38 protein-coding genes, 2 pseudogenes and 1 riboswitch are annotated in these 47,311 nt (G+C 63.2%); of the genes and pseudogenes, 17 read left to right on the top strand and 23 right to left on the bottom strand.

Going from position 1 to position 47,311, the window contains the following annotated elements; all coding sequences use genetic code 11:
* From APH42_RS15370 to APH42_RS15350, 5 genes are all read left to right on the top strand, one after another.
* The coding region (locus APH42_RS15370; protein WP_156352773.1) for an LLM class flavin-dependent oxidoreductase at positions 1–652 on the top strand (652 nt) is incomplete at its 5' end.
* A 9-nt stretch (positions 653–661) separates the two neighbouring features.
* Entirely contained in the window at positions 662–2,269 is a 1,608-nt protein-coding gene (locus tag APH42_RS15365) for an ABC transporter substrate-binding protein (RefSeq protein WP_060493673.1), read from the top strand.
* Positions 2,266–3,225, top strand: coding sequence for an ABC transporter permease (locus APH42_RS15360; RefSeq protein ID WP_060493672.1), 960 nt, complete (start codon positions 2,266–2,268; stop codon positions 3,223–3,225). The genes APH42_RS15365 and APH42_RS15360 overlap by 4 nt, the downstream gene beginning before the upstream one ends.
* Positions 3,222–4,064 carry an ABC transporter permease gene (locus APH42_RS15355; RefSeq protein WP_012272298.1) on the top strand — a complete coding sequence of 281 codons (843 nt, stop codon included), beginning with the start codon at positions 3,222–3,224 and terminating at the stop codon, positions 4,062–4,064. The genes APH42_RS15360 and APH42_RS15355 overlap by 4 nt, the downstream gene beginning before the upstream one ends.
* Positions 4,061–5,677: an ABC transporter ATP-binding protein gene (locus APH42_RS15350; RefSeq protein WP_060493671.1), complete on the top strand. Its 1,617-nt coding sequence runs from the start codon at positions 4,061–4,063 to the stop codon at positions 5,675–5,677. Before APH42_RS15355 ends, APH42_RS15350 begins: the two co-directional genes overlap by 4 nt.
* A gap of 119 nt (positions 5,678–5,796) precedes the next feature.
* Here APH42_RS15350 and tenA read toward each other — a convergent pair whose 3' ends face one another.
* Both tenA and APH42_RS15340 read right to left on the bottom strand, forming a co-directional pair.
* Positions 5,797–6,456: a thiaminase II gene (tenA, locus tag APH42_RS15345; RefSeq protein ID WP_060493670.1), complete on the bottom strand. Its 660-nt coding sequence runs from the start codon at positions 6,454–6,456 to the stop codon at positions 5,797–5,799.
* 2 nt (positions 6,457–6,458) lie between these two features.
* Positions 6,459–7,106: a TenA family protein gene (locus tag APH42_RS15340; RefSeq protein ID WP_060493669.1), complete on the bottom strand. Its 648-nt coding sequence runs from the start codon at positions 7,104–7,106 to the stop codon at positions 6,459–6,461.
* A gap of 79 nt (positions 7,107–7,185) precedes the next feature.
* A riboswitch (TPP riboswitch) is annotated at positions 7,186–7,300 on the bottom strand.
* Between the two features lie 251 nt (positions 7,301–7,551).
* Here APH42_RS15340 and APH42_RS15335 point away from each other — a divergent pair.
* From APH42_RS15335 to APH42_RS15315, 5 genes are all read left to right on the top strand, one after another.
* Positions 7,552–10,947: an Ig-like domain-containing protein gene (locus APH42_RS15335; RefSeq protein ID WP_012272302.1), complete on the top strand. Its 3,396-nt coding sequence runs from the start codon at positions 7,552–7,554 to the stop codon at positions 10,945–10,947.
* 61 nt (positions 10,948–11,008) lie between these two features.
* Positions 11,009–11,992 carry an SCO family protein gene (locus tag APH42_RS15330; protein ID WP_060493668.1) on the top strand — a complete coding sequence of 328 codons (984 nt, stop codon included), beginning with the start codon at positions 11,009–11,011 and terminating at the stop codon, positions 11,990–11,992.
* Positions 11,993–12,073: 81 nt separating this feature from the next.
* Positions 12,074–14,401: a bifunctional diguanylate cyclase/phosphodiesterase gene (locus APH42_RS15325; RefSeq protein WP_060493667.1), complete on the top strand. Its 2,328-nt coding sequence runs from the start codon at positions 12,074–12,076 to the stop codon at positions 14,399–14,401.
* Positions 14,389–15,261, top strand: a complete 873-nt coding sequence (locus tag APH42_RS15320) for a phosphate/phosphite/phosphonate ABC transporter substrate-binding protein (protein ID WP_060493666.1) — start codon at positions 14,389–14,391, stop codon at positions 15,259–15,261. Before APH42_RS15325 ends, APH42_RS15320 begins: the two co-directional genes overlap by 13 nt.
* A gap of 65 nt (positions 15,262–15,326) precedes the next feature.
* Positions 15,327–16,277, top strand: coding sequence for a site-specific integrase (locus APH42_RS15315; RefSeq protein ID WP_012272306.1), 951 nt, complete (start codon positions 15,327–15,329; stop codon positions 16,275–16,277).
* Here the strand turns inward: APH42_RS15315 and APH42_RS30475 are convergent.
* A complete protein-coding gene (locus APH42_RS30475; RefSeq protein WP_223296415.1) occupies positions 16,267–17,376 on the bottom strand; it encodes an SMP-30/gluconolactonase/LRE family protein in 1,110 nt (369 codons plus the stop codon). The two genes, APH42_RS15315 and APH42_RS30475, sit on opposite strands and share 11 nt — an antisense overlap.
* A 54-nt stretch (positions 17,377–17,430) precedes the next feature.
* Positions 17,431–17,913, bottom strand: a pseudogene (locus tag APH42_RS30470) (SDR family NAD(P)-dependent oxidoreductase); the annotation flags it as partial.
* A gap of 205 nt (positions 17,914–18,118) precedes the next feature.
* Between APH42_RS30470 and APH42_RS15305 the strand changes: the two are divergent.
* Positions 18,119–19,018, top strand: a complete 900-nt coding sequence (locus tag APH42_RS15305; protein WP_012272308.1) for a LysR family transcriptional regulator — start codon at positions 18,119–18,121, stop codon at positions 19,016–19,018.
* A 6-nt stretch (positions 19,019–19,024) separates the two neighbouring features.
* On the opposite strand, the gene APH42_RS15300 is transcribed toward APH42_RS15305, so the two are convergent.
* The gene (locus tag APH42_RS15300) at positions 19,025–20,170 is read right to left on the bottom strand and encodes a glycerate kinase (RefSeq protein ID WP_060493664.1); all 1,146 of its coding nucleotides are present in this window, start codon (positions 20,168–20,170) and stop codon (positions 19,025–19,027) included.
* Between the two features lie 125 nt (positions 20,171–20,295).
* Positions 20,296–21,393, bottom strand: coding sequence for a sugar diacid recognition domain-containing protein (locus APH42_RS15295; protein ID WP_012272310.1), 1,098 nt, complete (start codon positions 21,391–21,393; stop codon positions 20,296–20,298).
* Between the two features lie 163 nt (positions 21,394–21,556).
* On the opposite strand from APH42_RS15295, the gene APH42_RS15290 reads away from it, so the two are divergent.
* The 4 genes from APH42_RS15290 (at position 21,557) to APH42_RS15275 (ending at position 26,868) form a co-directional block, all read left to right on the top strand.
* A complete protein-coding gene (locus APH42_RS15290; protein ID WP_012272311.1) occupies positions 21,557–22,885 on the top strand; it encodes an MFS transporter in 1,329 nt (442 codons plus the stop codon).
* A gap of 186 nt (positions 22,886–23,071) precedes the next feature.
* Positions 23,072–24,592, top strand: coding sequence for an FAD-dependent oxidoreductase (locus tag APH42_RS15285; protein WP_060493663.1), 1,521 nt, complete (start codon positions 23,072–23,074; stop codon positions 24,590–24,592).
* A 72-nt stretch (positions 24,593–24,664) separates the two neighbouring features.
* Positions 24,665–25,675, top strand: coding sequence for an aldo/keto reductase (locus APH42_RS15280; protein ID WP_060493662.1), 1,011 nt, complete (start codon positions 24,665–24,667; stop codon positions 25,673–25,675).
* Between the two features lie 95 nt (positions 25,676–25,770).
* Positions 25,771–26,868, top strand: a complete 1,098-nt coding sequence (locus tag APH42_RS15275; protein WP_060493661.1) for an alkene reductase — start codon at positions 25,771–25,773, stop codon at positions 26,866–26,868.
* Positions 26,869–27,002: 134 nt separating this feature from the next.
* On the opposite strand, the gene APH42_RS15270 is transcribed toward APH42_RS15275, so the two are convergent.
* The 16 genes from APH42_RS15270 to APH42_RS15195 all read right to left on the bottom strand — a co-directional run bounded on the left by APH42_RS15270 (position 27,003) and on the right by APH42_RS15195 (position 44,676).
* On the bottom strand, positions 27,003–27,983 hold the full coding sequence (locus APH42_RS15270; protein WP_060493660.1) for an LLM class flavin-dependent oxidoreductase: 981 nt from the start codon (positions 27,981–27,983) through the stop codon (positions 27,003–27,005).
* Between the two features lie 100 nt (positions 27,984–28,083).
* Positions 28,084–28,995, bottom strand: coding sequence for a LysR family transcriptional regulator (locus tag APH42_RS15265; protein ID WP_060493659.1), 912 nt, complete (start codon positions 28,993–28,995; stop codon positions 28,084–28,086).
* A gap of 69 nt (positions 28,996–29,064) precedes the next feature.
* Positions 29,065–30,123: a metal-dependent hydrolase gene (locus tag APH42_RS15260; protein WP_060493658.1), complete on the bottom strand. Its 1,059-nt coding sequence runs from the start codon at positions 30,121–30,123 to the stop codon at positions 29,065–29,067.
* A gap of 74 nt (positions 30,124–30,197) precedes the next feature.
* Positions 30,198–31,448 carry an OprD family porin gene (locus APH42_RS15255; protein WP_012272318.1) on the bottom strand — a complete coding sequence of 417 codons (1,251 nt, stop codon included), beginning with the start codon at positions 31,446–31,448 and terminating at the stop codon, positions 30,198–30,200.
* Positions 31,449–31,502: 54 nt separating this feature from the next.
* Positions 31,503–32,702, bottom strand: coding sequence for a benzoate/H(+) symporter BenE family transporter (locus tag APH42_RS15250; protein WP_060493657.1), 1,200 nt, complete (start codon positions 32,700–32,702; stop codon positions 31,503–31,505).
* A 116-nt stretch (positions 32,703–32,818) separates the two neighbouring features.
* Positions 32,819–33,733 (bottom strand): catechol 1,2-dioxygenase, encoded by a 915-nt coding sequence (gene catA, locus APH42_RS15245; RefSeq protein ID WP_060493656.1) that lies wholly within the window; start codon positions 33,731–33,733, stop codon positions 32,819–32,821.
* Between the two features lie 28 nt (positions 33,734–33,761).
* Positions 33,762–35,090 (bottom strand): aromatic acid/H+ symport family MFS transporter, encoded by a 1,329-nt coding sequence (locus APH42_RS15240; protein ID WP_012272321.1) that lies wholly within the window; start codon positions 35,088–35,090, stop codon positions 33,762–33,764.
* Positions 35,091–35,147: 57 nt separating this feature from the next.
* Entirely contained in the window at positions 35,148–35,909 is a 762-nt protein-coding gene (locus APH42_RS15235) for a 1,6-dihydroxycyclohexa-2,4-diene-1-carboxylate dehydrogenase (protein WP_012272322.1), read from the bottom strand.
* Positions 35,910–36,054: 145 nt separating this feature from the next.
* Positions 36,055–37,065: a benzoate 1,2-dioxygenase electron transfer component BenC gene (gene benC, locus APH42_RS15230; RefSeq protein ID WP_012272323.1), complete on the bottom strand. Its 1,011-nt coding sequence runs from the start codon at positions 37,063–37,065 to the stop codon at positions 36,055–36,057.
* A gap of 72 nt (positions 37,066–37,137) precedes the next feature.
* Entirely contained in the window at positions 37,138–37,623 is a 486-nt protein-coding gene (benB, locus tag APH42_RS15225; RefSeq protein WP_012272324.1) for a benzoate 1,2-dioxygenase small subunit, read from the bottom strand.
* Positions 37,620–38,978 (bottom strand): benzoate 1,2-dioxygenase large subunit, encoded by a 1,359-nt coding sequence (gene benA / locus APH42_RS15220; RefSeq protein ID WP_060493655.1) that lies wholly within the window; start codon positions 38,976–38,978, stop codon positions 37,620–37,622. The genes benB and benA overlap by 4 nt, the downstream gene beginning before the upstream one ends.
* 127 nt (positions 38,979–39,105) lie before the next feature.
* Positions 39,106–40,062: an AraC family transcriptional regulator gene (locus APH42_RS15215; protein WP_012272326.1), complete on the bottom strand. Its 957-nt coding sequence runs from the start codon at positions 40,060–40,062 to the stop codon at positions 39,106–39,108.
* A 223-nt stretch (positions 40,063–40,285) separates the two neighbouring features.
* Positions 40,286–41,341: a GlxA family transcriptional regulator gene (locus tag APH42_RS15210; RefSeq protein WP_060493654.1), complete on the bottom strand. Its 1,056-nt coding sequence runs from the start codon at positions 41,339–41,341 to the stop codon at positions 40,286–40,288.
* 78 nt (positions 41,342–41,419) lie between these two features.
* Complete coding sequence (gene proX, locus APH42_RS15205; protein ID WP_060493653.1) at positions 41,420–42,448, bottom strand: glycine betaine/L-proline ABC transporter substrate-binding protein ProX; 1,029 nt, start codon at positions 42,446–42,448, stop codon at positions 41,420–41,422.
* A 70-nt stretch (positions 42,449–42,518) separates the two neighbouring features.
* Positions 42,519–43,472 (bottom strand): glycine betaine/L-proline ABC transporter permease ProW, encoded by a 954-nt coding sequence (proW, locus tag APH42_RS15200; RefSeq protein ID WP_012272329.1) that lies wholly within the window; start codon positions 43,470–43,472, stop codon positions 42,519–42,521.
* Positions 43,473–43,515: 43 nt separating this feature from the next.
* Positions 43,516–44,676 carry a glycine betaine/L-proline ABC transporter ATP-binding protein gene (locus tag APH42_RS15195; protein ID WP_012272330.1) on the bottom strand — a complete coding sequence of 387 codons (1,161 nt, stop codon included), beginning with the start codon at positions 44,674–44,676 and terminating at the stop codon, positions 43,516–43,518.
* A gap of 361 nt (positions 44,677–45,037) precedes the next feature.
* On the opposite strand from APH42_RS15195, the gene APH42_RS15190 reads away from it, so the two are divergent.
* Positions 45,038–46,018, top strand: coding sequence for a LysR family transcriptional regulator (locus APH42_RS15190; protein ID WP_060493652.1), 981 nt, complete (start codon positions 45,038–45,040; stop codon positions 46,016–46,018).
* Between the two features lie 93 nt (positions 46,019–46,111).
* A complete protein-coding gene (locus APH42_RS15185) occupies positions 46,112–46,996 on the top strand; it encodes an alpha/beta hydrolase (RefSeq protein WP_012272332.1) in 885 nt (294 codons plus the stop codon).
* Between the two features lie 2 nt (positions 46,997–46,998).
* Here APH42_RS15185 and APH42_RS15180 read toward each other — a convergent pair.
* Positions 46,999–47,311 (bottom strand): annotated as a pseudogene (locus tag APH42_RS15180) (hypothetical protein); the annotation flags it as partial.

The raw sequence follows: 47,311 nt of genomic DNA, 5'->3' as shown, positions 1-47,311 counted from the left end.
CCGGCTGGCGGCGCGGGTGGGCGAACTGATCTTCACCGCCCAGCACACCCTGGAACAGGGCAAGGCGTTTTATCGCGAAACCAAGCAGGCCGCTGCCGGCTTCGGCCGTGAGGGCCACGAACTCAAGGTACTCCCCGGCGTCGCGCCGGTGGTGGGCAAGACCCTCGCCCACGCCCAGGCCAAGTACGACCGCCAGCAGCAGTTGCTGGAGCCCAAGGCTTTTCTCAGCTCCATTTCGCGTTTCGCCAGCCTTGGCTACGACCTGTCGGAACTGCCATTCGATGAGGTGGTGCCCCTGCCGCCGGAGCACTTCACCACCAACACCCACCAAAGCCGGCAAAAGCTGGTTTACGACCTGATCCGCCGCGAGCGGCCGACGGTGCGGCAGCTGTTCAACCAACTCACCTCCGGTGGCCACCGCATCCTGATCGGCACCCCGCAGAGCATTGCCGACGATCTGCAGGCGTGGTTCGAGGCCGACGCCGCCGACGGTTTCAACATCATGTTCAGCGGCCTGCACTCGGCCATCGACGACTTTGTCGACGGCGTGGTGCCTGAGCTGCAACGGCGCGGGCTGTTCCAGCGCGAATACGCCGGCAGCACGCTGCGGGAAAACCTCGGCCTGCCTTACCGCGCCAACCGCTTTTTCTAAGGAGTGTTCATGTTCCGACCTTTGGCTTCATTGAGCCTGGCCATTGCCCTGGCCCTGGCCGGTTGCGACGACAAACCGGCGCAACCGGCCAGCAGCGCTGAGGCAGCCACCCCGCAGCAAGGCGGCGTGCTACGGGTAGCCTTTGACGGCGACCCCAACTGCATCGACCCGCAGCAGGCGGGCAACAACACTGCCCTCAACGTCGGCCGGCAACTGGTCGACTCGCTTACCGATCAAGACCCGCAAAGTGCTGCAATCGTGCCGTGGCTGGCCGAGCGCTGGGAGGTCAGTGACGACTCGCGCCAGTTCACTTTCCACCTGCGCGAAGGCGCCACCTTCGCAGATGACAGCCCGCTGGATGCGGCGGCGGTGAAGGCCAATTTCGAGGCTATCGTCGCCTTGGGTGCCCAGGCGCAGCTGGCCAGTACCTACCTGGCCGGCCTGGATACCATTGAAGTGCTCGGGCCGCTTAGCGTGCGCATTGGTTTCCACCAACCCAACGCACAATTCCTCCAGGCCAGCTCTACCATGAGCCTGGGGTTGCTAGCCCCGGCCACCCTCAAGCGCTCCGCCGAGGAACGCTGCCAGGGTGCGCTGGTAGGCAGCGGGCCGTTCAATGTCAAACGCTTCGAACATAACCGCCTGGTGCGTATCGAGGCCCGCCACGACTATGCCTGGCCATCGTCGTTGGCCGGGCACCAGGGCCGCGCCTGGCTCGACGCCATCGAGTTCCACATCCTGCCGGAATCCGGCGTGCGCCTGGGCAGCCTGTTGTCCGCGCAGATCGACGTCAACACAAGCGTGCCAGTGCAGGACGAGGCCGTGCTGCAAGCTCAGGGCGTGCCGTCGATCGCCCGTTCCAACCCTGGCATTGTCTTCAACCTGACACCCAACGAGTCGCACCCGCCGCTGGACGACGCCAATGTGCGCCGGGCACTGAACAAGGCCATCGACCGCAGCCAGTTGCAGGCGGTGATCTCGCGCTACCAGAAACCGGCCAGCTCGGTACTGGCCAGCAGCACGCCGTATTACCAGGACCTCAGTGCCAGCCTCGCCTTCGATCCCGAAGGTGCCGCCAAGCTGTTGGATGCTGCGGGCTGGGCCAAAGGTGCCGATGGCTGGCGCCAGCGCGATGGCCAGCGCCTGAGCTTCGCCCTCGACTACTGGCAGGCCACCACCCCGGTGCTGGAACTGGTGCAGCAGCAACTGCGCCAGGCTGGTGTGGAGCTGCGCCTGAACAAGTCCACCATTGGCCAGGTGAGCCTGCTGCAGACTTCGCAAAACTACCAGCTGTGGTTCTTCAACCTGACCCGCGCCGACCCGGACGTATTGCGCACCGTGTTCCTCGCCGCAGGTCGCAACGTCAACGCGCGTGGCGCGCTGCCACTGGACCAGGCCCTGCTCGATTCGGCAGCCAGCCTGGATGCGCACAAACGTGGCGAGCTGATCGCTCAAGCCAGCCAGGCGTTACTGGAGCAAGGCCATGTCATTCCGCTGGTGGAGGCTGCAACGGTCACAGCGTTTCGCCATGCCGTGCGCGGCCTGCACTACGAAGCCTCGACCCGCCTGCAGTTTTATGACACCTGGCTGGCACAACCAGAGGCCACCAAACCATGACCACGCTGACTTATCGCCACGCAGTACCGTGGCGGCTGGCCCAGGCACTGCTGGTGCTGTGGGCTGCATTTTCCCTGTCGTTCGTCATCCTCTACGCGTTGCCCGGTGACCCGGTGGCGATCTTGCTGGCACAGAGCGGCGAGCCAGGCGCGGTAGACCCGGCAAAGGTGGCCGAACTGCGCGCTCGCTATCACCTCGATGGCAGCTTGTGGCAACAGTACGGCGGTGCACTCTGGCGCCTGTTGCAGCTGGACTTGGGCCATTCGCTGCAAAGCGGCAAGCCAGTGGCTCAGGCCCTGGCAGACGCGTTGCCCGCCACCTTGTCCCTGGCGTTCGCCGCACTGGCCCTGGCCGTGCCACTGGGCATCGGCTTGGCCCTGGCGGCGCATCAGGTACGCCAGCGCACGTTGCAGAGCGCTTTGCATAACGCCCCGGCCGTGGTGGTGTCGTTGCCGACCTTCTGGGTTGGCCTGGTGCTGTTGCAGCTGTTTTCCTTCCAGCTGCACTGGCTGCCGGCCATGGGCAATCAAGGCCCGGCCAGCCTGGTGCTGCCGGCGCTAACCCTGGCCCTGCCTTGTGCGGCGATGATCGCTCAGGTACTGGGACGTTCACTGGCCAGTGTCAGCCGCCAGCCATTTGTCCAGGCATTGCGCAGCAAAGGGCTAGGGCCTTGGCGCTTGTTGTGCGGGCACGTGCTGCACAATGCAGCAATACCGCTGCTGAGCCTGGCCGGCACCTTGCTGGGCAACCTGCTGGCCGGGGCGGTGGTGACCGAAACCGTGTTCTCGCGTGAGGGTATCGGCCGCCTGGCCCAGGCCGCAGTGGCCAGCCAGGACATCGCCGTGGTTCAGGGTGTGGTGTTGCTGGCTGCGGCCTTGTACGTGCTGACCAACTTGCTGACCGACCTGTTCTACCCCCTGCTCGACCCACGTATTGGCCAAGGAGGCCGGGCATGAGCGTAAAAACCGCCTATGGCCTTGTACAAGCGAAACGCTGGCCTCGCCTGCCGCTGGCATTGAGTGTCGTCCTGTTCCTGCTGGTACTGGGCTGGGCCTTTTGGCCAGAGCTGTTCAGCCGCGCCGACCCGTTGCTGGCCGATCCCAGTCAGGCCTTGCAAGCCCCTTCCGCCCGGCACTGGTTCGGCACCGACCACCTTGGCCGCGACCTGTACGCGCGCTGTGTCCATGGCGCGGCGCTGTCACTGCAGGCGACCAGCATCGCCGTGCTGATCGCTTTGCTGGTCGGCAGTCTGCTGGGTGGCATCGCCGGCTGGTTCGGTGGCCTGGCCGATCGTGCGCTGGCAGTGCTGGTGGAGGTGCTGATGGCCATTCCCGCATTGTTGCTGGCGATGGCGATTGTCACGGCGCTGGGCTTCGGCACGCTGGAAATCGCCGTAGCCGTAGGGCTGTCATCCGTGGCCATCTTCGCCCGGCTGGCCCGCGGCGAAGTGCTGCGCTGGCGCAGCCGCAGCTTTGTCGAGGCGGCGCAGGTGGCCGGTGTGGGCAGCTGGTGCAACCTCTGGCGGCATGTGTTGCCGCACGCCGCCGGGCCGCTACTGGCCTTGGCCGCACTGGAGTTCGCCAGTGCCGTGCTGGCTGTGTCGGCGTTGAGCTTTCTCGGCTTTGGCGCACCGCCACCGCAACCGGAGTGGGGCCTGCTGATCGCCGAAGGCCGCAACTACATGGTCGTGGCCTGGTGGTACACCACATTGCCGGGCTTGGTGGTGGCCGCCGTGGTGCTGGCCACTCATCAACTCGCCCATGGGCTGCAACAGTTACAGGGAGATGTGCGATGAACACCCCATTGGTGCGTATCCAGCAGTTAAGCGTCGATTATCCAGGCAACCCGCAAGCCGCCGTACAGGCGCTGGACCTGGAAATTGCCGCAGGTGAAATTGTCTGCCTGGTGGGCGAGTCCGGTTCGGGCAAATCCACTACCGCTGCGGCCCTCGCCGGGCTGCTGCCAGCCGCGGCGCGGCAGCGAGGCCAACTGTGGCTGCAAGGCCAGGCGCTGGAACAATTTGCTGAACGTGACTGGTGCCAACGCCGTGGCCGCCTGGTCGGCTTCGTGCCACAAGACCCCGGCACCTCGCTGGACCCGGTCAAGACCATCGGTGCACAGCTGGTCGAAGCCATGACCGTGCATGGCGTGCCGCGCCGTGAAGCCGGTGCGCGCGGGCTGGCACTGCTGCAGCAGGTGGGCCTCAGGGATGCCGAGCAACTGTCCCGCCGCTACCCCCATGAGCTGTCGGGTGGCATGTGCCAGCGGGTGTTGATCGCAATCGCCCTGGCCAACGACCCACTGCTGTTGATCGCCGACGAACCCACCAGCGCCCTGGATGTCAGCGTGCAGCGGCAAATTCTAGACCGCCTGCAGCAACTGGTGCGCGCACGCGGCAGCAGCTTGTTGCTCATCACCCATGACCTGGCGGTGGCGCTGGACCGTGCCGATCGCATTCTGGTGATGCGCAACGGCCAACTGCTGGAGAGCGGCACGCCCGCGCAGTTATGGCATGCACCCAAGCATCCCTACACGCGGCAGCTGCTGGCGGCCTCACCGTTGGCACGCCTGCAGCAACGGCGTACTGGCCCAGCCAGCGCAGTTGGCGAACCCCTGTTGCAGGTCAGTGGCCTGATGCGGCGTTTCAACCGGCATGCCGCGCCGGTGGTCGACGGTGTCAGCTTCACCCTGCCCCGTGGCAGTACCACCAGCCTGGTGGGCGAGTCAGGTTCGGGTAAGTCCACCACTGCCCGCATCATCCTGGCCTTGGAGCAAGCCAGTGCAGGCAGCGTGTTGTTCGACGGCCAGCCAATACTGGGCGCCAGCCGGCGCCAATTGCATGCCTACCGGCGGCGAGTGCAACTGGTCTACCAGAACCCCTGGGCTGCGTTGGACCCTAGGCACAACCTGCTGCAGATCGTCAGTGAGCCGATGCGCGCCTTTGCCATTGGCGCGCGACGAGACGATCGGCAGCGGGTGCTGGGTTTGCTGGAGCGGGTCGGGTTACCCGCCGAGTTGCTGCTGCGTCGGCCTGGAGCGTTGTCTGGTGGGCAGCGCCAGCGTGTGGCTATCGCTCGTGCCTTGGCGGCTGAACCGGAGCTGCTGGTGCTCGATGAGCCGCTGTCGGCCCTGGATGCGCCCGTGCAGGCACAGGTGTTGGCGTTGTTGCAGCGTTTGCAGGCTGAGCTGGGGCTGACCTACCTGTTCATTTCACACGACCTGGCGACGGTGCGCGGCATCAGCGATCAGGTGCTGGTGATGCGCCAGGGGCGGCTGGTGGACCAAGGGCCGACCGAGCAGGTGTTCGAGCGGCCCGCGAGTGACTACACGCGGAGCTTGCTGGAGGATATGCCAGGATTGGGCCGGGTATTGCAGGGGGAGCGGCCCTTGGTGCGTGAGGTGGGGTGAGCCTGCAGCGATTGGGTTGGATCACCGATGCTGGGGCTGCTTCGCAGCCCATCGCGATGCAAGGCCGCTCCTACAAGGGCCTTGTGCCGCGATGGGGGCGCAAAGCGCGCCGTAACGGCCTACGCAGCCCCGTCCAACCCCATCTGCCAGAAATCCGCTTCCAGGCTGGACGCCTGGCCGAAAATCCCCACCAGCTCAGCAAACCGCTGCTCTGTCATGCTTCGCGCAGCCAGTTCATCCAGATGCTTGCGCGCGGCCGCCGCCACGCCTTGGTAGCCCTCCCCGGCATATTCGCCAATCCACTCGCGGTACGGGTGGTTGCTCAAATCGCCGATGCGTTCGGCCAAGGTTCGGCCGATCTCGGCATAGCCGATCACGCAAGGTGCCAGTGCCACATGCAGCTCCAGCAGGTCGCCGGCGGCGCCGCAGTCCAGCACGTAACGGGTATACGCCACCGTCGCCTGGTGCTCTGGTGCGGCCTCGATATCAGCCTGAGTCAACCCCCAGCGCGCGCACAGGCGCACATGCAACTCGGTTTCGTCCAGGATCGCCGCCAGCCCGGCCTGCGCGGCACGGATGTCGGCCGGGCGGCGGCTTTTGTAGGCGGCCAGCGCCCAGGCGCGGGCGAACTGGATCAGAAACAGGTAATCCTGCACCAGGTAGGTTCGGAACGCTTGCTCGCTCAGCGTGCCCTCGCCCATCTGCCGCACGAAGTCATGGTCCACGTAGCGGTTCCACTGCGGCGCGGCAGCGGTCTTGAGGCGCTCGAAGATATCCATGCTCACTGGCCCTCCGGGTAGACGGCATCGAAGAAGGCCAGCTCCAACGCTACCGTGCGCTGGTAGAAGTCACTTGCCAGCGCGGCCTGTTGCGGGCCGACGCGGTCCAGCTCGGCCTGCAGGAAGGCGACGAAGTCCTGGAATGCCGGGTTGTCGTGCAGGGTGATCCACTCGGCATGGACGAAGTTTTCCGGCATCGGTTTCGGTGCCTTCAGCGCCCAATCCAGGTACAGGCCTTCGGCAACGTTGAGCACCGCCAGGGCCGCTGCGTAGGACCGGGTGGCTGCCGCTTCGCGCATGATCGCCTTGAAACCTGCGGTAGGCGCGGTATCGGCTGGTTCATCGCGTTGCGCCGGGCTGACATCCAGGGCCTCGAAGGCGCGCAGGAAGTACGTGTTCTCGTCGCTTGAGATCATCCCGGCGAAGCGGCCGAAACGCAGGCGGGCCTCGAACGTGTCGGCGGTGGCGATGGCCGCGCCCAGCAGGGTCAGGAAGCTGTCAAGAAAGCGGTGGTCCTGTACCAGGTAGTTGACCATGATCGGGTCCGGCAGGCTGCCGTCGCACAATTGGGTCACGAAACGGTGGCCAACGGCTGCCGACCAGGTCGGCTCGTTCTGGCGGTGCAGGGACTGGCTGAAACGTTCGGTCATGTTGCTGTCCTTGATGAGGGTGACAGCGAGACCTTGGCAGTTGACATGGACTGGGCCTCGCAGTGAGGCCGGCAAAAAGGCAGGTTACAAGCCCCATCCCTTCGCCGGCATGATCCGGATCAGGTTCGAAGGGTCACCGCGCTGCAGTGTTCAGCGGTTTCTCAGCCCATTGCCGGGCTCCCCTTGGTGGCGAACAGGTATACCCCAGTGCGTCGGGGCTGTCACGCCCCGATCCACCCAGTGAGTGGGCATTGGGTCACCCGCTTTTGGGGACTTAGGCCCATTCTTGACGCGCCATTATTTAGCGCACCCTAGGCGCCGCAAGGTTTTGTATGACAAAGCATTACTGAAATACCTGTTGGCACAGCCGTTGCTCAGGCCCAAAGACCAGGCAAAACGCCATTGATGGCCCTCAGCCATACAGCCGTGAGCGAGGCATAAGGCAATGAAAACACCTGCCGTGATTCACCCGAACCGGTATGTATTCCAGCTCTCTTCCGTCACCGCGCTGATGCTCAGCCTTGGGCTGATCACGGCCATGGCGAGCCCGCTGGACGACAACAGCCCGCCACCGCCGACGGACCCCTCGGCCTACACCGACCAGCCGGACGACCCGACCCCGGCCTTGCTCAACCTGAGCACCTTGCCAGAAGCCAACGAAGGCTCGCTGGAGCTGACCGATGGCGTGTACGGCAACCGCGATACGGTGCGTACCGACAACGTGCTGCCACCCGCCTTGCAAACCTCGGACAGGTACCCCACCAACGGCAAGCCCAGCCCGTTGTTCGGTGCGCAACCCTTCACCCAGCAACTGCTGCTTTTCGAAGAGTTCGGCCCGGAAAAACTCGACCCGACACTGCCGCCGCCAGACCTGACCTTCCCGGTGCCCACCTTGGGCGCGGCCCCGGCTCAAGACCCCAACGTAGTGGCCCGCAGCGGCCCCAGTGGCACAGCACTGGAAGCTTTCCTCAAGCAACCGGGCCTGTACCCGTTCCCGACCCAGTTCTCCAACGTGCTTGATCGAAACCCGTGGAAAGCACAGATCGAGATGTTCCTCAACCGCCACCCGGTCGGTTCGCCCGCCGAAGGCCGTCCACCAGGAAAAGGCTGGTCGCACCAGCGCTGGAACGAGTTTTATCCGCAGGCGGCATTCAAGACCGCGCAGGCTGGCGCGCGCATCAACCTTGGCCTGCGCGATCGCAGGCAAATGCACAACTACACAGTCGGGGAATTCGCCCCAGGTGGCCTGTACTACCAGACCTCCGATATCCCGACCACGCTGGGCACCACCAAGGGCATCGATACCCGCTTCCACCCGAACTTCCCGCTGCAGAACCACAAGTCGCTGTGGACCTTCGACGGCACCTTCCCGCCCAAGCTGCTGATGGTGCGCTACGGCCAGCCGATCCTGATGCGCCACTACAATGCCCTGCCGATCGACCCGTCGGCCAACGGCGGTTTTGGCCTGCACACCATCTCGACCCACGAGCACAACGGCCATTCCCCGGCCGAAAGCGATGGTTTCGCCAACGCCTACTTCTTCCCCGGCCAGTACTACGACTACCGTTGGCCGGTGCAACTGGCCGGCTACGACACCATCAACACCCGTGCCCAGGACCCGCGTGCGGCCTTCCCCTGCTCGCCGGGCGAAACCCTGTTCGTCAACGACGGCACACCGGGCCTGAAAACCTGCCAGAACGGCAGCATCAAGATTCGCGGCGACTGGCGTGAAACCATGAGCACCCACTGGTTCCACGACCACATGATGGATTTCACGGCGCAGAACGTCTACAAAGGCAACGCCGTGATGATGAACTACTACAGCGCCCTGGACCGTGGCAACGAAGCCCTGCAGGACGGCGTCAACCTGCGCTTCCCCAGCGGTTCGGGCATGCCGTGGGGTAACCGTGACTACGACGTCAACCTGGTGATAGCCGACAAGGCCTGGGATGCCAACGGCCAACTGTGGTTCAACCCGTTCAACACCGACGGCTTCCTGGGTGATCAGATCCTGGTCAACTGGCAGTACCAGCCCAAACTCAAGGTGCGTGCACGCAGCTACCGCTTCCGTATCCTCAACGGCTCGGTGTCGCGCTACTTCAAGTTTGCCGTGGTGCGGGAAATTGCCGGCACCAGTGGCGAGTTCAAAGGCCCTTCCGGCTCCAACGTATCGTATGCCCGAGTGCCGTTCCACATGATCGCCAACGACGGCAACATCATGGAGCACGCCGTGCCGTTCGACGGCACCCTGGACCTCAACGGTGACGGCAACCTGCAGGACAACAACGGCATTCTGCCGCTGCAAGGCATCGCCGAGCGCTACGACATCATCATCAACTTCGCCAAGAACGGCATCAAGGCGGGCGACAAGCTGTACTTCGTCAACCTGGAAGAGCACCGCACGGGCAAGGGCCCGGAAGGCACCATTTCGCTGGCCGACGTACTGTCGGAAAAATACAAGGCGGTGATCAAGCAGACCAGCAAAGGCCCACAGTGGGATAAAGGCGACCCAGCGGTCGGCAAGTTCCTGCAACTGTTGGTGCAGCCATACACCGGCCAGGACCTGAGCATGGACCCGGTGGCCTACGAGCCAGCCAAACCAGGCAAAGCCGCAGGCCTGAAAATGCTGCCGCTGCCCATTGATCGCAACTCGGCTACCGACCTGGCCAAGATCAAGGATGCCCGCCACCGTGAGTTCATCTTTGGCCGCTCCGATGGCACCGACACCACCCCCTGGACCATCAAGACCGACGGTGGCTTTGGCTACAGCATGGACCCACGGCGTATCAGTGCGGCACCGCAACTGGCCAACCAGTCCACCGACGGCGGCTTCAGTGGCGACGGCACCCTGGAAGTGTGGAAGATCAAGAACGGCGGTAATGGCTGGAGCCACCCGGTACACGTGCACTTCGAGGAAGGCGTGATTCTTAGCCGTGACGGCAAGGCCCCGCCAGAATGGGAAAAATGGGCACGCAAGGACGTATACCGTATCGGGCCGGATGCCGATTCTTCGGAAGAGGTGGAAATGGCCATCCGCTTCCGCGAATTCGCCGGTACCTACATGGAGCACTGCCACAACACCCAGCATGAAGACTCGTCGATGCTATTGCGCTGGGACATTGAACACCCAGGGCAGTTCCAGGTGATGCCGACACCGCTGCCAGGGTGGGATGGCGTGCAATACATGGCGTCGGTTGGCCTGCCGACCTTCCGCACCAAAGGCCATGACGACAACGACGACCCGGCCAACAAACCACCTGTGGCGGCTAACGACAGTGCTGCAACGACCGCTGGCAAACCGATCACCCTGAACGTGCTGGCCAATGACACCGACCCGGACGGCAACGTACCGCTGACCGTGACCGGCCTCAGCCAACCGGACTCTGGCCAGGGCACCGTCAGCACGGATGGCACCACGGTGACCTATACCCCACCGGCCACGGTCGAGACGCCGTTCACTGCCAGCTTCAATTACACCGCGCGTGATGCCAAGGGTGCCGAGTCGGTAACCCCGGCCACCGTCAGCATTGCCGTGAGCCCGGCAGCCGCGGTCGACCAGGTCCAGGTCACCAGTGCCACGGTGCAGGTGCGCAGTGGCAACCGCTACACCTGGGACGTGGCGGGCACGACGTCGGTGGCGACCGGCAACAGCATCAGTGTGACTGCAGCGTCTACCAGCGGCCCGCTGAATCTGGGCAATGCCACGCTGACGGTCGCCACCTCCGGTGCTCGCTGGAAACTGTCGGTGACCACCACCGGCACGGGCCCGGCAACGCCGGCAACGGTGACCGTGAAATCGGCCCTGGGGCAAAGTGTGACGGTGCCGATCAGCATCAAGTAACCGACGCGTGAAACGGGGCCGCTGTGCGGCCCCACTTCAACCAAGCAACGAGGATCGCATCATGCACGGCTCATGGCGTTTCCTGCTGGTACTCGCGCTGTTCGCCGCCAGCATTCCATTTTGGCCACTGCAGCCGCCACAACCGGTAGCTGAAGAAGCCGCCACGCCCTGGGGTGCCAGCTATTTCCCCAACATACCCCTGCTGACCCAGGACGGCGAAAAAGTGCATTTCTTCGACGACCTGATCAAGGACAAGGTGGTCGCCATCAACTTCATCTTCACCGGCTGTTCCGATTCCTGCCCGGTGGAAACCGCCCGCCTGCGGCAGGTACAGAAAATCCTCGGTGACCGTGTCGGCAAGGATATCTTCCTCTATTCCATCAGCATCGACCCCTACAACGACACCCCCGCCACCCTCAAACGCTATGCCGAAAAGTTCGGCATAGGCCCTGGCTGGACGCTGCTGACCGGCGAACCCGACGATATCGAGCAACTGCGCCGCAGCCTGGGGCTGTGGATCGATGGCCTGGAAAACGGCCGCTCCAAAGACCACAACCTGAGCTTGATCATCGGTAACCAGGCCACTGGCCGCTGGATGAAGGCTTCGCCCTTCGAAAGCCCGTATATCCTCGCCGACCGTCTGGGCAACAGCCTGCACAACTGGAAGCAGGCCAGCGCCCTGGCCAATGACTATGCCCAGGCCCCGCAGGTGCGTCCGCCCAGCAGTGGCGAGCAGATCTTCCGCACCCGCTGCTCGTCCTGCCACACCTTGGGCAACATCGAGCCAGGCCAGCCAGGCATCGGCCCCGACCTGCTGGGCGTGACGCGTCAGCGCGACGCCAACTGGCTGACCCGCTGGCTGAAGGAGCCCGACCAGATGCTGGCCGAGAAAGACCCGCTGGCCATGCTGCTGTATGAGCAATACAACCGCTTGGCCATGCCCAACATGCGCCTCGGCGATGCCGAAGTCAGCGCATTGATGAGCTACATCGAAGAAGAAACCGCACGTCTGCAGACACCCGTGGCGAATAGGGAAAACCCCTAAAGGCGATTGGCCATCAGTCATTAGGTTGTCATCTTACTGTCGTATTTTCCGAACATCACCCAGGGTCGGGAACTATCAGCAGTGATACGCCGTTCGCTTTCCTCTTCCAGCCTTTTGCGGCTGCTGATCCTGATGCTCTGTGCAGCGACCCTGGCCTTTCTCTGGGGGTTGCACGTTACGCAGAAAGCCGCCGCCCGCCAGGATGCGTTGTCGGCCAAGGCCGCCGAACACCTGAACCTGGCCAGTATTGTCGGCGAAAGCCTGCGCCAGCTGGTTGACCGTGCCCAAGCGGTGGGCCGGGTTACCCAGGACGACATGAAAGTGCTGCGTCAAGGTAACTTCAGCCTGGCGCGTATCCTGGCTGAAGACCCGGTGTTCAAGCGCATGAGCCTGTACGATCGGCAAGGCCGGCTGCTGTCGGCCAGCCATGCCGACGAGGTCGCCGAGTTACCTGCCGATTGGTTGCGCCAGTTGCGGCGCCATGCAGGTCGCTACGGTTTCAAACCCTTCCTGCCAAGCATTCAGCCCCCCGGCCAACCCACCGCCCTGCCCACTTGGCGCTTGCCCTTTCTGCTGCCGCTGACCGACCCGGCCGGCCGAGAAATCGACAACATCCTGGTCGTGCAACTGGATATTGGCTACCTGGCAGTGCTGTTCCAGCATATCGACCTGGGCAGCAGCGGCCTGGTGCGCCTGCTGCAGGAAGACGGCCTGGAGCGGCTGCGCATCGATACCAGCGGCGTGGTGGTGGCTGGCGATTCATTGCAGCCCGAGCTGCCTGGCACTGACACTGAAGCGGGCATGATGACCCAGTACGTGGCGGGCGACGCTTACCAAAGCCTGTACCGCCATGTACCTGAGCGCGGCTTCAGTGTGGTGGTCAGCCAGCGCCAGGATGAAATCCTCGCCCCCTCGGCGCTGGCCTATTCCCGGCAGTTCTGGTTGAACCTGAGCATGACACTGATGATTCTTGCCAGCCTGCTATGGACCTTGCGCCTGCTGCGTAAACGCCAGGAGGCATTCGATGCGCTGGAACATGCCCAGCAGGTCAACCAGCAACTGATCGGGCGCCTCGAGGACGAACACCGGCGCAGCAGCCATGCCGCCGCCACCGACCACCTGAGTGGCCTGCACAACCGCCGCCAGTTCGTCGAGGTGGCCGGCCAGGCGCTGACGCGACAGCGTGGCAAGCGCCGGCTGATGGCGATCCTGTTCATCGACATGGACCGCTTCAAGTCGATCAACGATTCGCTGGGGCACAAGATTGGCGACCTGCTGCTACAAGCTGTGGCCGGGCGCATTCAGCGGCTGCTGGAACCCGGTGACGAGGCTTCGCGCTTTGGCGGCGACGAATTCGTAGTGCTGTTGGCCGGCGAGCGCAGCGAAGAGCAGATCAACGCCTGGGTTCGCGAACTGGTACAAAAACTGTCAGCCACTTACGCCCTGGATGGTCAGGAGGTCAACACCAGCCCAAGCGTTGGGGTGAGCATTTGCCCGCGCGATGGCCAGGATATCGACAGCCTTATCCGCAGCGCCGACGCCGCGATGTATTCGGCCAAGCAGGCCGGGCGTGCGCAATACCGCTTCTTCGACCCTTCGCTGAACCTGGCCGACATCCAGGCCTTCACCCTCGAGCAGGCATTCGGCAGTGCCCTGGCCGAACGCCAGTTCGTGCTGCACTACCAGCCACAGATTCGCCTCGACACCCAGCAGGTACTGGGCTACGAAGCGCTGGTGCGCTGGGACCACCCAGAGTTCGGCTTGCTGTACCCGGACCGCTTCATCGACCTGGCCGAGCGCAGTGGTTTCATCGTCGAACTGGGCTGGGAGGTGCTGCGCCTGGCCTGTGAAGCGTTGTCGAGCTGGGATGCCCAGGGCCGGGAAACTCGGCTGGCAGTCAATGTATCCGCGCTGCAGTTGCGCCAAGGCGACTTCGCTGCCCGCCTGCTGAGCCAATTGCAGCATCACGGCATCGCGCCGCAGCAGTTGGAGCTGGAAATTACCGAAACCACCATCCTCGACCCCGAAGGCACGGCGGTGACCCATCTGCACACCCTGCGCGGTGCGGGCCTGGGCATCAGCCTGGACGATTTCGGCCGCGGTTACGCCGGTTTTGCCCACCTGCACTCGCTGCCGCTAAGCAAGCTGAAGATCGATCGGTCGCTGATTGCGGCACTGTCCAACAGCCATGACGACAGCCCTATCGTGTCCTCCACCATCATCCTGGCCAAACGCCTGGGCCTGGAAGTGGTGGCCGAGGGTGTCGAAACCCGTGAGCAGGTGGTGTACCTGAAGCTTGCCGGCTGCGATATCGCCCAGGGCTATCACTTCAGCCGACCGCTGTCGCCGGCACAGTTATGCGATTACCCGCCCTTCAACGGCGTCGAGGACAAGGCATGCGTGTACTGAAAACACTGGTATGCCTGATGGCGCTCAACCTGTCAGCCAATGTCGCGTTGGCCGATTGCACCCCGCACAGCCTGCGCCTGGCCGTTATCCCGATCAAAAGCGCCGAAGACATGACCCGTGAGCACCAGCCACTGTTGCAACGCCTGAGTCAGGCGGCTGGGGTGCCGGTGGAGCTGGTGATCGCGGCCTCCTACGAAAGCGTGGTGGATGCCATTGTGTCGGGGGGCGCGGACATCGCCCGGCTCGGCCCGGCTTCGTATGTGCTGGCACACCGTCGCGACCCGCGTATCGAGCCGTTTGCCACCTTTACCTTGAGTGCCGGCCCGTACACCCCGGCGGGCAACCATTACCAAGCACTGCTGTTGACCCGTGACGACACGCCAGAAGACATCGAGGCCCTACGGGGCAAGCGTGTGGCCCTGACCGACCCGGCTAGCACTTCGGGCAGCCTGGTGCCCAGCGTCGAATTCGCCGCCCGGGTAGGCATGCCCTTGTCGCGGTTCTTTGGCGCATTGGTGTATGCCGGTAATCACGACAAGGCATTGGAAGCCCTGCTGGAGGGCCGAGTGGATGCGGCGTTCGTTGCCAGCGAGCGCACCGATGCCTACCTGGCCCGGCACGCCATGGCGCCGACACGGATCAAGGCACTGTGGCGCTCGCGGCCGATCTACTACGACCCATACGTGTTCAGTGCCAGCCTGTGCCCGGCGCTGAGGGCGCGTATTCGCCACGCCATGCTCGAAGACCCGCAGGCCCTGGCGGCGTTCGTGCAATCGCAGGATGCCAGTGGGCTGGTGCCAGTCAGCCAAGCCGAATATGCGCCGCTGCAGCGGATGATGGATGCCGCGCTGCCGCGCTGACCCTGGCATGCAATATCCCTTGATACGCGTTATGGTGTGCTCCATTACCCATCGACACCCGCACCATGACCGATATCGAGCGCTACCTTCGCGCCGCCACCCGTGACAACACCCGGCGCAGCTACCAGGCCGCCATCGAGCACTTCGAAAGCCACTGGGGCGGTTTTCTCCCGGCCACCGCCGAGAGCATCGCCCGCTACCTGGTTGACCACGCCGACCAGCATGCGGTCAGCACCCTGCGCCAACGCCTGGCCGCGCTCAGCCAATGGCACGTCGCCCAAGGCTTCCCCGACCCAACCAAGGCGCCGCTGGTGCGTCAGGTGCTGCGCGGCATCCGCACCCTGCACCCGACACCCCCCAAACAGGCTGCCCCGCTGTTGCTGCAACATTTGCAAACCGCCGTGACGTGTTTTGAAGAAGAAGCCCGCCAGGCCCGTGAACACCACGACCTGGCCGCCCTGCGCCGGGCACGTCGTGACAGCGCGTTGCTGTTGCTGGGGTTCTGGCGCGGTTTTCGCGGTGATGAACTGGCACGCCTGCGCATCGAGCACATCCAGGCCGAGGCCGGTGTCGGCATCACGCTGTTCCTGCCACGCAGCAAGGGCGACCGCGAAGCCTTGGGTGTGCAACATCGTACCCCTGCCCTCAAAGCCTTGTGCCCGGTCACGGCCTACCTGCAATGGCTGGAAGTCGCCGGCATTGCCCATGGGCCGGTGTTTCGCAAGCTCGACCGCTGGGGCAACCTTGGCGACAGCGCGCTCAACAGCAACAGCCTGGTCGGCCTGCTGCGGCGCATGCTGGAGCGTGCCGGGGTACCGGCGGCGCTGTATACCGGCCACTCGCTGCGGCGTGGCTTCGCCACTTGGGCAACCGCCAATGGCTGGGAATTGAAGTCGTTGATGAGCTACGTGGGCTGGAAAGACGCCAAGTCGGCGCTGCGCTACATCGACGCGGCGCAGCGCTTTGGCGAACTGGCCGTGCTACCGACCAGTCAGGCGCAACGGCTTATTCCTTGAAGCTGTGCCGGGCCACGCCGCCCGTTTCCGGGCGTATGGCATACAGGTCGCCAGCATCGGGATAGTGGTGCAGGTCTTCGGGGCTCATGTCGAAGCGCGCGGTGCTGATGTACAAGGTGTTCATCCCCGGGCCGCCAAAGCAGCAACTGGTGGGGCACGGCACCGGCATCAACACCTGGTCGGTCAGGTGGCCGTGACGATCGTAGTGCAGCAGGCAACTGCCATGGTACTGGCACACCCACAACCCACCGTCGCGGTCCAGCGCCAAGCCATCCGGCCGCCCCAGTTCGGCGGGCGTTTCGGCAAACAGCGTAACCTCGCCCAGCCGGCCCTCGACGAGGTACTCGGCACGGTAGATCGCACGCGCCGCCGAATCGACGAAGTACACCGTGTGGCCATCCTGCGACCAGGCAATGCCAGTGGGCAACGCTATGTCGTCGTGGATCACCTGGTCGCTCAACTGCCCGTCGAAGCGGAACAATGCCCCGGTATTGCCACTGTAGGCATCGTCCATCAACCCGGTCACGAAGCGGCCTTGCGGGTCGCAGGCACCGTCGTTGAAACGGTAGGTCGAGCGTGGATGGACCGATGCCGAATGCTGACACACCTTGCGTGATGGCACATCGAAGATGGCCACGCTGGCATCTTCGGTGAAGATCAGGTTACCCCGGTCGGTCAGTGCCAGGGCGCCAATGCGGGCGGCTGATTCGTAAAGGCTCTCGACTTCACCATCGGGCGTCAGGCAGTTGATGCGCCCGCCAGAAATATCGACGAAGTACAACACGCCGCTGCGCTCATCCCAGACCAGGCTTTCACCCAAGTCCGCGCGCGTGTTGGCGACTTTGACTGGCACGTAGTTGCATTCCTTGATGCGGTTCCAGCGCTCGGCCACCTGCGCCAGGTCGCTGGCCTGCACACGGCCCAGGTCTCGGGGGTAGCTGACGCCGCTGTTTTCGTTGAAACGTGTGGCGGTGAACTGGCCGTTGCTGGCGCGCAAGATGTAACCCGTGTCATGGCACAGCGCACTGGCCAGGTACAGCACGCCCGGCGTCACCCACTCGGGTTTCAGCTCTTCTGGCGGTTGGCTGATGCCCCACATGCGGGTCTTGGCCACCGGTGAAATGGCATTGACCAGGATGCCGTGCTCCTGGCCCTCCATGCTCAGGGCGTTCATGATACCGACCTGGGCCATCTTGCCAGCGGCATAGGCCACCAGGCCAGGCTGGGCATAGCGTTGGTACATGGCGCGGTCGGAGGTGGTCAGCACTATCCGCGGTGCTGCGGAGCGTTTGAGGTGCGGCCAGGCATGCTTGGCCAGCCACACCGGTGCCTGCACGTTGATGCCCAAGGCGCGCTGCAAGAAGGCGTCGTCCTGGGCCTCGATACGCTGATAGTCGACCCAACCGGCATTGTGGATGAGGATGTCCAGCGCACCGAAATGCGCGACGGCCAGCTCGACCAGTTGCTTGCAGGCGGCCTCGTTTTCCAGCTGCCCTGCGTGCCCAACCACCGCGAAGCCCTTGGCGCGCATGTCCGCCAGTGCGTGCTCGAGCGCCGAGGCGTCCTGCCCTTGCCCCGAACGGTCGGTGCCCAGGTCGCTGATCACTACCCGCACGCCGCGTTCGGCCAACGCCATGGCGTAGGCCAGGCCCAGGCCCTGTGCGGCACCTGTAATGACCGCAACTTTATTGTGGAAAGGGTCTGTAACGGGCATTTCTGGCTACCTTCAATTCTCCTTTTTACGATATCAACAAAAAAATCAATGACTTAATATTAAAAGCATGCAACTTTGATATCTCACAGATATCACCGCCAAATCGCCGTGCTGTTAGGAATGCAGGATGATCGAAACACGTTTGCTGAGGCAGTTCATCGCCGTGGCCGAAGAGCTGCATTTTCACAAGGCCGCCGAGCGCCTGCACATGGCACAACCGCCATTGAGCCAGGCAATCAACCGGCTCGAGGAAAAGCTTGGTTTTGGCCTGTTTCTGCGCAACAAGCGCGGTGTTCGTCTGACGGCGGCAGGTACAGCTTTTCTAGATACGGCTTACCGCACGTTGGCTGAGCTGGAACAGGGGATCGAGTACGCCCGCAATGTGTCCGCGGGGGTCAGCGGCAAGCTGACCATCACAGCCATTTCCATCGCCTATTACGACTCGCTGCTCAGCAGCCTGCGCAGCTTTCGCGAGACCTATCCAAACGTGCAACTGACCATCCGCGAGATGCCATCGGCCTCGCAGGCCAAAGCGTTGCTGGCCGGCGAGGCGGACATCGGCTTCATGCGCAGGTTGCCGCTGCCGGTGGGCACCCTTGAAGCACGGTTGCTGCTTGACGAGCAGATCGTCATGGCCCTGCCCGCAAGCCATCCGAAGGCTCAGCACGAAGAAATCGACCTGCGCGAGTTTGCCGAGGAAGACTTCGTCTTTACCCCGCAAGCACTGGGCGGCGGCTATCACGCGCAGTTGGTTGCCCTGTGCGAGGCGGCGGGTTTCTACCCAAAGGTGGTACAGGAGGCCGCGCAGATCCATACCCTGCTTGGCCTGGTGGCTTGCGGTTTTGGCGTGGCCCTGGTGCCGGAATCGTTTGCCAGTTCAACGCCGCGCGAGCGCGTGCGGTTTCGCCCGATCCGGCCGATCGATGATCAACCGGCCCCAGGCCTTGGGCTGTACATGAAGTGGAGCGCCCAGAACGCTTCGCCGGCGCTGGCCAACTTCATTGCCATGTTCAACACGCAGGCATAAGGCTTTCTAAGCGTGGCCTTGGGTCGCGCTACGCCACAGCCGCCCAATGTCGCAAGCCCGAGCCTGCAACAATTCAGCCGCATTGGCACACGCCTGTTCCAGGCTCATCGGCCCGCTGGCCAGGGCAAATGCAGCATCCACCCCATGGGCATACAACTGCTGATAGCCCTCACCCAAGGTCCCGGCCAGTACCACCACCGGCACGCCATGGCGCTTGGCCACTCGAGCCACCCCCATAGGGGTTTTGCCGCGCAGCGTCTGCGCATCGAAACGGCCTTCGCCGGTTACCACCAGGTCCGCGCCCTGTACCAGCGCATCGAGGCCGGCCAGCTCGGCCACCACCTCCACGCCTGGGCGGAACTGCGCGCCCATGAAGGCCCGCGCAGCGAAACCCATGCCACCTGCGGCGCCGCAACCCGGATAGTCACGTACATCTTCCCCCAGCAGCCGTGCACAATGGTCGGCAAAATGCCCCAGTGCCAGGTCCAGCGCCTGCACCTGCTGCGCGCTGGCACCCTTCTGCGGGCCGAAGATCGCCGATGCCCCGTTGACGCCGCACAGCGGGTTGTCGACGTCTGCGGCCACTTCAAATTGCACCTCGGCCAAGCGCGGATCGAGGTCGCTGGCATCGATACGTGCCAACTTGGCCAGGGCCAGGCCGCCCTCCTCCAGCGCATGGCCGTCGGCATCCAGCAGGCGCAGGCCAAGCGCGCGCAACATGCCACTGCCGGCGTCATTGGTGGCGCTGCCGCCGATGGCCAGCACCACCCGCTGCGCGCCAGCGGCCAGGGCCGCTGCGATCAGCTCGCCGGTGCCCCAGGTGCTGCTGCGGCATGCATCGCGCTGGCCGGTTGGCACCAATTGCAGGCCACTGGCCTGGGCCATCTCGATGATCGCCGTGCGACTTTGTGGCAACCAGCCCCAACCGGCCTCGACGCAGTGCCCCAGTGGCCCGCGCACGGCCTGACGGCGAAGTTCGCCATGGCTGGCAGCAAGGATCGCCTCCATGGTGCCTTCGCCGCCGTCGGCCATCGGGCACTCGACCCGTTCAGCGTCCGGCCACACTTGGCCAAGGCCCGCAGCGATGGCGCGGGCGACACCTGCAGCGTCGAGGCTGTCCTTGAACGAGTCGGGGGCAATGACGATCTTCATGGGGTTTCTCCTGTCCTGATGAGCGGCATGCTGACAGGTGCCCGCTTGGGTCGCCTCGGTCAAATGCACAAAACGCCGGGCAGGTTGTTTGGGCGGATGCCTTCGTGACGCACCCTGCCTGCGCTTCAGTCTGCCGGCAACAGCTGTAGCCCCAGGTACAAGCTAAGCATCCCTTCCATACGCAACGGGTCGACCTCGCCCAGTTCGGCAATTCGCTCCAGGCGGTAGCGCAGGCTGTTGCGGTGAATGCCCAGGGCATCGGCACAGGCCTGGCTCTGGCCGTCATGGGCACACCAGGCGCGTAGGGTGGTGAGCAACTGGCCACTGCCGTCCTTGCTGCGAATACGCTGTAGCGGCTCCAGCAACTCATCCAGTGCGTCATCGTTGCGGTGGCGCCACAGCAGTGCCGGCAGCCGGTAACGCTGCAGGCTAAGCAAGCGTTGGGTGGGCAATACCTCGCGGCCATAGGCCAACAGGTCACGTACCCGGCGGTAACCCCGACGTACCTGCTCCAGGCTCTGAGCAACACTGCCCAGGGCCAGCCGTTCGACCTCCCAGCCATGGCGTTGCAGGCGCTCCAGCAGGCGCAGCTCATCCAGTGCTACTCCTGCCGGGCGGCACCACAACAACGACTGGCGCGCCGGGCTTACGCACCAGCTATCCGGGTATCGGCTCGTCAACCACGCGGCCAGCGCCTCGGCCGTTGACCCCGAGGCAATTTCAAACAGGCACGGCACCCGCGGTAGCTGGGGTTTCAGGCCAAGTTGGCGGGCTTCGTCAAGCAAGCGCGGGGAGTCACCGCTGCCGCCCAGCAACAGCGCCAGCAGGTCGTCACAGCGCTGCCTTCGCCACTGTTGGTCTGCCTGTAGATTGCGCTGGGCCAGCAGCATTTCGGCGGTCATGCGTACCAGTTCGCCATAGGTGCGCACCTGTTGCGGGTCACCGGTCAGGCCCAGCACGCCCATCAGCCGGCCATCGAGCATCAACGGCAGGTTGACCCCCGGCTGCACGCCCTTCAGGCATTTGGCTGCGTCGGTATCCAGCTCGACGATCCGGCCGTTGGCCAACACCAGCTGTGCCCCCTCGTGACGGGTGTTGATGCGTTCCGGTTCGCCACTGCCCAGGATCAGGCCCTGGCTGTCCATGACATTGACGTTGCACGGCAGGATGGCCATCGCCCGGTCAACGATATCCTGCGCCAGGTCATGGTCGAGCTCGAACATTGCGTGGTCCTTTAGGTGTTAGGCTTTTGGGCTCGGGCACAGCAGCTTGGGCCGAGCACTGTGCAAAAGCACAAAGACAGGCTAGCCGCAGTCCCCGAGACTCGTCAGGGCGAGCGCCGGAACAGGCGACGCGGCGAAAACCATAACAACAGAGAACCCGATCATGGCACACAGCCCCGCCCCTGACCAAGGCACGGACACCACCCGCAACGCGCTGTACCGGCGCATCACCCTGCGGCTGATTCCGTTCATTTTCATCTGCTACCTGTTCAACTACCTGGACCGCGTCAACGTCGGCTTTGCCAAGCTGCAGATGCTCGACGCCCTTAAGTTCAGCGAAACGGTGTACGGCCTTGGCGCTGGCATCTTCTTCATCGGCTACGTCTTGTGCGGTTTGCCGAGCAACCTGGCGCTCAACCGCTTTGGCCCACGGCGCTGGATCGCGCTGATGATGATCGCCTGGGGCAGCCTCTCCACCTGCCTGCTGTTCGTCACCACCCCAACCGAGTTCTACACCCTGCGCCTGCTCACCGGTGCCGCCGAAGCCGGCTTCTTCCCGGGTGTGGTGCTGTACCTCTCGCGCTGGTTCCCGGCGGCCCGACGCGGGCGCATCATGGCCCTGTTCATGTCGGCGATCCCGGTGTCGGGCCTGCTCGGCGGGCCGTTCTCCGGCTGGATTCTCGAGCACTTCGCCGCCGGCCAGCACGGCCTGGCCGGCTGGCAGTGGATGTTCCTGATCCAGGGCTTGCCAACTGTTGCACTGGGCGTACTGGCGGTGTTCCTGCTCAGTGACGGCTACCAGAAAGCCACCTGGCTGAGCCCGAGCGAACGCCAACTGATCGCCGCCGACCTGGAGGCCGATGCCGCCAGCAAGCCGACCACCACCGGTGACAGCGTGCTGGCGGTGTTGACCAACCCGCTGATCTGGACCTTTGGCTTCGTCTACTTCTGTATCCAGAGCGGCGTGTACGCGATCAACTTCTGGCTGCCATCGATCATCAAGGGCATGGGCTTCGACAACCCGCTGCTGATCGGCTGGCTCAGTGCCATCCCGTACCTGCTGGCCGGTGTGTTCATGATCCTTTGCGGGCGCTCGGCAGACCTGCGCAACGAACGCCGCTGGCACCTTGTGGTGCCGATGCTGATGGGTGCCGTCGGCCTGTTGATTGCGGTGAACTTTGCGGCTAACCCCACCATCGCCATTCTTGGCCTGTCGATCGCCACCATGGGCGCGCTAACCGGCCTGCCGATGTTCTGGCCAATGCCAACCGCGTTACTCAGTGCCGGTGCAGCGGTCGCGGGCCTGGCGTTGATCAACTCGGTGGGCCAGATGGCCGGCTTCCTCAGCCCTTACCTGGTGGGCTTCATCAAGGACCAGACCGGCTCCACCGACGCCGCGCTGTATTCGCTGGCGGCGCTGATCGTGCTGGGTAGCCTGGTGGCCTTGCGCGTTACCCGCGCGGGTGCGTTGAATACTGCACGGGCCAATTGAGGCATTGGCGGGTAAACCCGGCCCCACAGGGATACCACAACCTCAAAGACTGAGGTGATCCTGTGGGGTTGGGCCTACCCGCGACGAGGCCCGCCCAGGCCGGATTGTCCACCGATCGTCAGCTCAACGCATTTCCTCCTCATCCCAGGCGTCAAATGGTTCCAAAGGCCCCTTTGGAGTAGCCCCATGACCCAGCACGCCGTGGCCCGCCTGGCCCAGCTCGACGAACACCGCCCCCTGCGCGTACAGGCCGGCAACGAAGAACTCATCCTCATCCGCCAGGGCGATCAGGTGCATGCCTACCAGGGCAATTGCCCCCATGCAGGTGCCCCTCTGGATGAAGGCGTGGTTTGCGGCGGTCTGCTGGTCTGCCCCTGGCACAAAGCGGCTTTCGCCGTAGACGACGGGGTTGTTTGTGAACCCCCTGCGCTGGCCGACCTGCGACGCTACAAGGCTTGGGTCAAGGACGATGTAATTTGGGTCGATGACCAACCACTGCCAGTGATCGAGCCGCCCAGGCACAGCGATGCTCGCTGTTTCGTGGTGGTCGGTGCCGGTGCCGCCGGCAGCGCTGCGGTCGCCACCCTGCTGGCCCATGGCTTCGCTGGCCGTCTGGTGTGGGTCGATCAAGAACGCCAGCCAGCCTACGACCGCACGGCCTTGAGCAAATTCGTGATTGCCGGGCAGATGGCGCCCGATGAGGTGCCCGCACTGTTCGAAGCCGACGCCCTGCGCAAGGGCCATCTGGAGCGCAAGCATGGCAAGGTGCGCACACTGAACAGCCAGAAACGCCAACTTACGCTCGCCGATGGCCAGCAGATCGACTATGACGCCTGCCTGCTGGCAACCGGCGCCAAAGCCCTGCGCCCAGACATTGCCGGTGTTGATCTGCCCGGGGTGTTCACCCTTCGCTCTCGGGAGGATGCCGCCCAGTTGCTGGACGCTGCCGAGCCTGGCCAACCCGTGGTGATCGTCGGTGACGGCTTTATCGGCCTCGAAGCCGCCTCGGCATTGCGCAAATATGGCGTACAAGTACACGTGGTCACTCGCCATGAAGCCCCACTGGCCCGGCAGTTGGGTGAACGTATCGGCCGCAGCATCCGTGAGCTGCATGAACGCAAAGGTGTCACTTTCCACGGCCCCACTGACGTTCAACGCATCGAGGGCCAGGGCAGCGTCGAAGCCGTGCAGTTGGCCAACGGTGAACGGCTGCAGACACCCCTGGTGCTGCTGGGGACTGGCGTCAAACCGGCCACTGGCTTCCTTCAAGGTGTGCCGCTGACCGAGGACAAATCCGTGAGAGTCGATGCAGAAATGCGCGCTGCCGATGGGCTGTGGGCTGCAGGTGATATCGCCACCTTTCCGTTCAGTGGCCGGCCAGTGCGTATCGAGCACTGGCGCCTGGCCCAGCAACATGGGGTGATCGCTGCCGCCAACATGCTTGGCGAACAACGCCGCTATGCCGATGTGCCGTTCTTCTGGACTTACCAGCACGGCCGCACCTATGAAGTACTCGGCCATGCCCAGGACTGGAACCGGATCGAGTTCGTCGGTGAGCCCGAGAACGGCGATTTCATTGCCCTGCAGTGTGTGGATGAACGGGTCGAGGCCGTGATCGCCAAGGGTTACTCCGATGCCATGGCGGCGCTGTCGCAACGCATGAAGCGGCCATTGAGCCTGCAGGAGGCATTGCAGCTGATTGGCTGAAGGCCGCCTTTCAATGCGTCCCGGTTGTGTGTAAAACAGGTGGATCAGCCGACTGCAAAAGGACCCCCGCGCATGATCTACCGCCCACTCGGCCACAGTGGCCTGCAGGTTTCCGCCCTTACCCTGGGCAGCATGATGTTCGGCGAGCAGACCAGCACCGAGGACGCCTTGCGCATCATCGACAAGGCCTGGGACCAGGGCATCAATTTCATCGATACCGCCGATGTGTACAACGCTGGGCGCTCGGAAGAAATCGTCGGTGAAGCCGTGGCGCGCCATCGCCACGACTGGATCGTCGCCAGCAAGGTCGGCTTCGGCCCGGCCGACGGCCTGCCCAACCGCAGCGGGCTGTCGCGCAAGCACATCTTCAATGCCCTGGAGGCCACGCTGACCCGCATGGGCATGGATTACCTCGACATTTACTACCTGCACCGCGAAGACCACAAGGTGCCGCTGGAAGAGACCGTGCAGGCCGTTGGCGACTTGCTGCGCCAGGGCAAGATCCGTTACTGGGGCGTGTCCAACTTCCGTGGTTGGCGCATTGCCGAGGTTTGCCACATTGCCGAGCGCCTGGGTATACCCAAGCCGGTGGTCAGCCAGCCGCTGTACAACATCGTCAACCGCCAGGCCGAGCCCGAGCAACTCACCGCCGCAGCGGCCCATGGCCTTGGCGTAGTGCCTTTCAGCCCGCTGGCCCGAGGCGTGCTCAGTGGCAAGTATGCGCCGGGCGCCGTACCGGACGCCGGGAGCCGTGCAGGGCGGCAGGACAAACGCATCATGGAAGTGGAATGGCGCCAGGAGTCGTTGGCCATTGCCCGGCAGATTCAAACGTATGTCGAGGCCAAGGGTGTTGGCATTGTCGAGTTCGCCATTGCCTGGGTGTTGAACAACCAACTGGTGAGCTCTGCGATTGTCGGGCCACGTACCGAAGAGCAGTGGGAGACCTACGGCGGCGCACTGGCGGTGAAGATAACCGCAGAGGATGAAGCCTTCATCGATTCACTGGTGACGCCTGGGCATGCGTCGACACCGGGGTTCAATGATGTGGCCCATTATGTGAGCGGGCGGATGGCGCGTAGCTGAGCCATTGGGGAGCCCAACGCCGGGCTCCCGGTCCCCCCTTTCCCCAATCACCTCGGTATCGTGCGCACCATTGGTTTTTCACCTCTGGAGCTGCAATGAAACTCTTGCAACCGCTGCAAATCGGCCCACTCACCTTGCCCAACCGTGTGTTCATGGCCCCCCTCACCCGGCTGCGCAGCCTGGAACCGGGCGACGTACCCACCGCGCTGATGGCCGAGTACTACCGCCAGCGCGCCAGCGCCGGGTTGATCATCACCGAGGCCACGCAGATCTCCTTCCAGGCCAAGGGCTATTCCGGCTCGCCCGGCATTCACAGCGCCGAACAGATCGCTGCCTGGCAGCACATCAACCAAGGTATTCATGCTGATGGCGGCCACAGCGCCGTTCAGGTGTGGCACACCGGGCGGGTGTCGCACACCTCGCTGCAACCTGGCGGCGAAGCGCCGGTGGCGCCATCGGCGCTGCCGGCCGGTGCGCGTACGACCCTGCGTGACGAGCAAGGCAACCTGATGCGCGTGGAAACCTCGGCGCCACGGGCGCTCGGCGAAGCGGAAATCGCCGAGATCGTTGCCGACTTCGGTCAGGCAGCGGTCAATGCCCGCGCGGCTGGCTTCGATTTCATCGAGTTGCACGCTGCGCACGGTTATCTGTTGCATCAGTTCCTGACGCCAAGCGCCAACCAGCGCGAAGACCGCTACGGCGGCAGTGTCGAAAACCGTGCACGCATCGTGCTTGAAGCGGTGGACGCAGCCATTGCCAGCTGGAGCGCCGAACGTGTGGGTATCCGTGTATTCCCGCTGGGTGGCTTCAATGGCGTGGACAATGGCGAAGACCAGGAAGCCGCTGGTCTGTATCTGATCCGCGAGCTGGCCAAGCGCAACCTTGCCTACCTGCACCTGTCCGAGCCGGACTGGGCTGGCGGCAAGCCGCTGCGTGACGAATTCCGCCAGGCGATACGCGCGGCCTACCCAGGGGTGATCATCGCAGCAGGTGCCTACACCGCCGAGAAAGGTGAAGACCTGATCGCCCGCGGCTTGATCGATGCCGTGGCGTTTGGGCGCAGCTACATTGCCAACCCGGACCTGGTGGAGCGGCTGCGGGTGCAGGCGCCGTTGAATGAGCACAGGGCGCAGTTCGATTATGCCAATGGGGCTGAGGGGTATACGGATTACCCGTTCCTGAAGCAGGCTTGATGCAGTAACGGGAGCTCATGAGGGCTCCCGTTTTTTGTTCCCTGTGCCGACCTCTTCGCGGGTGAACCCGCTCCCACAATGGACCTGTGCAGTACCTGTGGCAGCGGGTTTACCCGCGAATGCTCCAGCGCGATTCAGGCCAGTTCAGCCAGCGCCTGCGCTGCATAGGCATGCGAGCGCTGCCGCGCCAGCGGGTCATGGATGCGGCAGTCGATCATCAGCTCGTCCGCATCGGTCTGCTCGATCAGCGAGCGCAGCCCTTCCCGTACCCGCTGTGGCCCACCGGCCACCGTACAGGCCATGACCTGTTCAAGTACCGCACGCTCATGCTCAGGCAGGCGTTCGACATAGCCCTCCTGCGGTTTGGGCAACAAGCCCAAGCGCCCGACGTGCAGGTCCAGCATCCACTTGCGGTGCGAGCTGGCCAGGTAGTCCGCCTCGGCATCGCTGGCGGCGGCGAACAGGTTCATGCCCACCATCACATAGGGTTTGGCGAGTTGCTCGGAAGGCTGGAAGTTGGCCCGGTAATGGGCAATCGCCTGCAGCAGGTAACGTGGGGCAAAGTGCGAGGCGAAGGCATAGGGCAGGCCCAGCCTGGCCGCCAGGTCGGCGCCAAACAGGCTGGAACCAAGGATCCACACCGGCACATCGTGGCTGCCGGGCACACCACGCACTCGGCGTTTACCATTGTCGGCCAGGTAATCCCGCAGCTCGGCGATGTCCTGGCTGAAATCACGCTCCGGCGCGGCACCGCGCAAGGCGCGCACGGTCGGCCCGGAAGTACCTGGCGCACGGCCCAGGCCCAGGTCGATGCGGCCTGGGTGCAAGGTATCGAGGGTGCCGAACTGCTCGGCCACCACCAACGGTGCATGGTTGGGCAGCATGATGCCACCGGCACCGACACGGATGTGTTGGGTGGCATTGGCAATTTCGTTGATCACCAGCGAAGTGGCAGCCGAGCCGATGCCCGGCATGTCATGGTGTTCGGCGATCCAGTAACGGCTGTAGTGCTGTTGCTCGACATGCCGCGCCAGCTGGCGGGATTCTTCGATCGCGTCGGCGAAGGTCTTGCCTTCGCCGATCATGACCAGATCCAGTACGGACAGTGCAGTCATGGGGTCTCCAGTGGGATTATCAGTGGCTGACAGTTTCTATGCTCCGCCGCCAGCGATAAACCCAGCTTCAGGCCCGGCATAGGGGCCTGTCATTCCCCAATCAGTGTTCCCAGGGCACGCCCGGTTCCCAGCTGGCCACCAGCAAGTCGATGAAGCCGCGTACCCGAGGGGACAAGTGGCGTTTGCTCGGGTACACGATGCGAATCGGGTCTGCCGGTGGCCGGTAGCCATGCAGTACTTCCACCAGGGTGCCGGCGCGCAGGTCGTCGCCGGTGATGTAGGTGGGCAGGTGAATCAGCCCGAAACCGGCCCGGGCGCCGTCGAGCATGGCCTCGGAACTGTCTATGTTCAGCCGCCCGGGGTCTTCGCACAGGTGCAGGCCGGCTTCGGTGTGAAAGCGCCAGGGCATGGCCTTTTCGCCCGCGAGGAAGGCAATCTTGTCGTGGCCGTAGAGGTCACCGGGTACTTGAGGTACGCCGCGTTTTTCCAGATAAGCAGGCGATGCGCAGGTCACGAACTGCTGCCAGGCCACCGTGCGAGTCAGCAACTGCGAGTCCTCCTTGGGGGCACCTATGCGCACGGCGACGTCCACGCCCTCCTCCACCAGGTCGACGAAACGGTCGGTAAAACGGATGTCCGCACGCAGTTCGGGCCATTGCTTGAGGTACTGGTCGAGAATCGGCAGTACATGGCGCTGGCCGAGCGACAGCGGCGCGGTCAGGCGCAGGGTGCCGGTGGGTTTGCCACGGCGCTGGGCCATGGTGCTTTCAACTTCGTCCAGGTCATCCAGAATCTGCCGCCAGCGCTCGAACGCCACCAGGCCTTCATCGGTGAGGCTCAGTTTGCGCGTGGTGCGATTGAGCAGGCGTACCGCCATGCGTGCTTCCAGGCGCGCGATGCTCTTGCCCACCGCTGAACGGGTCAGGCCCAGGCTGGCAGCGGCGGCGGTGAAGCTGCCAGCCTTCGCGGCGCTGACGAAGGCGGCGATGTCGCCGAAGCGGTTGGGTTCCATGGTGTTATCCTGACGCTGATGAGACCGCCTTAGATGGGTGCAATTCCAGCCAATACAAGGTGCTGGCCCCTATCGACCTTCAAGGTAGCGGTCTGTCCAGCTGGCCAGCGGCAGGGGTGGTTGCTGATAGACAATGCGCCGCCAGATGAGCAGCAGATCATCACCATCAAGCATCGAACCAGGCCCGCTGCCTTTCCACTGCGAAGGTACATCGACCACCCAGTGCCCTTGGTGATCACGGTGCGCCATGTTGAAACGGAAGGTGTAGTTCCCGGGGATGCCCATGCGCAGGTCGGTGACCACCAGCGCGTCGCCTATCTGGTCGTACCGCAACCAGTCATCGGTGAACCAACGCAAACGCTGGTGCAAAGGATCGTTCTTCAATGCTTGCGCCAGCGCCAGGTTGCGCGGCAAACGCTGCATTTCAGGCACTTGCCGGTCGAACCCGCTGCTGATGCCTTCGTAGTAATCGCCATTCGGCGTCTTGGCCAGTACCCGCCAGACCAAACTGTTGAATGCGATCGGCACGGCACGTACCTCGTTCGCGACGATACCTTGCTGGTCGAGCGCCGCCTGGAAGCGCTGCTCGGCCGCCATGCGCCCGGCCAGGCCGAAACCCAGGTAGCAGGTGCTCAATGCCAATGCCAGGGTCAGCAGGCGGGTAGCCTTGCCGGTCATCCCTTTGATGATGGCGTATATCACCCCAGCCAGCAGCGGCAAGGTATAGACCGGGTCGATGATGAACACCGCCGCCCAGCTTTGCGGCGTGGTCTGCAAAGGCCAGAACAACTGCGTGCCGTAGACCGTGAAGGCATCGAGTACCGGGTGGGTGACCAACACCAGCCAAAACGCCAGAAAAAGCCTGGGCAAGGTATAACCCTTGCCAGGCCAGCATTTGTTGACCAGCCAGGCCAACAGCAAGGCCAGCCCGGTGAGCACCAACAGCGAGTGGGAGAAGCCGCGATGGTAAGTCATCTGCGACACCGGGTCGGCGTAGCGAATGATCACATCCAGGTCTGGCAGCGTACCCAGTGCGGCGCCATACAGCAGCGAGCGGCGGCCCTGAATGCGCCCGAGCACGGTCCCTTGCAGGGCCGCGCCCAGTACGGCTTGGGTGATGGAGTCCAAGGTTGGCATTCCTGAAAGAGTCGTATTCGGAAGCTACCTGCATACACCCCTGATGCGCAATTCCCCAGGATGGCTTAGAACAGTTGCCATGTGTACACCAGCGTCAGGCGGTTTTCGTCGATGTCGCTGCGGTAGTTGGACCGCGCCATGGCATTGCGCACCCGAATCCCCAGCCCCTTCAGCACCCCGCTCTGCACCGCATAGCCAATATCCAGGTCACGCTCGCGATCACGCCCTTCGTAACCCAGCCCGGTATCGACATTGTTACCCGTTATGTAGCGAACGGTCGCCGTCAGCCCCGGTACGCCCATGGCGGCGAAGTTGTAGTCGTAACGCACTTGGTACGAGCGTTCGTCGGTATAGGCAAACTCATAGGTCGGCACCTCGTTACCCAGCGGCGAAATGTTGGCGAATACCCGTGGGAACGGGCTGTCGCCATAAATGCCCTGGTAACCCACATGGAAACTGTGGCCGCCATGCCGGGCGGTGAACATCGAGAAGAAGGCCTGGTTGTCGATATTGCCCAGCAAAGCATCGCCATCCTCGCGTGCAGTGAAGTACCCCAGGTTGGCGCTGAGTACCCAGTCGCCCACTGGCTTGCTGTGCTTCAGGCCGACGAAGCCCTGCTCGTAGATGTCTTCGAGTTGCCCGTACCACAGGCTGACACTGCTCTGGTTGGCATTGAAGGCGTAGTCGCCACCCACGTAGTTGAACGCATCACTCTCAGCCTGGCGCATCGGCACATGGCCGAGCATCGCGTTCATCTTGCCATCGCCGCCCTCGTTGCGCAGGTGGGTGCTTTTCAAGTGACCGGCCTGCAGGGTCAGCCCGTCGATTTCCGACGAACTCAAACTGGCGCCCTGGTAGGTCGGTGGCAGCAGGCGAATATCACTGAAGGTCAGCACCGGCAGGTTCGGTTGCAGCTCGCCTATACGCAGCTCGGTTTTTGATAGCCGTGCCTTGAAGGTGGGTGCCAGGCGGCTGTACTCGTCGGCCGCGCGGCCATCGCCATGCACCGGCAGCAGGCCAGTGTTGGCCCGGTCGGGGCTGCTGTCGAGCTTGATGCCAAGCAGGCCCAGGGCATCCACGCCAAAGCCGACCGTGCCTGGGGTGTAGCCGCTCTTGAAGTCGAGGATGAAGCCCTGGGCCCACTCCTCGGCTTTGGACTGCTTGTTGGCCCCGACGATGTCGGAGAAATCGCGGCTGAAGTAGTAGTTACGGGCACTCAAGGTGGCCTTCGAGTCCTCGAAGAAGCCGCCTTCGGCAGCCAGCAGTGGCTGGCTGAGCAACGTCAGGCCCAGGGCAACGCAAGGGGTGTGATTCATTCCGAAGCTCTCTTGATCTTGTTTTTATGGGTAAAGCGTTGGGAACACGGCAGGTCATGGGTTACGGCGCAGCACCTCCTGGGCACGTGGCTGGCGCAGCCGGAGCAGTGCGTGAGCCAGCAGGCCGAACAACAGCCCCCAGAACGCCGCCGACAGGCCCAGGAAAGCCACCCCAGACGCGGTAACCAGGAAGGTGAACAGCCCGGCATCGCGCTCGGCCGGTTCTGCCAGGCTGCGGGCCAATGCCTCGCTGATGGCGCCATACAGGGCCAGACCGGCCAGGGCGGCGATCAGTGCAGCAGGAAAGGCTGCGAACAGCGACATCAAGGTGGCCCCGGCAATGCCCAGCAGCAGGTACAGCGCACTGCCAGCTACCGCCGCCACGTAGCGCCGCCTCGGGTTTTCATGGGCTTCATGGCCGGTGCACAGGCTGGCGGTGACCGCCGCCAGGTTCAGCCCGTGGCAGCCGAATGGCGCCAGCAGTGCCCCGGCCAGGGCGCTGGCGCTGATCAGCGGGCTGGCAGGCGTGGGGTAGCCGGCGTTGCGCAGTACCGCCATGCCCGGCATGAACTGCCCGGTAAGCGCCACCAGCACCATCGGCAGCGCCAGGCTGAACACCGCCGCCAGGCTGAACTGCGGAGGGACCCACTGGGGCGAGGCCAGTTCAAGCACCAGTGCTTCGCTACGGAACGCACCGCTGGCCACGGTCACCACGGTGCCCACGCACAGCACCGCAGCCACTGCATAGCGCGGCTGCACCCGGCGCATCAGCACGTAGGTGATGAACATCGCCAACACCAGCATGGGTTGCAACGGCAAGGCCCGAAACACCTCGATGCCGAAGCTGAACAGAATGCCGGCCTGCATGCCAGCGGCAATGGAGCCCGGCAGCCGCGCAATAATGCGGTCGAAGGCTCCACTGATGCCAATCAGCAGCAGAACCAGGTTGGCCACGAGATAGGCGCCCACGGCCTGCTCCAGCCCCAGTTGCGGCAAGGCGGTGACCAGCAGCGCCGACCCTGGGATGGACCAGGCGATCACGACCGGTACGCGGTAGCGCAGGCTCAGTAGCGCACCGAGCACGGCACTGCCCATGGACACGGCCCAGACCCAGGACGACAGTTGCTGGTGCGACAGGCCGGCGGCTTCGGCGGCGTGAAAGATGATCACCAGCGGGCCGGCGTAGGAGATCATCGTGGCGATGCAGCCGGCGATGATGGCGGACAGCGAGCTGTCCTTGATCAAGGTTGTCATGAGACTCTCGCAAGGCATCGGCCGGCCTTGGAGGCTGGCTCTTGTTCTGTGTTGGCAGTTTCGGGGGCTCGCGCGATCCCTATGGGAGCGAGCCCCGTAGCAGCCAACTCGGTGGTTCAGGCGTCCTGCAACGCCCGTGGCCGGTTGCTGCGCTGCTCATCCACGCCGCCCAGGGCCGTCTGCAGCTGGAAGTCGAACTTCAACTCGGCATGCCGCCCCGCCTCGCCTTCGACGAACACCACTTCCCCCACCAGCCCATCGCGCGTGGCATAGGCAAAGTCATCCCACAGGTACTTGTCCCCCGACAGGTTGATCTGCGTGGTCAGGTGCCGGTAACCCGGCGCCGAGATGAAGAAGTGCACATGCGCCGGGCGCTGGCCGTGGCGGCCCAGCAGGTCCAGGCACTCCTGGGTTGGCCCCTGCGGGTCACATCCGTAACCCGACGGCACGATGGAGCGTGCGCGGTAACGCCCTTCGGCATCGGTGACGATGCGCCGACGCAGGTTGTATTCAGACTGGCTCTGGTCGAAGAACGAGTAGGTGCCACGGGTATTGGCATGCCACAAGTCCACCGTGGCGCCTGGCAGCGGCTGCCCTTGCGGGTCGAGCACCTGGCCTTGCAGGTACATCACCGTGGCTACGCCCTCCTCGCTACCGTCGTCCATGCGCACTTCACCTTGGGCAATCGGTGCACCGGCCACGTACAGCGGGCCTTCGATGGTGCGTGGGGTGCCGCCGACCAGCCCGGCCTGCTGGTCCTTGGCATCCTGTAGCAGGTCAAGGAAGTGCTCGAGGCCCAGGCCCGCCACCAGCAGCCCGGCTTCGCCGCGGCCACCCAGGCGGTTCAGGTAGTCGACGGCATGCCAGAACTCGTCCTCGCTGATCTCCAGGTCTTCGATCAGCCGCGCAGTGTCCTGCAGCACACGCTGCACGATGCGCTTGAGCCGAGGGCTGCCGGCATCGTTGCCAACGCCTGCGGCCTCTGCAAAGAACTGCTGTACTTCGCCAGTTTGGGAAATTTTCACGGTCATGGGTTTACCTCATCTTGTTCTTTTGGGTTCAGGCCTGCGCCGCAACGGCCTGAGCGTGGCGCCGGCCACTGGCCAAGTGCACGGCCATGGCCAGCGCTGCGATGGCGCCAGGGATGGCGAAGGCTATGAAATTGAGTTGCAGCGGTAGGTTGATACCCATAAGCGCGCCGCCCAGCAGCGGGCCGACGATGGCGCCGTTGCGGCCGATGCCCGAAGCCCAGCCCAGCCCGGTGGAGCGCACCGACAAGCCGTACATTTGCGCAGCGCCGGCATACAGCAGAATCTGCGTACCAATGGTGGTGGCGCCGGCGATGAAGATCAGCAGGTACAGCACGGGCATTGGGCTGTTCACCCCCAGCAGGCTGATCGACAGCGCAGCGGCAATGAAGAACGCCACCTTCACCTTGACCAGGTTGTAGCGGTCACCCAGCCAGCCACCGAGGATCGCCCCGGCCATGCCGCCAAAGTTCAGGGCCAGCAGGAACGACAGGCTCGAACCCAGGCTGTAACCGGCGTTGGCCATCAGCTTGGGCAGCCAGGAACTCAACGCATAGACCATCAGCAGGCAGCAGAAGAACGCCAGCCATAGCGCCAGGGTACGAATCGCCAGGCCGTTGCGGAACAGCTCAAGTACCGACGCCCCGCTGCCTTTGCGATCAGCCGCCTGCAGCACGTCATCGGCCTGCACGTCACAGTTCGGGTCCAGCCGTTTCAGCAGCTTGCGCGCTTCATCGCTACGGCCCTGACGCACCAGAAAACCGATGGATTCCGGCAGGTAGTAGAGGATCACCGGCAACAGCAACAGTGGCACCGCAGCGGCGAAGAACATCGATTCCCAACCAAAGCGCGGCAGCATGAAGATGCCAACGCCCGCCGACAGCATGCCGCCCAGCGAATAGCCGCTGAACATGATCGCCACCAGCGTGCTGCGCAGGCGTTTGGGCGCGTACTCGTTCATCAGTGCCACGGCGTTGGGCATCAGGCCGCCACAGCCCAGGCCGGCAATGAAGCGGTAGATGCCAAACTCGCTCGGGCTGCTGGCGAAGCCATTGAGAATGGTCGCCCCCGAGAACAAGGCGAAACAGATGGCAATGCCCTTCTTGCGCCCGATGCGGTCGGCCAGGCTGCCGAATGCCAAGGCGCCGAACATCATGCCGAACAGCGCATAGCTGCCCAGCGCACCCGCCTGCAACGGGGTCAGGCCCCACTCTTTCATGATTACCGGCAGTACCACGCCGTAGATGAACAGGTCATAGCCGTCGAAGATCAGCAGCAGGCCGCACCAGGCCATGACCATCCAGTGAAACGGGGTAAAGCGCGCATTATCGATGATCGGGTGTACGTCAAGGGTTCGCATGGCATCTGTCGCTCTTGTTTTTGTTGTGGAGGAAAGCTGTTGCCGTGAGGTTGCTGCTCAGCCGAGGTCGCCGCCCCCTACCGGCAGGGTCACGCCGGTGATGTACGAAGCCTCGTCAGAGGCAAGGAACAAAATGGCGCCCACCTGCTCGTCGATGCTGCCGTAGCGGTGCATCAGGCTACTGTCGAGGGTCTGGTCGACGATCTGCTGGTACCAGCGTTTTTCCTGCTCGCTCTGCTCGGCGCTGTTACGCGGCACGCGCCGGGGCGGTGCTTCGGTGCCGCCGGGCGCGGTGGCGTTAACGCGGATGCCGCGGCCGGCGGTTTCAAAGGCCAGGCACGCGGTCAGCGCGTTGACGCCACCTTTGGCCGCGCCATAGGGCACACGGTTGACGCCACGGGTGGCGATGGACGAGACGTTGACGATGGCGCCGCTGCCGCGTTCGAGCATGTACGGCAGCGCGGCATGGCAGCACCACAGGGTCGGGAACAGCGAGCGGCGCACTTCGGCTTCGATCTGCTCGACTTCGTAATGCTCGAAAGGCTTGGCCCAGATAGTGCCACCAACGTTGTTGACCAGGATGTCCAGGCGGCCGAAGGCTTGGACCGCACTGGCCATGACTCGGGCGCAGTCAGCGTGTTGCTCCAGGTCGGCAGTGAGGGTGAGCATGCCCTCGCCGGCCAGTTCGTGGACCAGCTCGGAACGGTCTACCGCGACCACTTGCGCGCCCTCGGCCTTGAGCCGCCAACACACACCCCGGCCGATGCCTTGAGCGGCACCGGTGACCAGGGCGACCTTGCCTTGGAATCTATTGTTCATATCCATCTCTCCGGTTCACCACGATCCCTGTGGGAGCGGGTTTACCCGCGAATGCGTCCGACAAGACATAACCGCTGTACCGGCCGGCCTCTTCGCGGGTAAACCCGCTCCTACAGGGGGCAGTGTTGTGTTCGGGGTAAAGGAGTCAGGCCGCCGCCGCGAACTTCTCGTAGTAGAAGTTGGCCGGGGTAATGCCCTGCTCACGCACGTACTGGCTGACCGCTTCTACCATCGGTGGCGGCCCGCACAGGTACACGTCCACATCGCCGTCATTGAGGTGGCGTGGCTCGATGTGCTGAGTCACGTAACCCTTCTGCGGGTACTGGCTGTCCGGGTTGGCCACGCAGGCGCTGTAGGTGAAGTTGGGGATGCGCGACGCCAGCGCTTGCAGGCGGTCGAGTTCGACCAGGTCGAAGTCGTTGGTCACGCCATAGATCAAGTGCAGCGGATGCTCGCTGCCCTGCTCGGCGATCCTCTCCAGCATTGCAGTGAACGGTGCCAGCCCGGTCCCTCCCGCCAGCAGCAACAGCGGGCGCTGGATTGGCCGCAGGTAAAAGCTGCCCAGCGGCCCGGCCAGGCTCATGTTGTCGCCGGCCTTGGCCAGGTTGGTGAGGAAGCTGCTCATCAGCCCGCCCGGCACGTTGCGAATCAGGAAGCTGACTTCGCCGTCCTTCTGCAGTGAGCTGAACGAGTAGGCGCGGCTTTGCTCGCTGCCCGGCACCTTGAGGTTGACGTACTGCCCCGGCAGGAATGCCAGGCGGCTGAGGGCCTCGCCCTTGATGGACAGGGCAATGGTACTGGCCGACAGTTGGCGCACATCGCTGATGGCCGCCTCGAAACTGGCTTGCTCGGTCTTGCACAGCTGCGACGAAGCCGGAATGCGGATCACGCAGTCGCTTTCGGCGCGCATCTGGCACGTCAGCACGTAGCCTTCGGCGATTTCGTCTTCGCTCAGGGCGTCTTCGATGAAGTTGTCGCCCAGGTCATAGCGCCCGGATTCGGCCTTGCATTTGCAGGTGCCGCAAGCACCGTCGCGGCAGTCCAGCGGAATATTGATGCCCTGGCGATAGGCGGCATCGGCCACGGTCTCGTGGCCGCTTGCCTCGATGAAACGGGTAACGCCGTCTTCGAAATTCAGTGCGATCTGGTAGCTCATGTTGCACCTCGCGGGCGAGCCGGCCCACGGCGCGTCGCAGGACGCACCGGGCAGTGCTCGCAAAACCTTGTGTCAGATGTGGTAGATGTCGATGACCTGACGCACGTAGTCGTTTTTCAGCACCACCTTCTTGGCCTTGATCAGCGGCTGTTCGCCGCGCAGGTCGAGGGTGTAGAAACTGGTGCCGAAATAACTGTCAGTGGTCTTGTAGCGGAAGCTCAGGGTGTGCCAGTTGAAACGCACCTGGCAGCTGCCCTCGCCCTGTTCGACGATCTCGATGTTGCTGATGTTGTGCGAGGTGCGGGTGTCGGGCACGGTCGCGCTGGAGCGTTCGGTCTTGATGCGGAACACCCGGTCTTCCAGGCCACCCCGGTTGCCGTACCAGATCAGCGAGATTTCGCTCTGTGGGTCTTCGGTCAGGGTATCGTCATCATCCCAGCTGGGCATCCAGAAGGTGGCGTCGCTGGCGTACAGCTCCAGCCACTGGTCCCACTGGGCGTCGTCCAGGTAGCGCGCTTCGCGGTAGAGAAAGTCGCGCACGGTTTCATACAGGCTCATTGCACGGCCTCCACGGGGATCAGTTGCTGTTCGTCCTTGAGGGCCTGGATCATGGTGTCCTGCCAGTACTTGTGCTGCAGCACGAACAGGCCTTCGTCCTCGGTGCGCACGCCGGACAATAGCGGTTCGAGTTCGATTTCCTTGGCGGCCTCATCAGCGCCTTCGACCCAATGTTTAGCACCGCGGGACATATCGTTCCAACCGGTGCCGCCGCCGTAGCCGGTCTGGCACGAGCGGAACTCTTCCAGGTCGTCCGGGGTGGCCATGCCGCTGACATTGAAGAAGTCTTCGTACTGGCGGATGCGCTTGGCACGGGCATCGGCACTCTCGCCTTTCGGCGCGATGCAATAGATGGTGATTTCGGTCTTGTTCACCGAAATCGGCCGGGCAACGCGGATCTGCGAGCTGAACTGGTCCATCAGGTAAACGTTGGGGTACAGGCACAGGTTGCGCGAGTTTTCGATCATCCAGTCGGCGCGGGCCTGGCCGAAGTCGGCGGCCAGCTGGTCGCGGCGCTCGTAGGCCGGGCGGTCTTCGGGGTTGGCCCAGCGGGTCCACAGCAGCAGGTGGCCGTGGTCGAAGGAGTAGAAGCCGCCGCCCTGCTTGGCCCAGGAACCGGCGCTCATGGTCTTGATCTCGTCACCCGCTTCGCGCTGCTTGCGCTGGTTCTGGGTAGCGGCGTAGTTCCAGTGCACGGAGCTGACGTGGTAGCCGTCGGCGCCGTTTTCGGCGGTGAGCTTCCAGTTGCCTTCGTAGATGTACGAGCTGGCACCGCGCAGCACTTCCAGGCCCTCCGGCGACTGATCGACGATCATGTCGATGATCTTGGCCGACTCGCCCAGGTGTTCCACCAGCGGTTTTACATCGGCGTTCAGGCTGCCGAACAGAAAGCCCCGGTACGACTCGAAGCGCGCCACCTTGGTCAGGTCGTGGGAGCCGTCGCAGTTGAAGCTGTCGGGGTAGCCGGCATTGCTCGGGTCTTTCACCTTCAGCAGCTTGCCGCTGTTGTTGAACGTCCAGCCGTGGAATGGGCAGGTGTAGCTGGAGCGGTTACCGCGCTTGTGCCGGCACAGCATGGCGCCACGGTGGCTGCAGGCATTGAGGAAGGCATTGAGCTCACCGTCCTTGTTGCGCGCGATGAAAATCGGCTGGCGCCCCATGGTCAGGCTGAGGAAGTCGTTCTTTTCGGGGATCTGGCTTTCATGGGCCAGATAGATCCAGTTGCCCTCGAAGATGTGTTTCATCTCCAGGTCGAACAGGCGTGGGTCGGTGAACATCTCGCGCTTGCAGCGGTAGATGCCCTTTTCACGGTCGTCCTCGAGCATGGCATTGAGGTAGTCGAATCCCAGGGACATGGCCAGGGTCTCCATTGTTATTGTTTAGACCTGGTCAGTTTGGGCGCTGGTATTAGGCGGGAGTATCCGGTTTGTGCGCAGTAGTATCCGTTTTGTGCAGGCTTGCACGCGAAGGGGGTGGCGAAGTTCAGCGCCGGTTACGGAAAGTTTCCGAAGGCAATTCACCAAACTGGTGCCGATACACTTCGGAAAAGCGCCCCAGGTGCAGGAAGCCATAATCCAAGGCCAGTTCAGTCACGCTACGCACTGCACAACTGGCATCACCCAGACAGGCACGCACCTGCTCCAGCTTGCGCTGACGCACATATTGCTTGGGCGTAGTACCAAGATGCCGGTCGAACAACGCATACAACGACCGCAGGCTCATGCACGCCTGCTCTGCCAGCGCCTCGGCTGGCAGCTCAAGTTTGAGGTTGCGATCGATATATTCGATGATCCGATCAAGGCTTACGCCAGGCGATCCCAGGCTTTCGCGGCGGATATTGGTGCTCATCAGGGTCAGCAGCTTGCTGGCGACAATCTGGCTGTAATGGCCCTGCACCCTGGGTAGCGAGTCGCTCACTTCCGCTTCATGGCAAACCATCGCCAGCAGGTTCACGAACCCGTCCAGTTCATCCAACCGATAATGGTTGCGCAAGAACCGCACGCCGCCTTCTGGCCGATGCCAGCGCTGTTCATCGCAGATCGAGTCCAGCAAGCGGGTCGGCACCTTGAGGATGAACTTCTCGCAGTCTTCTGAGTAAGTCAGATCAACTGGGTCGTCCGGGTTGATCAGCAGCAGCTCCCCTGGAATCAGGTGCTGTTCGCGCTTGTGCCCGCGCCACAGGCAATTGCCGTTGAGCAGCACTTGCAGGTGGTAAATGGTTTCCAGTGCTGGCGAGGTAACGCGCACGCTGCCACCGTAGCTGATACGACACAAGTCGAGTTCGGCGAACTTGCGGTGGCTGAGGCTGGCCTGAGGGTGGGTGGTACGCGACAGACCGATGCAATGCTGGCCCACATGCTGGTTCACATAATCGGACACAGCATAAGGGTCGGCGTGGTGAAACACGCTACTGCGTTCGCTCAGCAGGCGGCTTTCCATAGGCAAGGCACTCGGTATCGTTATTGTTCTGGTCGCCGCGTCCTACTGCCTTGTGGGCTGTGGTTGCGGTCGTCACGGTCATTCTATCGGGCCGGTTGCGGGTCGCGGGGGCAGGCGACAACCGGTGGATGGGCACACTACAGCAAAAAGGCGGGGGTTGGGCAATGCGGCGATGGGATTGGATGGGCGGATAACGGACAGGCCAGGTGCAGCCTGTGTTCGTTTATCGAACAGTTTTTTCCTGCCGCCCTGCCCACCCCTGGCTACGGGCACGATATTGGCGCGGAGCAACGGCAAACAACTCACGAAACCGCCGATAGAAATGCGGGAAGCTGATGAACCCGCTGGCCACTGCCACCTCGGTCAATGACTTGCTGGTGTGTTGCAACAGTTGGCGCGCATGGGTCAGGCGCAGCTCCAGATAGTAACGCGGTGGTGTGGCCTGCACATGGCGGCGGAACAGCCGCTCCAAGTGCCGGCGAGACAAGCCGGCATGTTCGGCGATTTCGTCGATGCCAATGGGGTCTTCGATATTGGCATGCATCAATTCCAGGGCCAGGCGCACCCCCTTGGGCAGGCTGGGGTCGATTTCCGGGGCGCTGGCAGGTGCGTCGCTCATGACCCGCGCACGGTCACAGGCCAGCATCTGCTCCACGGCCCGGCGCAAGGGTACGCCACCGCACTGTTCAAGCATTGCCAACATCATGTCCAAGGCACTGCTGGCACCGGCGCAGCTCATATGTCGCCGGTCCAGCACATGGGCCTGGCGGCTGATACGTACTTTGGGGAACAGCTCGTTCATCATCGCTCGGCCATCGGGGTGGAAGGCGCAGTCGTGATCATTGAGCAAGCCAGCCTCGGCCAGGAAGTAAGCGCCGTTCCACAGCCCGCCCAGTTGGCAGCCGTACTGGTCGGCTTGGCGTAACTTGGCACGCAGTTGCGGCGCGGCTTCCAGGCGCACGCGAAAGCCACCACACACCAGCAGGCAGTCAAGGCCGTGCACATCCAGGTCAGCGAGCTGAGTGTTGACCGGCAAGGCGATGCCCAGGTCGCTCATCACCTGGGCGCCCTCACCCACCACCTGAACCTGGAACAACGGCGTGGCGCTCATCAGGTTGGCGGTGACCAGGCTGTCCATCGCAGCTGTGAAGGCCATCATCGAAAAGTGCTCGCGCAGGACGAAGGCCACGCGCTGGCACGGCATTGAAAGCGAAGTGCGGATGGCCGGGGCCAGGTGGGCCAGGTTGGTGCTTTTGAGGATGCTTTCGAAGTGGCTCATGGCTTTAACTCAACTGCGGGAGTTGCATTGGCTTCCACGCGGGCTTGCCCGCGAAGAAGCCAGCAGTGCTGGAACAGGTTACTTGCCGGCCTGGGCCGCTGCGTCGCGTGAGGCTTGCAGCCACTGATCGAACTGCTGGCGGTGGGCGGCAACCCACTGCTTGGCATGGCGCTCGATGTCTTTGGGCTTCTTCTCGCCCTGCTGCATCTTCAGGTTCTGGTTGCTCTCGTCGTCGGTGTTGATCTGCACCAGCGACAGGAACTTCAGCGCCGCCGGGTTCTTTTCGGCAAAGTCCTTGTTCAGCACGGCCACCACCTTGTCGATGGCAAAGCCCAGGTTCTTGCCGTGGTAGGTGGTGTCGACGTCGTTCTTGCCATCAGGCAGGTCGGTCTTCGGCACTTCCAGCCAGACCACATCCTTGCCTTCGACCAGCACGCTGGCGATCCACTGCGGCACCCAGGTGAAATACAGGATCGGCTTGCCTTCCTTGTAACGGGCGATGGTGTCGGCCATCAGCGCAAAGTACGAGCCTTGGTTGACGTTGACACTCTTGTCCAGGTCGTAGGCCTTCATGTGGTGGGAAATCACCAGCTCGCAACCCCAGCCCGGATTGCAACCGGTCATGTCGGCCTTGCCGTCGCCGTCGGTGTCGAACAGTTTGGCGATTTCCGGCTTTTTCAGGTCGGTGATGTACTTGATGTTGTACTGGTCGGCGGTTTTCTTGTCGATCAAGTAGCCCTGGGCGACACCCGGCAGAATGTTGCCGGTCTTGACCATCACATCGTCGCCGCCAGCCTGCTGGTAGAACTTGTCGTGCAGTTTTTCCCACAGGTGCACGGTGAAGTCGGCATCGCCGTTGGCCAAGGCCACCATCATCACGCCGTATTCGGTCTCCTTGGGTTCCTGCACGTTGTAGCCCAGCTCGCGCAGGCCTTCCATGGCCACTTCACCGCGGAAACGCTCTTCGGCGATCGAGGGGAAAATCGGCGTTACCTTCACGCCATCACCCGGTTTGTCCGCCGAAGCGTTTGCGCCCAGCGCAGCGGCCACCAGGGTCAATGCCGTGGCACATTTGAGGATGCTGCGGGTGAATTTGGATTCGTGCATCGTCGCTTACCTTCTTCTGATTTTTATCTTCAAGTGCGGCAGATCGAACGTATCAAGTGTCTTGCTGTGCTCAGGCGGTCTTGCGCCGCCCTTTCACGGGCGCTGCGCCACACAGGCGCATCACCACGCCTGCGGGGCCAGTGTGGTACCAGCGCAGGCTCGGGTCGGCACTGGTGCGGGCGCCCATGGCCTGGGTCAGGCGGTCGAGGAAGATCGCCAGCAGCACCAGCCCCACGCCACCGACCGTGGCCAGGCCCATGTCCAGCCGGCCGATGCCGCGCAGTACCATCTGGCCCAGGCCACCGACCGAAATCATCGAGGCGATGACCACCATCGACAGCGACAGCATCAGGGTCTGGTTGAGGCCAGCCATGATGGTCGAAGTGGCCAGCGGCAGTTGCACGCGGGTCAACATCTGCCGTGGGGTGCAGCCGAAAGCGCGGGCGGCTTCGATCTTGTCTTCCGGCACCTGGCGAATACCCAGGTTGGTCAGGCGCACCAGCGGCGGCAGGGCGAACACGATGGTCACCAGCACGCCAGGTACATTACCGATGCCGAACAGCATCACCACCGGGACCAGGTAAACGAACGCCGGCAGGGTCTGCATGGCATCGAGCAGCGGGCGGATAATGCTTTCCAGGCGGTTGCTGCGGGCGCAGACGATACCCAACGGAATGCCGATGACCGCGCAGAAGAACACCGACGTCAGTACCAGGGCCAGGGTGGTCATCGACTCCGACCACACACCGATCAGGCCGAGCAAGGTCAGGGTGATGAAGCACAGTACCGCCATGCGCTTGCCTGCCAGCTGCCAGCCCAGCAATGACGAAAGGAGGATGCCGATGGTGGGCGGGATGCTCTGCAGGGTGAACTCGATGCCATTGAGCACCTGGTCGATTGGCCAGCGAATGGCGCGGAACACCTCGCGGAAGTTGTGCACCAGAAAGTTCAGGGTCGCGGTGACCCAGTCGCCCAAGGGGATGGTGGCCGCCTGGAACGGGTCAAGCAGGCTGAATTCGGACATGAGGGCTTACCTGTTCTAATAAACGCTACGGGCGCTTCTTGGATTAGTTGCGGCTCAGGGTCTGCAGCAGCTCGTTCTTCGACAGCGTGCCCTTGAAGGCGCCCTGACGGTCGAGCACTGGCACCGGGTACGGCAGGTCGGCAGCAATCCCGAGGACTTCGTGCAGCGGCGTGTCGGTGTACACCGGGCGCTGTTCGTGCAGGCTGTAGCGGTCACTGGCAGTGGCGCCGTTGACGTCGGTGTCGACCACGCCCAGCAACTGCCCGCGCTCGTCGACCAGGTAGCCAAACGGCACGCCGGCCTGGAAGCTCGGCGCCTTGCCATTGACCTTGCACACCACGGCCGGGTCGAACCTGGCCACATCGCCGGCCTTGAGCACCCGCGAGCTGTCGAAGCTCTTGAAGAAAGTACGCACGTAGTCGTTGGCCGGCTGGTTGATCAGCTCTTGTGGGGTGCCGATCTGGACCACGCGGCCACCTTCCATGATCGCAATGCGATGGCCGATGCGGATGGCTTCTTCGATGTCATGGGAAATGAAGATGATGGTGCGTTGTTGCTCAGCCTGCAGGCGGATCAGTTCGCCCTGCATCTCGCTGCGGATCAGCGGGTCGAGTGCGGAAAACGCCTCGTCCATCAGCAAGATCGCCGGGTCGTTGGCTAACGCCCGGGCCAGGCCCACACGCTGCTGCATGCCACCAGACAACTGGTGCGGGTAACTGTTCTCGTGACCGGCCAAGCCAACCTGGCTCAAGGCTTCACGGGCGCGGCTGTGGCGTTCGGCTTCCGGTACACCGGCAATTTCCAGGCCGAAGGCGGTGTTCTCAAGCACGCTCATATGCGGCATCAACGCGAAGGACTGAAACACCATGCCCATTTCCTTGCGGCGCACATCCAGCAAGGCTTTGTCTGAAAGACCGGTAATTTCCTTGCCGTTGAGGTGAATGCTGCCGGAAGTGGGTTCGATCAGGCGGTTGAACAGCCGCACCATGGTCGACTTGCCCGAGCCCGAGAGGCCCATGATGACGAAAATCTCGCCACGCTTGACGGAAAAGCTTGCATCGAACACGCCGACAACGTGGCCGGTCTTGCTGAAGATTTCGTTCTTGTCGGCGCCCTTGCGGAGCATCTCCATGGCCATGTTCGGGTTGGGACCGAACACCTTGAAGATGTTGTTTACCGAAAGAATCTCATCGGCGTGGCTCATACGACCCTCTTTATTATGCTTATTAACCAATCAATCAACATCGCACTTTCAATAAGGCGGGTAGCGATCAGTGCGAGTACGCTTGGCAGTCCGTTCAAATTCGAACGTGAGTCAAAACCGGCACGCAGAATGTCCTGCTTCAAAAAGTTATCCGACATCGATGTCTCGAATGTCGCGCCGTGGCGTTAACGTTAGGCCTTGCGCCAGAGGGGGTCCAACGACATTTGCATGGCGCTAACCATTACCTGAAGTTATCAGTCGGGCGCTGAGGCCGTAGGTAGAGCCGCCCGCACATTTACCTGTTGGCGAGGAACAGGCTAGAGTGGCCTGATTGGCTAGATGAAGGACCTCCCCGCTACCCATGGTCAGACACTCCGAACCCGATCAGACGCTGATCAAGATGCCCTCGCTGCGTGCGGTCAAAGTCTTCGTCGCCGCCGCCAAGTACCAGAACTTCACCCGTGCCGCCGAGGCGCTGTGCGTCACCCAGGCTGCAGTCAGCCGGCAAATCCGCGAGCTGGAGACCTACCTGGGCGCCGAGTTGTTCACCCGTGTGGGCCGTGCGGTGGAGTTGACCGTGGCCGGTTCGATCTTCTTCGATGCGGTGCAGTTATCGTTCGTCAACATCTCCCAGGCGGCCGAGCGTATCCGCAGCAACACCAATACCAAGCAGGTAGTCACCCTGTGCTGTTCACCGGCCTTTGCCGCCTTGTGGATGGGGCCGCGCATGCCGAAGTTCTTCGCCGAGCACCCGGACATCGACATCAACCTGGTAACCACCCAGAACTTTCTGTCGATGGAGCCTGGGGTTCGCCCCGACATTTACATCACCAAGCTGGGCAAGGTGCAGGCAGGCTATAGCTCGCACCCGCTCAACCATGACGTGATCTACCCGGTGTGCACACCGCAGTATTTGGCGCAGCACCCGGAGGTAGGAACCCTTAAAGGGTTGCGTGATGGTACCTTGCTGAACCTCAGCCCCTACGGCCGCTCGCAAGTCGCCGAACATGTGGACTGGAATGTGTGGCTGGCCTTCCATGACGTCGACCTGAAAAGCCGCGCCAGTACCGCACCGCATTTCTTCAATGCCAACGACTACAACCTGTTGGTGCAACTGGCCCTTGGCGGTCAGGGCGTGGCGTTGGGCTGGCATCACTTGGTCGAGTCGCTGGTGGCACAGGGGATGCTGGTAAGGCCAGTGGCAGAAGAACTGGTGCTCAAGGACACCTTTCACTTCCTGGCATTCAATGAAGACAAGGAGCATGAAGCCAGCTGCCTGCGATTGCGGGACTGGTTGCTGGACGAGTTTCAGCCGTTGTTGGAGTCGTTGGGTAATCGGTAACCCTGCGCTTTCGGAAACAGCTTGCAACGAAACCAACCTGCCATCCCGTCACTTTTTCGACACCCAGCACAGTGCTTCTGCTAGAAAGCCCACATGCCTACTCTCTTCGTCACCCACCTGCGCCGCCGCTGGCTCCCCTGGGTGTGCGCCATTCTGCTGGTCATCGGCCTGCCCACCAGCTGCGCCGTGCTGCAGTACAAGGAGCGCGAGCTGGTGTTCCGCATCGAGCCTGGCCAAGCCAGTTGGTTTCGCGGGCTGCCCAGCGGCGTGCAGGAACTCGACCTGCGCCCGCACAGCTTCAGCGATAACCAGAGCCTGCACGCCTGGTGGTGGCCGGCCAAACGCGCCAACGCGCCGGCCATCCTTTACCTACACGGCGTGCGCTGGAACCTTACCGGCCAGTTGTTCCGCATAGAACAGCTGCATGCCATGGGTTATTCGGTGTTGGCCGTGGATTATCGTGGCTTTGGCCGAAGCCGTGGCGACCTACCTTCCGAGGCCACGGTCTACGAAGATGCACGCATTGCCTGGGAGCGCTTCGCCCAGCTGCAGCCAGATGCCGGCAAACGCCTGATCTTCGGCCATTCTTTGGGGGGCGCGGTGGCGGTGGAACTGGCCAGTGAGCTGACACGCGAATCACAGAACAACGGTGCCAGTGTGCCGGCACGCGGGTTAATCCTGGAGTCGACTTTCACTTCACTGGGCGATGTCGCGGCGGCAGTGGCCAATACCTCCTTGCCAGTGCGCTGGTTGATGTCGCAAAAGTTCGACTCGCTGGACAAGATCAAGGGGGTTGGCCTGCCTGTGCTGCTGGTACACGGCCTGGATGACCGATTCGTGCCAGCGCGTTTCAGCCAGCAATTGTATGAAGCAGCCCACCAGCCCAAGACATTGCTGCTGGTGCCCGGGGCAACCCATAACAACAGCATGAGCCTGGCCGGGCAGCGCTATAAACGCGCCATACAAGCGCTGCTCTGAAGTTACTGCACCGGCAGAAAGTTCATCAGCAACAGGCTCTGCGCATAATTCAAGCCAATCCGCCGATACCGCTCATCCAGCAGCTCGGCCAGCAAATCCAGCCGCGCGACGATCTTGCCGAACTCCACGGCAAAACTCAGGTTGCTGCCCTCCTCCGAGATTTCGTTGGAGAACAACAGCAGCACCCCATTGGCGTCCTGTCGCTGGCTGAGCATCCACGTCGCCTTTTCGATATTGCGCGCAGCGTTGTTGATGAACAGCGGGTCGATGGTGTCGGTCATGTAGAACTCGGTACGCCCGCCGTGCGCGGTGATC

The sequence above is a fragment of the Pseudomonas sp. NBRC 111140 genome (genome assembly GCF_001320885.1).
Taxonomy (GTDB): domain Bacteria; phylum Pseudomonadota; class Gammaproteobacteria; order Pseudomonadales; family Pseudomonadaceae; genus Aquipseudomonas; species Aquipseudomonas putida_P.
Note: the sequence above shows the minus strand (reverse complement) of the source record. Positions and strands in the feature narration are given on the sequence as shown.

Coding starts and splice junctions, on each gene's coding strand:
- APH42_RS15365 (WP_060493673.1), top strand. CDS start 662: ATGTTCCGACCTTTGGCTTCATTGAGCCTGGCCATTGCCCTGGCCCTG.
- APH42_RS15360 (WP_060493672.1), top strand. CDS start 2,266: ATGACCACGCTGACTTATCGCCACGCAGTACCGTGGCGGCTGGCCCAG.
- APH42_RS15355 (WP_012272298.1), top strand. CDS start 3,222: ATGAGCGTAAAAACCGCCTATGGCCTTGTACAAGCGAAACGCTGGCCT.
- APH42_RS15350 (WP_060493671.1), top strand. CDS start 4,061: ATGAACACCCCATTGGTGCGTATCCAGCAGTTAAGCGTCGATTATCCA.
- tenA (WP_060493670.1), bottom strand. CDS start 6,456: ATGGATATCTTCGAGCGCCTCAAGACCGCTGCCGCGCCGCAGTGGAAC.
- APH42_RS15340 (WP_060493669.1), bottom strand. CDS start 7,106: ATGACCGAACGTTTCAGCCAGTCCCTGCACCGCCAGAACGAGCCGACC.
- APH42_RS15335 (WP_012272302.1), top strand. CDS start 7,552: ATGAAAACACCTGCCGTGATTCACCCGAACCGGTATGTATTCCAGCTC.
- APH42_RS15330 (WP_060493668.1), top strand. CDS start 11,009: ATGCACGGCTCATGGCGTTTCCTGCTGGTACTCGCGCTGTTCGCCGCC.
- APH42_RS15320 (WP_060493666.1), top strand. CDS start 14,389: ATGCGTGTACTGAAAACACTGGTATGCCTGATGGCGCTCAACCTGTCA.
- APH42_RS15315 (WP_012272306.1), top strand. CDS start 15,327: ATGACCGATATCGAGCGCTACCTTCGCGCCGCCACCCGTGACAACACC.
- APH42_RS30475 (WP_223296415.1), bottom strand. CDS start 17,376: ATGTGGGGCATCAGCCAACCGCCAGAAGAGCTGAAACCCGAGTGGGTG.
- APH42_RS15305 (WP_012272308.1), top strand. CDS start 18,119: ATGATCGAAACACGTTTGCTGAGGCAGTTCATCGCCGTGGCCGAAGAG.
- APH42_RS15300 (WP_060493664.1), bottom strand. CDS start 20,170: ATGAAGATCGTCATTGCCCCCGACTCGTTCAAGGACAGCCTCGACGCT.
- APH42_RS15295 (WP_012272310.1), bottom strand. CDS start 21,393: ATGTTCGAGCTCGACCATGACCTGGCGCAGGATATCGTTGACCGGGCG.
- APH42_RS15290 (WP_012272311.1), top strand. CDS start 21,557: ATGGCACACAGCCCCGCCCCTGACCAAGGCACGGACACCACCCGCAAC.
- APH42_RS15285 (WP_060493663.1), top strand. CDS start 23,072: ATGACCCAGCACGCCGTGGCCCGCCTGGCCCAGCTCGACGAACACCGC.
- APH42_RS15280 (WP_060493662.1), top strand. CDS start 24,665: ATGATCTACCGCCCACTCGGCCACAGTGGCCTGCAGGTTTCCGCCCTT.
- APH42_RS15275 (WP_060493661.1), top strand. CDS start 25,771: ATGAAACTCTTGCAACCGCTGCAAATCGGCCCACTCACCTTGCCCAAC.
- APH42_RS15270 (WP_060493660.1), bottom strand. CDS start 27,983: ATGACTGCACTGTCCGTACTGGATCTGGTCATGATCGGCGAAGGCAAG.
- APH42_RS15265 (WP_060493659.1), bottom strand. CDS start 28,995: ATGGAACCCAACCGCTTCGGCGACATCGCCGCCTTCGTCAGCGCCGCG.
- APH42_RS15255 (WP_012272318.1), bottom strand. CDS start 31,448: ATGAATCACACCCCTTGCGTTGCCCTGGGCCTGACGTTGCTCAGCCAG.
- APH42_RS15250 (WP_060493657.1), bottom strand. CDS start 32,702: ATGACAACCTTGATCAAGGACAGCTCGCTGTCCGCCATCATCGCCGGC.
- catA (WP_060493656.1), bottom strand. CDS start 33,733: ATGACCGTGAAAATTTCCCAAACTGGCGAAGTACAGCAGTTCTTTGCA.
- APH42_RS15240 (WP_012272321.1), bottom strand. CDS start 35,090: ATGCGAACCCTTGACGTACACCCGATCATCGATAATGCGCGCTTTACC.
- APH42_RS15235 (WP_012272322.1), bottom strand. CDS start 35,909: ATGAACAATAGATTCCAAGGCAAGGTCGCCCTGGTCACCGGTGCCGCT.
- benC (WP_012272323.1), bottom strand. CDS start 37,065: ATGAGCTACCAGATCGCACTGAATTTCGAAGACGGCGTTACCCGTTTC.
- benB (WP_012272324.1), bottom strand. CDS start 37,623: ATGAGCCTGTATGAAACCGTGCGCGACTTTCTCTACCGCGAAGCGCGC.
- benA (WP_060493655.1), bottom strand. CDS start 38,978: ATGTCCCTGGGATTCGACTACCTCAATGCCATGCTCGAGGACGACCGT.
- APH42_RS15215 (WP_012272326.1), bottom strand. CDS start 40,062: ATGGAAAGCCGCCTGCTGAGCGAACGCAGTAGCGTGTTTCACCACGCC.
- APH42_RS15210 (WP_060493654.1), bottom strand. CDS start 41,341: ATGAGCCACTTCGAAAGCATCCTCAAAAGCACCAACCTGGCCCACCTG.
- proX (WP_060493653.1), bottom strand. CDS start 42,448: ATGCACGAATCCAAATTCACCCGCAGCATCCTCAAATGTGCCACGGCA.
- proW (WP_012272329.1), bottom strand. CDS start 43,472: ATGTCCGAATTCAGCCTGCTTGACCCGTTCCAGGCGGCCACCATCCCC.
- APH42_RS15195 (WP_012272330.1), bottom strand. CDS start 44,676: ATGAGCCACGCCGATGAGATTCTTTCGGTAAACAACATCTTCAAGGTG.
- APH42_RS15190 (WP_060493652.1), top strand. CDS start 45,038: ATGGTCAGACACTCCGAACCCGATCAGACGCTGATCAAGATGCCCTCG.
- APH42_RS15185 (WP_012272332.1), top strand. CDS start 46,112: ATGCCTACTCTCTTCGTCACCCACCTGCGCCGCCGCTGGCTCCCCTGG.